At 70.5% G+C, this 56,800-nt stretch carries 51 protein-coding genes and 4 pseudogenes; 25 read left to right on the top strand and 30 right to left on the bottom strand.

What is annotated here, in order from left to right; translation table 11 throughout:
* The first annotated feature begins 48 nt into the window (after window positions 1–48).
* Both N4G66_RS16385 and N4G66_RS16380 read left to right on the top strand, forming a co-directional pair.
* Window positions 49–714 (top strand): hypothetical protein, encoded by a 666-nt coding sequence (locus N4G66_RS16385; protein WP_261704844.1) that lies wholly within the window; start codon window positions 49–51, stop codon window positions 712–714.
* Between the two features lie 304 nt (window positions 715–1,018).
* Complete coding sequence (locus N4G66_RS16380) at window positions 1,019–1,747, top strand: class F sortase (protein WP_261704843.1); 729 nt, start codon at window positions 1,019–1,021, stop codon at window positions 1,745–1,747.
* A 122-nt stretch (window positions 1,748–1,869) separates the two neighbouring features.
* Here the strand turns inward: N4G66_RS16380 and N4G66_RS16375 are convergent.
* Window positions 1,870–2,055, bottom strand: a pseudogene (locus N4G66_RS16375) (winged helix-turn-helix domain-containing protein); the annotation flags it as partial.
* Window positions 2,054–2,455, bottom strand: a pseudogene (locus tag N4G66_RS16370) (amino acid permease); the annotation flags it as partial. The pseudogenes N4G66_RS16370 and N4G66_RS16375, both read right to left, overlap by 2 nt.
* Before the next feature lie 239 nt (window positions 2,456–2,694).
* Between N4G66_RS16370 and N4G66_RS16365 the strand changes: the two are divergent.
* The 6 genes from N4G66_RS16365 to N4G66_RS16340 all read left to right on the top strand — a co-directional run bounded on the left by N4G66_RS16365 (window position 2,695) and on the right by N4G66_RS16340 (window position 11,554).
* Complete coding sequence (locus tag N4G66_RS16365) at window positions 2,695–3,246, top strand: hypothetical protein (RefSeq protein WP_261704842.1); 552 nt, start codon at window positions 2,695–2,697, stop codon at window positions 3,244–3,246.
* A gap of 93 nt (window positions 3,247–3,339) precedes the next feature.
* Window positions 3,340–5,319, top strand: coding sequence for an APC family permease (locus N4G66_RS16360; protein WP_391858828.1), 1,980 nt, complete (start codon window positions 3,340–3,342; stop codon window positions 5,317–5,319).
* A 206-nt stretch (window positions 5,320–5,525) separates the two neighbouring features.
* The gene (locus N4G66_RS16355; protein WP_261704840.1) at window positions 5,526–7,082 is read left to right on the top strand and encodes a Na+/H+ antiporter; all 1,557 of its coding nucleotides are present in this window, start codon (window positions 5,526–5,528) and stop codon (window positions 7,080–7,082) included.
* A gap of 184 nt (window positions 7,083–7,266) precedes the next feature.
* Window positions 7,267–9,225 (top strand): amino acid transporter, encoded by a 1,959-nt coding sequence (locus tag N4G66_RS16350; protein WP_261704839.1) that lies wholly within the window; start codon window positions 7,267–7,269, stop codon window positions 9,223–9,225.
* A 145-nt stretch (window positions 9,226–9,370) separates the two neighbouring features.
* Window positions 9,371–10,093: a response regulator transcription factor gene (locus N4G66_RS16345; RefSeq protein WP_261704838.1), complete on the top strand. Its 723-nt coding sequence runs from the start codon at window positions 9,371–9,373 to the stop codon at window positions 10,091–10,093.
* Window positions 10,094–11,554, top strand: a complete 1,461-nt coding sequence (locus N4G66_RS16340; protein ID WP_261704837.1) for a sensor histidine kinase — start codon at window positions 10,094–10,096, stop codon at window positions 11,552–11,554.
* A 103-nt stretch (window positions 11,555–11,657) separates the two neighbouring features.
* On the opposite strand, the gene N4G66_RS16335 is transcribed toward N4G66_RS16340, so the two are convergent.
* Window positions 11,658–12,374 carry an FMN reductase gene (locus N4G66_RS16335; protein WP_261704836.1) on the bottom strand — a complete coding sequence of 239 codons (717 nt, stop codon included), beginning with the start codon at window positions 12,372–12,374 and terminating at the stop codon, window positions 11,658–11,660.
* Window positions 12,371–13,462, bottom strand: a complete 1,092-nt coding sequence (locus N4G66_RS16330; protein ID WP_261704835.1) for an LLM class flavin-dependent oxidoreductase — start codon at window positions 13,460–13,462, stop codon at window positions 12,371–12,373. The genes N4G66_RS16335 and N4G66_RS16330 overlap by 4 nt, the downstream gene beginning before the upstream one ends.
* Before the next feature lie 103 nt (window positions 13,463–13,565).
* Between N4G66_RS16330 and N4G66_RS16325 the strand changes: the two genes are divergently transcribed.
* Complete coding sequence (locus N4G66_RS16325; protein WP_261704834.1) at window positions 13,566–14,381, top strand: helix-turn-helix domain-containing protein; 816 nt, start codon at window positions 13,566–13,568, stop codon at window positions 14,379–14,381.
* 20 nt (window positions 14,382–14,401) lie between these two features.
* Here the strand turns inward: N4G66_RS16325 and N4G66_RS16320 are convergent, their stop codons facing one another.
* Window positions 14,402–15,148, bottom strand: coding sequence for a DsbA family protein (locus N4G66_RS16320; protein WP_261704833.1), 747 nt, complete (start codon window positions 15,146–15,148; stop codon window positions 14,402–14,404).
* 201 nt (window positions 15,149–15,349) lie between these two features.
* On the opposite strand from N4G66_RS16320, the gene N4G66_RS16315 reads away from it, so the two are divergent.
* Window positions 15,350–16,768, top strand: coding sequence for an MFS transporter (locus N4G66_RS16315; protein WP_261704832.1), 1,419 nt, complete (start codon window positions 15,350–15,352; stop codon window positions 16,766–16,768).
* A gap of 115 nt (window positions 16,769–16,883) precedes the next feature.
* Here N4G66_RS16315 and N4G66_RS16310 read toward each other — a convergent pair whose 3' ends face one another.
* Window positions 16,884–17,774, bottom strand: coding sequence for a zinc-binding dehydrogenase (locus N4G66_RS16310; RefSeq protein WP_261704831.1), 891 nt, complete (start codon window positions 17,772–17,774; stop codon window positions 16,884–16,886).
* A 122-nt stretch (window positions 17,775–17,896) separates the two neighbouring features.
* Between N4G66_RS16310 and N4G66_RS16305 the strand changes: the two genes are divergently transcribed.
* Window positions 17,897–18,310, top strand: a complete 414-nt coding sequence (locus tag N4G66_RS16305; RefSeq protein WP_261704830.1) for a winged helix-turn-helix transcriptional regulator — start codon at window positions 17,897–17,899, stop codon at window positions 18,308–18,310.
* Here N4G66_RS16305 and N4G66_RS16300 read toward each other — a convergent pair.
* Window positions 18,283–18,786 (bottom strand): MarR family winged helix-turn-helix transcriptional regulator, encoded by a 504-nt coding sequence (locus N4G66_RS16300; protein ID WP_261704829.1) that lies wholly within the window; start codon window positions 18,784–18,786, stop codon window positions 18,283–18,285. The two genes, N4G66_RS16305 and N4G66_RS16300, sit on opposite strands and share 28 nt — an antisense overlap.
* Before the next feature lie 63 nt (window positions 18,787–18,849).
* On the opposite strand from N4G66_RS16300, the pseudogene N4G66_RS46220 reads away from it, so the two are divergent.
* The 3 genes and pseudogenes from N4G66_RS46220 to N4G66_RS16290 all read left to right on the top strand — a co-directional run.
* Window positions 18,850–18,933 (top strand): annotated as a pseudogene (locus tag N4G66_RS46220) (YnfA family protein); the annotation flags it as partial.
* Between the two features lie 134 nt (window positions 18,934–19,067).
* Window positions 19,068–19,835, top strand: coding sequence for an SDR family NAD(P)-dependent oxidoreductase (locus N4G66_RS16295; RefSeq protein WP_261704828.1), 768 nt, complete (start codon window positions 19,068–19,070; stop codon window positions 19,833–19,835).
* Window positions 19,835–20,008 carry a hypothetical protein gene (locus tag N4G66_RS16290; protein ID WP_261704827.1) on the top strand — a complete coding sequence of 58 codons (174 nt, stop codon included), beginning with the start codon at window positions 19,835–19,837 and terminating at the stop codon, window positions 20,006–20,008. The genes N4G66_RS16295 and N4G66_RS16290 overlap by 1 nt, the downstream gene beginning before the upstream one ends.
* A gap of 107 nt (window positions 20,009–20,115) precedes the next feature.
* On the opposite strand, the gene N4G66_RS16285 is transcribed toward N4G66_RS16290, so the two are convergent.
* On the bottom strand, window positions 20,116–21,309 hold the full coding sequence (locus N4G66_RS16285; protein ID WP_261704826.1) for an RtcB family protein: 1,194 nt from the start codon (window positions 21,307–21,309) through the stop codon (window positions 20,116–20,118).
* A gap of 201 nt (window positions 21,310–21,510) precedes the next feature.
* On the opposite strand from N4G66_RS16285, the gene N4G66_RS16280 reads away from it, so the two are divergent.
* The 3 genes from N4G66_RS16280 (at window position 21,511) to N4G66_RS16270 (ending at window position 24,948) form a co-directional block, all read left to right on the top strand.
* Window positions 21,511–22,377, top strand: a complete 867-nt coding sequence (locus N4G66_RS16280) for a DUF3558 domain-containing protein (protein ID WP_261704825.1) — start codon at window positions 21,511–21,513, stop codon at window positions 22,375–22,377.
* Between the two features lie 146 nt (window positions 22,378–22,523).
* Window positions 22,524–23,423 (top strand): DUF3558 family protein, encoded by a 900-nt coding sequence (locus tag N4G66_RS16275; protein WP_261704824.1) that lies wholly within the window; start codon window positions 22,524–22,526, stop codon window positions 23,421–23,423.
* A 163-nt stretch (window positions 23,424–23,586) separates the two neighbouring features.
* Window positions 23,587–24,948, top strand: a complete 1,362-nt coding sequence (locus tag N4G66_RS16270) for a DUF2637 domain-containing protein (protein WP_261704823.1) — start codon at window positions 23,587–23,589, stop codon at window positions 24,946–24,948.
* A 109-nt stretch (window positions 24,949–25,057) separates the two neighbouring features.
* Here the strand turns inward: N4G66_RS16270 and lysS are convergent, their stop codons facing one another.
* Complete coding sequence (lysS, locus tag N4G66_RS16265; protein ID WP_261704954.1) at window positions 25,058–26,824, bottom strand: lysine--tRNA ligase; 1,767 nt, start codon at window positions 26,822–26,824, stop codon at window positions 25,058–25,060.
* Between the two features lie 158 nt (window positions 26,825–26,982).
* On the opposite strand from lysS, the gene argS reads away from it, so the two are divergent.
* Together argS and N4G66_RS16255 are read left to right on the top strand one after the other, a co-directional pair.
* Window positions 26,983–28,752: an arginine--tRNA ligase gene (gene argS / locus N4G66_RS16260; RefSeq protein ID WP_261704953.1), complete on the top strand. Its 1,770-nt coding sequence runs from the start codon at window positions 26,983–26,985 to the stop codon at window positions 28,750–28,752.
* A gap of 228 nt (window positions 28,753–28,980) precedes the next feature.
* On the top strand, window positions 28,981–29,859 hold the full coding sequence (locus tag N4G66_RS16255) for a DUF4253 domain-containing protein (RefSeq protein WP_261704822.1): 879 nt from the start codon (window positions 28,981–28,983) through the stop codon (window positions 29,857–29,859).
* A 48-nt stretch (window positions 29,860–29,907) separates the two neighbouring features.
* On the opposite strand, the gene N4G66_RS16250 is transcribed toward N4G66_RS16255, so the two are convergent.
* The 3 genes and pseudogenes from N4G66_RS16250 to N4G66_RS16240 all read right to left on the bottom strand — a co-directional run bounded on the left by N4G66_RS16250 (window position 29,908) and on the right by N4G66_RS16240 (window position 33,017).
* The gene (locus N4G66_RS16250) at window positions 29,908–31,116 is read right to left on the bottom strand and encodes an aminotransferase-like domain-containing protein (RefSeq protein ID WP_261704821.1); all 1,209 of its coding nucleotides are present in this window, start codon (window positions 31,114–31,116) and stop codon (window positions 29,908–29,910) included.
* Window positions 31,117–31,309: 193 nt separating this feature from the next.
* Window positions 31,310–31,519: pseudogene (locus N4G66_RS16245) on the bottom strand (SAM-dependent methyltransferase); the annotation flags it as partial.
* A gap of 73 nt (window positions 31,520–31,592) precedes the next feature.
* On the bottom strand, window positions 31,593–33,017 hold the full coding sequence (locus N4G66_RS16240; RefSeq protein WP_261704820.1) for a helix-turn-helix domain-containing protein: 1,425 nt from the start codon (window positions 33,015–33,017) through the stop codon (window positions 31,593–31,595).
* Window positions 33,018–33,226: 209 nt separating this feature from the next.
* Between N4G66_RS16240 and N4G66_RS16235 the strand changes: the two genes are divergently transcribed.
* Entirely contained in the window at window positions 33,227–33,973 is a 747-nt protein-coding gene (locus tag N4G66_RS16235) for a DUF4232 domain-containing protein (RefSeq protein ID WP_261704819.1), read from the top strand.
* 61 nt (window positions 33,974–34,034) lie between these two features.
* Here the strand turns inward: N4G66_RS16235 and hemB are convergent, their stop codons facing one another.
* From hemB to N4G66_RS16215, 4 genes are all read right to left on the bottom strand, one after another.
* The gene (hemB, locus tag N4G66_RS16230) at window positions 34,035–35,027 is read right to left on the bottom strand and encodes a porphobilinogen synthase (protein WP_261704818.1); all 993 of its coding nucleotides are present in this window, start codon (window positions 35,025–35,027) and stop codon (window positions 34,035–34,037) included.
* Between the two features lie 171 nt (window positions 35,028–35,198).
* Window positions 35,199–35,549 (bottom strand): hypothetical protein, encoded by a 351-nt coding sequence (locus tag N4G66_RS16225; RefSeq protein WP_261704817.1) that lies wholly within the window; start codon window positions 35,547–35,549, stop codon window positions 35,199–35,201.
* A 20-nt stretch (window positions 35,550–35,569) separates the two neighbouring features.
* Window positions 35,570–36,604 (bottom strand): helix-turn-helix domain-containing protein, encoded by a 1,035-nt coding sequence (locus N4G66_RS16220; RefSeq protein ID WP_261704816.1) that lies wholly within the window; start codon window positions 36,602–36,604, stop codon window positions 35,570–35,572.
* A gap of 285 nt (window positions 36,605–36,889) precedes the next feature.
* The gene (locus N4G66_RS16215) at window positions 36,890–37,324 is read right to left on the bottom strand and encodes an ATP-binding protein (RefSeq protein WP_391858827.1); all 435 of its coding nucleotides are present in this window, start codon (window positions 37,322–37,324) and stop codon (window positions 36,890–36,892) included.
* Between the two features lie 150 nt (window positions 37,325–37,474).
* Here N4G66_RS16215 and N4G66_RS16210 point away from each other — a divergent pair, with 150 nt between their 5' ends.
* Both N4G66_RS16210 and N4G66_RS16205 read left to right on the top strand, forming a co-directional pair.
* Complete coding sequence (locus N4G66_RS16210) at window positions 37,475–38,317, top strand: helix-turn-helix domain-containing protein (RefSeq protein WP_261704814.1); 843 nt, start codon at window positions 37,475–37,477, stop codon at window positions 38,315–38,317.
* Window positions 38,314–38,508 carry a DUF397 domain-containing protein gene (locus tag N4G66_RS16205; protein WP_261704813.1) on the top strand — a complete coding sequence of 65 codons (195 nt, stop codon included), beginning with the start codon at window positions 38,314–38,316 and terminating at the stop codon, window positions 38,506–38,508. Before N4G66_RS16210 ends, N4G66_RS16205 begins: the two co-directional genes overlap by 4 nt.
* Before the next feature lie 116 nt (window positions 38,509–38,624).
* Here the strand turns inward: N4G66_RS16205 and N4G66_RS16200 are convergent, their stop codons facing one another.
* The 5 genes from N4G66_RS16200 to N4G66_RS16180 all read right to left on the bottom strand — a co-directional run bounded on the left by N4G66_RS16200 (window position 38,625) and on the right by N4G66_RS16180 (window position 44,393).
* Complete coding sequence (locus N4G66_RS16200; protein ID WP_261704812.1) at window positions 38,625–40,328, bottom strand: bifunctional uroporphyrinogen-III C-methyltransferase/uroporphyrinogen-III synthase; 1,704 nt, start codon at window positions 40,326–40,328, stop codon at window positions 38,625–38,627.
* Window positions 40,325–41,284, bottom strand: a complete 960-nt coding sequence (gene hemC, locus N4G66_RS16195; RefSeq protein ID WP_261704811.1) for a hydroxymethylbilane synthase — start codon at window positions 41,282–41,284, stop codon at window positions 40,325–40,327. Before hemC ends, N4G66_RS16200 begins: the two co-directional genes overlap by 4 nt.
* Window positions 41,281–42,996 (bottom strand): glutamyl-tRNA reductase, encoded by a 1,716-nt coding sequence (locus N4G66_RS16190; protein WP_261704810.1) that lies wholly within the window; start codon window positions 42,994–42,996, stop codon window positions 41,281–41,283. The genes hemC and N4G66_RS16190 overlap by 4 nt, the downstream gene beginning before the upstream one ends.
* On the bottom strand, window positions 42,993–43,751 hold the full coding sequence (locus N4G66_RS16185) for a redox-sensing transcriptional repressor Rex (RefSeq protein ID WP_261704809.1): 759 nt from the start codon (window positions 43,749–43,751) through the stop codon (window positions 42,993–42,995). Before N4G66_RS16185 ends, N4G66_RS16190 begins: the two co-directional genes overlap by 4 nt.
* 342 nt (window positions 43,752–44,093) lie before the next feature.
* Window positions 44,094–44,393 carry a glutaredoxin family protein gene (locus N4G66_RS16180; protein ID WP_261704808.1) on the bottom strand — a complete coding sequence of 100 codons (300 nt, stop codon included), beginning with the start codon at window positions 44,391–44,393 and terminating at the stop codon, window positions 44,094–44,096.
* A gap of 185 nt (window positions 44,394–44,578) precedes the next feature.
* On the opposite strand from N4G66_RS16180, the gene N4G66_RS16175 reads away from it, so the two are divergent.
* The 3 genes from N4G66_RS16175 (at window position 44,579) to N4G66_RS16165 (ending at window position 48,383) form a co-directional block, all read left to right on the top strand.
* The gene (locus N4G66_RS16175; RefSeq protein WP_261704807.1) at window positions 44,579–45,511 is read left to right on the top strand and encodes an HAD family hydrolase; all 933 of its coding nucleotides are present in this window, start codon (window positions 44,579–44,581) and stop codon (window positions 45,509–45,511) included.
* Window positions 45,512–46,132: 621 nt separating this feature from the next.
* Window positions 46,133–46,903: an ECF subfamily RNA polymerase sigma factor, BldN family gene (locus tag N4G66_RS16170; protein WP_037627370.1), complete on the top strand. Its 771-nt coding sequence runs from the start codon at window positions 46,133–46,135 to the stop codon at window positions 46,901–46,903.
* Between the two features lie 253 nt (window positions 46,904–47,156).
* Window positions 47,157–48,383 (top strand): DUF5667 domain-containing protein, encoded by a 1,227-nt coding sequence (locus tag N4G66_RS16165; protein ID WP_261704806.1) that lies wholly within the window; start codon window positions 47,157–47,159, stop codon window positions 48,381–48,383.
* A 103-nt stretch (window positions 48,384–48,486) separates the two neighbouring features.
* Here N4G66_RS16165 and N4G66_RS16160 read toward each other — a convergent pair whose 3' ends face one another.
* From N4G66_RS16160 to N4G66_RS16120, 9 genes are all read right to left on the bottom strand, one after another.
* A complete protein-coding gene (locus N4G66_RS16160) occupies window positions 48,487–49,539 on the bottom strand; it encodes a lysophospholipid acyltransferase family protein (RefSeq protein ID WP_261704805.1) in 1,053 nt (350 codons plus the stop codon).
* Window positions 49,540–49,553: 14 nt separating this feature from the next.
* Window positions 49,554–50,615, bottom strand: a complete 1,062-nt coding sequence (locus N4G66_RS16155; RefSeq protein ID WP_261704804.1) for an NAD-dependent epimerase/dehydratase family protein — start codon at window positions 50,613–50,615, stop codon at window positions 49,554–49,556.
* Between the two features lie 434 nt (window positions 50,616–51,049).
* The gene (locus N4G66_RS16150; RefSeq protein WP_003948845.1) at window positions 51,050–51,148 is read right to left on the bottom strand and encodes a 30S ribosomal protein bS22; all 99 of its coding nucleotides are present in this window, start codon (window positions 51,146–51,148) and stop codon (window positions 51,050–51,052) included.
* A 142-nt stretch (window positions 51,149–51,290) separates the two neighbouring features.
* Window positions 51,291–51,500 carry a helix-turn-helix domain-containing protein gene (locus tag N4G66_RS16145; protein WP_093781815.1) on the bottom strand — a complete coding sequence of 70 codons (210 nt, stop codon included), beginning with the start codon at window positions 51,498–51,500 and terminating at the stop codon, window positions 51,291–51,293.
* Window positions 51,501–51,629: 129 nt separating this feature from the next.
* A complete protein-coding gene (locus N4G66_RS16140; RefSeq protein WP_261704803.1) occupies window positions 51,630–52,445 on the bottom strand; it encodes a phosphatase in 816 nt (271 codons plus the stop codon).
* Between the two features lie 322 nt (window positions 52,446–52,767).
* Entirely contained in the window at window positions 52,768–53,940 is a 1,173-nt protein-coding gene (locus tag N4G66_RS16135) for an acetoin utilization protein AcuC (protein ID WP_261704802.1), read from the bottom strand.
* Window positions 53,891–55,123, bottom strand: coding sequence for an MFS transporter (locus N4G66_RS16130; RefSeq protein WP_261704801.1), 1,233 nt, complete (start codon window positions 55,121–55,123; stop codon window positions 53,891–53,893). Before N4G66_RS16130 ends, N4G66_RS16135 begins: the two co-directional genes overlap by 50 nt.
* A gap of 129 nt (window positions 55,124–55,252) precedes the next feature.
* Complete coding sequence (locus tag N4G66_RS16125; RefSeq protein ID WP_261704800.1) at window positions 55,253–55,996, bottom strand: VC0807 family protein; 744 nt, start codon at window positions 55,994–55,996, stop codon at window positions 55,253–55,255.
* Window positions 55,997–56,130: 134 nt separating this feature from the next.
* Window positions 56,131–56,775, bottom strand: a complete 645-nt coding sequence (locus N4G66_RS16120) for an HAD family hydrolase (protein WP_261704799.1) — start codon at window positions 56,773–56,775, stop codon at window positions 56,131–56,133.
* Window positions 56,776–56,800 lie beyond the last annotated feature (25 nt).

The raw sequence follows: 56,800 nt of genomic DNA, 5'->3' as shown, positions 1-56,800 counted from the left end.
CTGCTGACAAGAGGTCAGCTGCCTGGTTCCGACGGAAGGACTCCGACAATGCGATCTGCCCGCATGCTCCTGGCTGCCGCGACGGCCACCGCCGCTCTCGCGATCGCCGCCCCCGGCGCGTACGCCGTCTCGGCCGGCGACTGGGGCCACGACGACTCCTCCTCCTCTTCTTCCTCCTCCTCTTCCTCCTCCTCCTCCAGCAAGGAGCACCAGGACTCCGGGTACGGCAAGGAGCACGAGGACTCCGGATACGGCAAGGAGCACGAAGACTCCGGATACGGCAAGGAGCACGGCAAGGACAGCGACCACGGCAAGGGCTCCTGGAGCCACGAGAAGCCGGAAGGCGGCGTGCACACAGGCGGCGGTGCGCTGACGTCCGTCAAGACGGACGACTGGTCCAAGGACGACAAGAAGTACGACCCGGAGACCTACAAGGACAAGGGCTCCTCCAGCTCCTCCAGCTCCTCCAGCGGCAGCGGTTCCTGGGACTCCGGGCAGGACAAGGGCTCATGGGACTCGAGCAGCAAGCAGGACAAGGGCTCATGGGACTCGAGCAGCAAGGAGGAGGACAAGCCGCACGGCGGCATGCACACCGGTGGCGGCGGTCTCGCCACGTCGTCGGGCGTCACGGCCGGCGGAATCGGGGTCCTGGGCCTCGCGGCCGCGGGCGTGTACATGCTGCGCCGTAGAAGCGCGCAGGGCGGTGTGGTCTGACCATGCCTGACGACATAGCAATAGCGGTCCGGGCCGCCACCCACTCACCCCCTGGCGGCCCGGCCGGTCTCCCCCTCCCACACCGGCCCGATCTCTCTCCCACCCCGGCCCGCTCTCCCTCTCCCGACCCCCGCTCCAGTCGCCGACCCGCCTCCTGCTGCTCCTGCTCGTCCCGCCTCGGCTTCTCCCGCCGCTTCTGCCGCTTCTGCTGTTTTTGCTGCTGTTACTGCTGTTACTGGTCTTGCTGTTCCCGCTGTTCCCGCTCAGTCCGCTCTGCTGCCCCGACCCGATGAGGTGGTGCCCGATGGCAGCCCGGTTGTCCTCTCCCGCCGAGACCCCGCACCCGTCGCCCGAGCGGAACTTCCGGCGTCGTGTGACGTGGGTCGTGTGGTGCGCCGGTGTCGCGGTCCTGCTGGCCACGAACATGCTTCACCGCAACGACGAACCGTCCGGCCCCTCCCCCACTTCCCGTGCCGCCGCGGCCCCCGCGCCCTCGCACTCGGCCGCGTCCTCCGCCTCGCCCTCGAACTCAACCGCGTCCTCCGCCTCGCCCTCGAACGATCGCCCGGCCGGGAAGCATCTCCCGCGGTCCGAGCCGACCCGTCTGCTCATCCCGAAGATCTCGGTGGACGCGCCCTTCACCGAACTCGCCATCGACGACACGGGCAAACTCCAGCCCCCGCCCGCGGGCGACACGAACCTGGTCGGCTGGTACGCCAAGGGCGTCTCCCCCGGTGAGACGGGTGCGTCGATCATCGCCGGGCACGTCGACACGACGACCTCCGCCGCCGTGTTCGCCGGTCTCGGCGAGCTGAAGAAGGGCGACAAGTTCAGCGTCGAGCGGTCCGACGGCAGGACGGCGTCCTTCGTCGTCGACAGCGCGGAGACCTTCGCGAAGGACGACTTCCCCGACGACCGCGTGTACGCCGACACACCCGACGCCGAGGTCCGCCTCATCACGTGCGCCGGCAACTACGACCGCACCGTCAGGGACTACACCGACAACCTGGTGGTCTTCGCCCACCTCGTCTGACCGGACGGGCGCGGGGCCGCTCACGGGCTCCCGAGGCCGATCCAGAAACGGTCCTCACCCTGCGAACGGCCTTCGGGGACACCGCCGTTGGCCAGGATCACGCGACGGGAGCCCTCGTTGCCTCACGCCTCGAAGCGGTAGCCCATGCCGGGCTCGGTGATCAGATGGCGAGGGTGGGACGGGTCCGCCTCCAGCTTCCGTCTGAGCTGGGCCATGTACACCCGCAGGTAATTGGTCCTGTTGCCGGCCGAGACACCCCACACCTCCTGGAGGAGCCGGCGCTGGGTGATGAGCCGGCCCGGGTTGGACCGGCAGCCCGCCGAAGGAGGTGTTCGCGGAGAGGGCGAGCAGGATCATCGTCGCGAACTGGACGACATGGAAAGCCCAGTTGTGGCCGAGCGAGGCGTCCGCGAACTGGGCGAGGACCGTGACGCCCTCGACCGGCTGGAGGTGGAAGCGCGAGATCGGCACGGACAGGCCGATCAGCATCGCGCCGGGCACCGCGCCGAGGGCGGCTTCGGCGCGCTGGGCCCGCCTCGCCCGCGGGACACGGAAGGACGGCACGGCGTTGGCGAGGGCTTCGACGCCGGTCAGGGCGCTGCACCCGGAGGCGAACGCCTTCAGCAGGAGCAGGGCGCCGACCGTGGTGGCGTTGCCGGCGAGGACGGACGCGTGCCCGTGGGCGGCGGCCGTGCTGACGGGGTGGGACGGGTGCTCCTCGACTCGGGGCGCGGCCCCTGAAGGGGCTCCGGCCAAAGGAGCCGCACACGCGGGGAGGCGGTGTGCGGCTGCGCCCAGGTTGTTCCCGGCCCCGGACCGGCGCGGGCACCCCTTGCGGGATCTTCGCGCCGATCTCCCCGTCCTTGACGCAACGTTGACGCCACGGCTCATCAAAGACCCGTCAAGGCACAGCGCTTCCGGTCCCGCGGTTCACTACCGTCGGACGTATGGAACGCCGCAACGATCCGTGCGCAGCGGCCGAGGTGCCCCCGCCGGCCGAGGAGGTCGCGCACGATCTTCTCTGGGCCCGGGACCTGCGCAGCTGGCTGCGTTGCGCGGGCGCGCTGCTCGCCCTCCTGCTGCTGATCGACGGCGCCGCCGGCACCCTCACCGACCCGCGCGCCCTGCTGTGGTTCACGCTCGCGGCGCTGCTCTTCGTCGTCCTGTGCCCCACCCGGATCGCCGCGGGCGAGGGCTGGCTGACCTCGCGCGGGCCGCTCGGCACCCGGCGGGTACGGACCGACCGCCTGGTGTCCGTGCGCTGCCTGGACGGCGTCGGAGAGCGGCTCGTACTGCGCGACACCTTCGGCGCGCGCCTGGAGATCGACCCGCGTGTCCTGGTCGCCAGCCCGGAGCTGTGGCACCGCCTCGACGAGGACGCCCGGGTCTCCGCGCTGCGCGGCTCCCTCGTGTGCGGGGAGACGGCGCTGCACCGCGTCTCGGAGCGGATCGACCGTGAGACGGCGCTGACGGTGTTCAAGGTGTCGGGGCTGGACTGAGTGTCGGAGCCGCCCGCCTCTCCTCCGCTGGCTTAGCCTCCGCCCGTGCTCAACGTGACGGAGATCCTCAAACGCCTGGTGATCGGCCGGGCGATGCGCAGCGAGGAACTGACCGAGACGCTGCTGCCCAAACGGCTGGCCCTGCCGATCTTCGCCTCCGACCCGCTGTCGTCCGTGGCGTACGCGACGCAGGAGATCCTGCTCGTCCTCACCCTCGGCGGACTGGCGTATCTGCACTTCACGCCGTGGATCGCGGGTGCGGTGGTGGCACTGATGGCAGTCGTGGTGCTGTCGTACCGGCAGGTGGTGCACGCCTATCCGAGCGGCGGCGGCTCCTTCGAGGTGGCGTCGACGAACCTGGGCCCCTCGACCGGTCTCGTCGTCGCCGCCTCCCTCCTGGTCGACTACGTCATGACGGTCGCCGTCTCGGTCGCCTCCGGCGTCGACAACATCATCTCGGCGATCCCCGGGCTCGCCCACGAACGCGTCCTGATGGCGCTCGTCTTCGTAGCCCTCCTCGCGGCCGTCAACCTGCGCGGGGTGCGCGAGTCGGGGCGGGCCTTCGCCGCGCCGACGTACCTGTTCATCGGCGGTGTGCTGGTCATGGTGGTCACCGGCATGATCCGGTACGCCCTCGGGGACGCGCCGGTCGCCGAGAGCGCCGCCTACGGTGTCACGCCGGACCCCGCTGACGCGCACCTGACGGGCCTGGCCCTGGTGATGCTGGTGCTGCGCGCGTTCTCCTCCGGTTGTACGGCGCTGACCGGCGTGGAGGCGATCTCCAACGGCGTCCCGGCGTTCCGCAAGCCCAAGTCGCGCAACGCGGCCACCACGCTGGCGGTGATGGGCAGCCTCGCGATCGTCATGTTCGTCGGCGTCACCACGCTGGCGCTGATCTCGAAAGTGCACATCACCGACGACGCGTGCCGGCTCACCGGGCTGAGCGGCGACTGCGCCTCCTACACACAGCGCACGGTCATCGCACAGGTCGCGGCGGCCGTGTTCGGCGGGGAGCACAGCTTCGGTTTCTACTTCATCCAGGCGGCGACGGCTCTCGTCCTGGTCCTGGCCGCGAACACGGCCTTCAACGGCTTCCCTTCGCTGTCCTCGATCCTCGCCCAACACCGCTATCTGCCACGCCAGTTGCACAACCGGGGCGACCGACTGGCCTTCTCCAACGGCATCCTGGCCCTCGCGATCGTCGCGGGCCTGCTGCTGTGGGGCTACAAGGCCAACGTCACCAGCCTCATCCACCTCTACATCCTCGGCGTGTTCACCGCTTTCACGCTCTCCCAGCTCGGCATGGTGCGGCACTGGAACCGCGAACTGCGCGGCGAGCCCGACACGGCCGTGCGCCGACGCCACCACACAGCACGCATGATCAACGCGGTGGGCGCGGTCGTCACCGGACTCGTCCTCCTCATCGTCCTGACTACCAAGTTCACCCAGGGCGCGTGGCTGGCCGTCCTCGCGGCGGCCGTGCTGTGGGTGACGATGCGCGCGATCAGACGCCACTACGACACGACGGCGGCGGAGCTGGCGGTGACCGACCCCCACGGCGAGCTCGTACCGCCCAGCCGGGTGTTCGCGATCGTGCTCGTGTCCACACTCCACAAGCCGACGCTGCGGGCCCTCGCCTACGCGCACGCCACCCGCCCCGACCGGTTGGAGGCACTGACGGTCTCCGTCGACCCGGACGAGACGACCGAGCTGCGCAGGCGCTGGGAGGAGTACGGCATCGACGTACCGCTGAAGATCGTCGACTCCCCCTACCGCGAGATCACCAAGCCGGTCGTCGGGTACGTCCGCGCGGTGCGCCGCGAGAGCCCGCGCGACATCGTCGCCGTCTTCGTCCCCGAGTACGTCGTCGGCCACTGGTGGGAGAACCTCCTCCACAACCAGTCCGCCCTGTGGCTCAAGAGCCGGCTGCTCTTCACCCCGGGCGTGATGGTGACGAGCGTGCCCTGGCAGCTCAGCTCCTCGGCCCACGCCGACCGGCCGGCGGCCCGGGCAGCGGGGTCCGTCCGCCGGGGGGAGCCACCGCCGGTGCCTCCGCGGCCGCGGAGCCGGTAGCCGCGGGCCCGGTCGAAGGCATAGGCGTCCATCACCCCGGCCGGGACCCACGACAGCGCCCGGACACCGCCGGGACATTGACACTGCCTTGACGGGCCCCGGCCCGATAGGGTGAAAGAGGTGTGCCGGGAAGTCTGGTCGGCGGGGAGCCACACGGGCTCCTCAGGGAACCCCCCGTGGTTTCCCCGAATGACCAGGGGGACGGCATGCGCAGCGTAGGAACAGTCCTGGCTCTGGTCGTACTCGCCACGCTGGTGGCGACGTTCGCCCGCCGGTGGCGCATCCCCGCCCCCTCCCTGCTCGTCGTCGCGGGCCTCGCCGTCGCCCTGCTGCCCGGCACCCCGCAGATCGAGATCAGTCCCGGGATCATCGGACTCGTCGTCCTGCCGCCGCTGCTCTACGCGAGCGCCGAGGACATGCCCTGGCGTGAACTGCGCGCCGTGTGGAAGCCGGTCGGAGTCCTGTCCACAGGGCTGGTACTGGCCTCGGCGGCGGCCGTGGCCTGGGTGGCCTCGCTCGTCACCCCGCTGTCGTGGCCGACGGCCTTCGTGCTGGGCGCGGTCCTCGCCAGCACCGACCCGGTGGCGGTCACCGCGCTGGGCAGACGACTCGCGCTGCCGCCCAGGGTGCAGGTCCTCGTCCAGGCGGAGAGCCTCTTCAACGACGCCACGTCGCTGGTGCTCTTCCGGGTGGCGGTGAGCATCGCGGTGGCGACGGCCGCCGTGGGCTGGAGCGCCGCGGGCGAGGAGTTCCTGCTCCTCGCGGGCGGGGGCACGGTCATCGGCGCGGCTGTCGCCGCCGTCGTCGCGCTGATCCGGCGGCGTACCGAGGACCCCGTCCTGGAGACGGTGATCGCCCTGGTCACCCCGTACGCGGCGTACGTCCTCGCCGAGGGCGCGCACACCTCGGGCGTCACCTCGGTCGTGGTCGCCGGAGTCGTCCTGGGCGGTCGCGGCGACCGCCTCACCGACGCGCGCATCCGCCTCCAGCTGCACGCCGTCTACGGCACGGTGGTGTTCCTCCTGGAGAGCGTCGTCTTCAGCCTCATCGGGCTCGCCCTGCCTGCGCAGGTACGGGCGCTGTCCGACGCCGACCGGGCCTGGCCGCTGTACGCGCTCGCGGTGGCGGGCACCCTCGTGGCCGTACGGCTGCTGTGGCTGGTGCCGCTGACGGCGGTGGTGCAGCGCGAGGGCGGCGTCAGCCGCATGAACTGGCGGGTCCCGGTGGTGCTCACCTGGGCGGGCACCCGGGGTGTGGTCCCGCTGGCGGCGGCCCTGTCGGTGCCGGAGTCGCTCGCCGGACGTCCGCTGATCCTGGTGCTGACCACCTCGGTCGTGGTCGTCACGCTCGTCGTCCAGGGCTTCAGCCTCGCCTCCGTCGTCCGCCGCTCGGGCATCGCCCTGGAACCCGCCCACACGGAACGCGAAGAAGCCTCGGCACGCTGCCGGCTGGCCGGCGCCGGACTCGGCCGGCTGGACGAACTGTCGGAACTGGAGGCCGTGCCCGACGTCGTCCTCGACCGGCTGCGCCGAGGCCTGACAGCCCGTCTCGACGACGCCCGCGACCGCCTCGCCGAACCCACCGACGACAGCACCGGCACCGAGTCCGCCGACGTCGTCTACCGGCAGCTGCGCCGCGACCTGATCGCCGTCGAGAGCGCCGAACTCCAGACCCTGTACGACGAACACCGCATCAGCGACACCACACGCAGGCGGTTGCAGCGGTCCCTGGACCTGGAGGAGGCCAGGCTGGCCGACGCCTGAACCGGAACCCTCGACTCCACCTCTTGGCGCCCCCGTGATGCACGACCAGCCGGTCTTAACGCAAGCTTGACGCCTGGGGCCCCAGGACGCGTGGGCCCAGGGATCACTCTCTGCATACGCTGATGGACGCCGTCTCCTCGATGGCCGGAACCGTTCGAAGAGCCGTACGTCAGGAGAGTCACCGATGGCCAGCACCGAGCCCGCCCCGCCGAGCCGATTGCGGGCGTGGATGCTGGAAGGTCTGTCCGACATGGGCAAGACCAAGGGCCGCCGGCTGCCGGGCCCGGCCGCGCCCGCTCCCGTGCACAAGGGGCAGCGCTGGTGGCGCGTCATGTGCCTGACCGGCGTCGACTACTTCTCCACCCTCGGCTACCAGCCGGGCATCGCCGCCCTCGCGGCCGGACTGCTCTCCCCCGTGGCGACCGTCGTGCTCGTCATCGTCACCCTGGCGGGCGCACTGCCCGTCTACCGCCGCGTCGCGGAGGAGAGCCCGCACGGCGAGGGCTCCATCGCGATGCTGGAACGCCTGCTCTCCTTCTGGAAGGGCAAGCTGTTCGTCCTCACCCTGCTGGGCTTCGCCGCCACCGACTTCCTGATCACCATCACCCTCTCGGCGGCCGACGCCTCCACCCACCTGGTGGAGAACCCCCATCTGAACGACGCGCTGCACGACAAGCAGATGGTGATCACCCTGTTCCTGGTGGCCCTGCTGGGCGCGGTCTTCCTCAAGGGCTTCCTGGAGGCGATCGGCGTCGCGGTGGTGCTGGTGGGCATCTACCTCGCGCTCAACGTAGTGGTCGCCGTCTCGGGACTCTGGGAGGTGATCACCCACGAGCACCTCGTCACGGACTGGACCACCGCGCTGACCGCCGAACACGGGAACGTCTTCGCCATGATCGGGGTGTCCCTGCTGGTCTTCCCGAAACTCGCGCTCGGCCTGTCCGGCTTCGAGACCGGTGTGGCGGTCATGCCGCATGTGGAGGGCGACCCGGGCGACACCGAGGAGAAGCCGGCCGGACGGATCCGCGGCGCGAAGAAGCTGCTGACCACCTCCGCCGTGATCATGAGCGTCTTCCTGATCGTGACCAGCTTCATCACCACCGTGCTGATCCCGGAGAAGGAGTTCGAGCCGGGCGGCCAGGCCAACGGCCGCGCGCTCGCCTATCTGGCGCACGAGTACCTGGGCAACGCCTTCGGCACGGTCTACGACGTCTCCACGATCGCCATCCTGTGGTTCGCCGGTGCCTCCGCCATGGCCGGACTGCTCAACCTCATGCCGCGGTATCTCCCGCGCTACGGCATGGCCCCGCACTGGGCCCGCGCCGTCCGCCCCATGGTGATCGTCTTCACCCTGATCGCGTTCCTGGTCACCTGGATCTTCGACGCCGACGTCGACGCGCAGGGCGGCGCGTACGCGACCGGTGTCCTCGTCCTGATCAGCTCCGCCGCCATCGCCGTCACCATCGCCGCCCGCAAGGCCCGCCAGAAACACTGGACCACCGCCTTCGCCGTCATCTCGGTGGTCTTCCTCTACACGACCGTCGTCAACGTCATCGAACGCCCCGACGGTGTGAAGATCGGCGCCTGCTTCATCGCCGGCATCATCCTCGTCTCCCTGCTCTCCCGGCTCGCCCGCGCCTTCGAGCTGCGGGTGACCGGCATGACCATGGACGACATGGCCGAACGCTTCGTACGGGACATCGCGAGCCGGCGGATCCGGTTCATCGCCAACGAGCCCGACAAACGCGATCTCACCGAGTACCGCGAGAAGATCGAGCAGATCCGCGCCGACCACGATCTCCCGCCCCAGGAGGACTTCGTCTTCCTGGAGGTCACCGTGGGCGACCCCTCGGAGTTCGAGTCGCTCATGAACGTACGCGGCGAAGTGCTGCACGGCCGCTACCGCGTCCTCACCCTGGAGTCCGCCTCCATCCCCAACGCCCTCGCCGCCCTGCTGCTGCACGTCCGCGACACCACGGGCCGCATCCCGCACATCTACTTCGAGTGGACCGAGGGCAACCCCTTCACCAACTTCCTGCGCTTCTTCCTCTTCGGCCAGGGCGAGGTCGCCCCCGTCACCCGGGAAGTCCTGCGCGAGGCGGAGCCCGACCGCGAACGACGACCGCGGGTGCACGTCGGCTGACCCGGGCCCGGCACCGGCCGGTGGAGACCCGGGACCTTTCCGGGCACGTCCGACACACCGGAAGGTGGTGAGAGGCCGGTAAGAAGGCCGGCAGCGGACCCGCTCACCAGGTCGCATGCCGCCACCGGCTTGGCAGACTGGCCGGGTGCCCCAGAACGTACTGCTCGCCGAGGACGACCGCGCCATCCGCCATGCCCTGGAAAGGGCACTGACACTGGAGGGCTACAAGGTGACGGCCGTGGCCGACGGGGTGGAAGCGCTGGCCCAGGCCCACCGCACCCCACCGGACGTCCTCGTCCTCGACGTCATGATGCCCGGCATCGACGGCCTCCAGGTGTGCCGCGTGCTGCGCGCCGAGGGCGACCGCACCCCGATCCTGATGCTCACCGCGCTCGTCGAGACCGCCGACCGCATCGCCGGCCTCGACGCGGGCGCCGACGACTACGTGGTCAAGCCGTTCGACGTCGAGGAGGTCTTCGCCCGGCTGCGCGCCCTGCTGCGCCGCACCGGGAACGGCGCCTTCGACGACGTACCGGCGACCGCGCCCCGGGAACCCCAGACGTCCAGCGCGCAGATCTCCGCGGCCGGGCTGCGCATGGACATCCAGGCGCGCCGGGCCTGGCGCGGGCGGCGCGAACTCGAACTGACCCGGACCGAGTTCGAACTCCTCGAACTGCTCGTCCGCAACGCGGGCATCGTCCTCGACCACTCCACCATCTACGACCGGATCTGGGGCTACGACTTCGGCCCCGGCTCCAAGAACCTCGCCGTGTACGTGGGCTATCTGCGGCGCAAGCTGGACGAGCCGGGCGGACCGGCGCTGATCCACACCGTACGGGGCGTGGGGTACGTCCTGAGGGAGGACTGAGTGCGACGACGGCTGCGGCAGGTGTCCTCTCTCCGGGCCACCTTCACCGTCTCCTTCGCGGCCGTCGCCGCCGCCGTCACGGTCCTGGTCGGGTTCCTGAGCTACGACGCCGCCGCCCGGCTGGTCCGGGTCGACCAGCAGACGGTGTTCGCCGAGGTGGTGCAGGACCTGCGCGACCAGGTACGCGAGCACCCGCTGCACCCGAGCGACTTCGCCTCCTCCGACCCCGACCACGACGGCCCCCTCAACAACATCATCCGGCCCAGCCGCACCGACGTTCAGGTGATCGGCCCCAGGGGCGTGATCGTCGACCACGGCGTTCCGCCGCTGCCCGTGGACAGCCACGACCGTGCCGTCGCCGACGACGGCACGGCGGGCAAGCTGGAGGAGAAGAAGGACGTCGACGTCGTCGGCGACCACTACCGGCTGGCGACCGTCTCGCTCGGCAGCGGACGAGGCGCGGTGCAGGTGGCCCAGCAGTTCAGTGACACGGAGGACCTGCTCCGGCAGCTCCAGCAGCGGACCCTGGTACTCGTCGGGGCCGTCGTGATCGCCGCGGGACTGTTCGGCTGGTGGCTGGCCCGGCGCATCACCCGGCGACTGGTGCGGCTCGCCGGGGCCGCCGAGGACGTGGCGCGCACCGGTCGCCTCGGCATCCAGGTGCCGGTCACCGGGTACGACGAGGTGGCCCGGCTCGGCCGGTCCTTCGACCGGATGCTCGGCCGCCTCGCCCAGTCCGAGGAGGACCAGCGCCGCCTGGTCCAGGACGCGGGACACGAACTCCGTACGCCGCTGACCTCCCTGCGCACGAACATCTCCATGCTCCGCCGGATCGACGAACTGCCGCCCGACGCCCGTGAGGAGATCGTCGCCGACCTGGCCCTGGAGTCCCGGGAACTGACCGACCTGGTCAACGAACTGGTCGCCCTCGCGGCCGGCCAGTCGGACACCGAGCCCGTACGGCGACTCGACCTCGCCGAACTCGCCGAGGACGTCGCGATCGTCGCGCGCCGCCGCACCGGCCGGGACGTCACCGTCCGGACCACCGGCGACACCACGGTCGACGGCCGCCCGACCGCCCTTCAGCGCGCGGTGTCCAACCTCGTGGAGAACGCCACCAAGTTCGACCGGGGCGGAACGGCGCCGATCGAGGTCGTGGTGACGGGCCCCGCCCCGCAGTCCGGCGGCGGGCATTCCGGTGACTCCGGCGTCGCCGCGAGCTCGGGCGGCCATCGCGGGCCGGTCCGCGTCGAGGTGCTCGACCGCGGCCCCGGCATCGGCGACGACGACCTGGTACGCGTCTTCGACCGCTTCTACCGCGCGGCCGACGCCCGCAGCCTCCCCGGCTCGGGCCTCGGCCTTTCGATCGTCCGCGAGGTCTCCACAGCCCACGGAGGCACCCCGTTCGCCTACCCGAGGAAGGGCGGCGGCACGGTGACCGGCTTCACGGTGGAGAGCTAGGCCGCCAGAATCCAGCCCCTCCGGCGTTTGAGGAGCGGGGTCTGGGGCGGAGCCCCAGGTACGGGAAGGGCAGGGGCGGCGGGGCTAAAACCCGCTACGCCCGCTACACCCTCAGCGCCGCCAGCTGCTCCTCGAACGGGACCACGTGGAAACCGTCCGCCCGCCGAGCCACAGGTTGGACGGGAACAGCCGTCTCGGACACGCCCTGAGCAGGGACAGCCGCCTCAGGTGCCGCCTGGGCCGGAGCCGAGGTCGCGGCCGGGGCCTGGGCCGAGGCCGGGAAGTCGGACAGCGAGGGACCGGAGAGGGCGGCCATCAGGGACGCCAACTCCCCCGCCGCCCGCTCGACCCGGTCGGCAAGCCCCTCCGCCCCCCAGTCCTCCGACGCCGCGTACACCCCGGTCGGCACGACCACCGCCCGCAGATACGCGAACAGCGGCCGCAGCGCGTGTTCGAGGACGAGCGAGTGCCGCCCGGTCCCCCCGGTCGCCGCGATCAGCACGGGCTTGCCCGCCAGGGCGTCCTTGTCGAGCACGTCGAAGAAGGACTTGAACAGGCCGCTGTACGACGCGGAGAACACCGGCGTGACGACGATCAGTCCGTCCGCCGAGGTCACGTCGTCGATGGCGGCGGACAGCGCCCGCCCGGGGAAGCCGTTGGTGAAGTTGTGGGCGATCTCGACGGCGAGGTCACGCAGTTCGACGACCCGCAGGTCCACCGTGCCGGGTGCCCGGCCGGCGGTCGCGGCCGCCAGCCGGTCGGCCAGCAGCCGCGTGGACGACGGAACGCTCAGTCCCGCCGAGACGACGACGAGCTTCATACCGCGGTCACCTCTTCCTTGGCGGCGGCCACCCGGGCCGCGTGGGTCGGCGCGTCCGGCACGTCGGCCGGCCGGTTCTTGGCGAACTCCTCGCGCAGCACCGGCACGACCTGCTCGCCGAGGAGGTCGAGCTGCTCCAGGACGGTCTTGAGCGGCAGCCCGGCGTGGTCCATCAGGAACAGCTGGCGCTGGTAGTCACCGGCGTACTCGCGGAACGCCAGCGTCTTCTCGATGACCTGCTGCGGCGAGCCGACGGTCAGCGGTGTCTGCTCGGTGAAGTCCTCCAGCGACGGCCCGTGTCCGTAGACCGGCGCGTTGTCGAAGTACGGCCGGAACTCCCGTACGGCGTCCTGCGAGTTGGGCCGCATGAAGACCTGGCCGCCGAGGCCGACGATCGCCTGCTCGGCCGTGCCGTGCCCGTAGTGCGCGTACCGCTCGCGGTAGAGCTCGACCATCTTCTTGGTGTGGTCGGCGGGCCAGAAGATGTTGTTGTGGAAGAAGCCGTCGCCGTAGTACGCGGCCTGCTCGGCGATCTCCGGCGAGCGGATGGAGCCGTGCCAGACGAACGGCGCGACACCGTCCAGCGGGCGCGGCGTCGCCGTGAAGGACTGGAGCGGCGTACGGAACTTGCCCTCCCAGGTCACCACGTCCTCGCGCCACAGGCGGTGCAGCAGCGCGTAGTTCTCGACGGCGAGGTTGATGCCCTGCCGGATGTCCTGCCCGAACCAGGGATAGACGGGCCCGGTGTTGCCGCGGCCCATCATCAGGTCGACCCGGCCGTCCGCGAGATGCTGGAGCATCGCGAAGTCCTCGGCGATCTTCACCGGGTCGTTGGTGGTGATCAGGGTCGTGGACGTGGACAGGACGAGCTTCTCGGTGCGCGCCGCGATGTAGCCGAGCATGGTGGTCGGGGACGACGGCACGAACGGCGGGTTGTGGTGCTCGCCGGTCGCGAAGACGTCGAGGCCGACCTCCTCGGCCTTCAGCGCGATGGCGACCATGGCCTTGATGCGCTCGTGCTCGCTCGGCTCCCGGCCCGTGGTCGGATCCGGAGTCACATCTCCGACGCTGAAGATCCCGAACTGCATGGTCGCTCACCCTCCATGTTGTTGACTGTTCAACTACACCTTCGAACCACCACCTCGCCCCAGGTATTCCGCGACTGTCAGTGCCCCGTCCTACGATCCCCACATGGCCGCCCCACGCCGCGACACCCGCGGCATCGTCGACGCCGCGGAGCTCTTCACGCGCGTCCGCTTCCGCCGCCACGAGCCCGCCGAACCATTGCGCCCCTACCTGGAGCACTACTGGCTGATCGACTGGGACCTCACCCAGCCGTACGCCTCGCACGTGGTCCCCCACCCGTCGGTCAACATCGTCTTCCAGCGGTACGCGGGACAGGAGCCCTTCGGCGAGGTCGCCGGCGTCGGACTGGACCTGTTCACCCAGAAACTGGAGGGCCGGGGCAGGGTGTGCGGGATCCAGTTCCGCCCCGGCGGCTTCCGCCCCTTCGCGCCGGACCGTCCCCTGTCGTCCCTCACCGGGCAGCGCCTCCGCCTCCCGGAGGTCTTCCCGGACTCCGCGGGCGCCGTCGCGGTCGTCCTCGACCCGGACGACGAGCGGGCCCGGGTGGCCGCCCTGGACGACTTCCTCCTGAGCCTCGACCCGCGACCGGACCCGCAGGCCACCCTCGCGACGGCCCTGGTCGACCTCATCCGCACCGACCGCACGATCCGCCACGTCGGCGAGTTCGCCGAGGCGCGGGGCATGACGGTCCGCGCCCTGCAACGCCTCTTCTCGGCGTACGTCGGAGTCGGCCCGAAGTGGATCATCCTGCGGTACCGCATCCACGAGGCCCTGGAACGCGCCGAGACCTCCGAGCCGGTGAACTGGGCCGCCCTCGCCGCCGACCTCGGCTACGCCGACCAGGCCCACCTGGTCCGGGACTTCACCGCGACGGTCGGAGTCCCGCCGACGGCCTACGCGAGCAGCCACCAGCCTTCCTGACCGCCCCGGACCCCTCCGGGCTACGACGCGGGCTGCGCCGCGGCGGTCAACGCGCCCATCCGGACCACCATCGGCAGCGTGGACGCGTCGAACAACCCGCCCCTCAACCTGTCGTCCAGAAGCCTGCCGTTCACCGCCGCCGAGGGGGTTCCGGGCACCTCGTCCGCCTCGTAGGCCTGCTCCGAGGCGGTCACGAAGTCGCGGTACTTCACGGTCCTGACGGCCGCGTCGAATTCCTTGTCGCGCAGCCCGTCGACCTGGGAGGCCATCCGCAGCAGGAACGCGTCCGTGTAGCCGTCGACGACCTCCTCGGGCTGATGCGCGAAGAGCACGTCGTGGTACTCGACGAACTTGCCGCGCTCCAGGGCTGCGCGCAGCGCGTTGGCCGCACGCTCGGAACCCCTGCCGCCGAGCCGGTCGTCCAGGAACGACGCGAGCGTGTACTCGGTCCGGACCTCGCCGGACAGGGTCATGTCCCGCAGCGCCCCGCCGCCCCCGTCCTCCTCGAAGTCCTCGCACACGGGACAGCGCATGTCCTCGTAGAGATGGACGACGGTGCCCGCGCTCGCCGCACCCACGACGACGGTCGTGCCGTCTTCGGCGAGCCGTTCCGGCAGTTCCTCGGAACTCTTGAAGGACGTGGTGATCACGTCCTCCCGGGCTCCGGAGTCAGCATCCGCCACCCCGCCGCATCCCGCCACCAGCGCACCGGCCAGCACCGTCCCCACCATCAGCGCCGCCGTACGGCGGGTTCCGCCACTCACCATGGATCTCTTCCCTCCCCTGAGCTGGGGAGACCTTACGTGATCGACAGGGAAGCGCCCTCCCGCACCCGGCACCCGGCACCCGGCACCCGGCACCCGGCACCCGGGAGACCCTCGCCCGCGAGGGTGACGTCCACCGTCCGCGTCGCTGCCGGCCGGAAAGTGACTTGACCGCGCCGCACCCCATGCCCGACATTTATCTGCGTGACACAGACACTGCATGACACACATGAACCGTCGCACCCTCCCGCCCGCACCCGCTGGGCGATCCTCGGCGTCGTCCTCGCCGCCGACGTCCTGGACCTCCTCGACGGCACCATCACGAACATCGCCGCCCCGACCATCACCCACGACCTCGGCGGCGGCACCGCCCTCGTCCAGTGGCTCGGCGCGTCCTACGCCCTCGCGCTCGGCGTCCTGCTCGTCCTCGGCGGACGGCTCGGCGACAAGTACGGCCGCCGCCGACTGTTCCTGACCGGCCTCGCCGGCTTCACCGTCGCCTCGGCCGCCTGCGGCCTCGCGCCCACGCCGGGAACCCTCGTCGCCGCCCGCCTCGTCCAGGGCGCCTTCGGCGCGCTCGTCATCCCGCAGGGCTTCGGCATCCTCGGCGCGACCTGGCCCCGGGATCAGATCGGCAAGGCGTACAGCCTGTTCGGACCGGTGATGGGCCTGTCCGCCGTCGGCGGCCCGATCCTCGCCGGACTCCTCATCGACGCCGACCTCGGCGGCCTCGGCTGGCGCCCGATGTTCCTCATCAACCTCGCCCTCGGCGGCGCCGCGCTCCTCGCCGCCGCCCGGCTGCTCCCCCGTGACACCGGCGACCGGACGACCACCGTCGACATCGCCGGTTCCGCCCTCCTCGGCGCCACCATGCTCGCCCTGCTCACCGGCCTCATCGAGGGATCGGCCCACGGCTGGAGCGCGCTCCCCGTCCTCCTCCTGCTCGCCGGCCTCGCGCTCTTCGCGGCGTTCTGCCACCGCCAGCGCACCGCACCCGACCCTTTGATCCGGCCCTCCCTCCTGCACAACCGCGGCTTCACCTCCGGGCTGATCATCGGCATCGTCTTCTTCGCCGCGGTCGCCGGCCTCCTCTACGTCGTCTCCCTCTTCCTCCAGCAGGGCCTCGGCCGCTCCCCCGCGGCTGCCGCGCTCGCCCTGATGCCCCTGTCGGCGGGCATCGTCATCGCCTCGATCGCCTGCTACCGCCTGATCGCCCGCCTGGGCCGCCGCCTCGTCCTCATCGGCTTCCTCGTCACGCTCGCCGGAACGGCCCATCTCCTCACCCTGGTCGCCGTCCTGGGCACGGACACCGGAAGCTGGGCCCTGGTCCCCCCGCTGCTCGTCATCGGCCTCGGCATGGGCGCCTGCTTCGGCTCGCTCTACGACGTCACCATCGGCGACATCGCGCCCTCGGAGGCCGGCAGCGCGGGCGGCTCACTCGGCGCGGTCCAGCAGCTCGCCAACGCGATCGGGGCCGCCGCCGTCACCACCGTCTACTTCCACACCGGCGGCGGAGAGACCCACGCCACCACCGTGAGCCTCGCCGTCGTGGCCGCCATCACCCTCCTGTGCTGCCCCCTCGTACTCCTGCTGCCGCTCAAGGCACCGGAAGGGCACCACTAGGACACTGGGGCCACTGGGGCCACTGGGGCCACTGGCACTGTTGGGGCCACCGGCACTGTTGGGGCCACTGAATTGCCGGGGCCACCGGGACCACGTCACCGGGTCGCTCGGACCGCTAGGGAACGAGCACCAGCCGGCCCCGCAGCCCGCCCTGCGCAAGCCGCGCGTGCGCCTTGACGGCCTCGTCGAGCGCGTACGTCTCGGCGACCCGGGTCGTCAGCACGCCCGCGTCGACGAGCGCCACCAGCTCCGCGAGCCGCGCCCCGTCGGCGGCCACCTCCACGGCACCGGTCCGCACCCCGCGCACGGACGCCGGCTGGGCTCCCGGGATGACCCCCATGAAGGCGCCCCCGTCCCGCACCCACTCCAGCGCGTCCGCGCCGAGGACCGCCGCGTCCAGCACCGCGTCCACGCTCCCCGGAGCCACCCCGTCCGACACGAACCGGTCCGCGCCCAGGGACCGTACGAGCTCCTCGTCGCCCTCCCGGGCCAGCGCGGTCACGCTCACCCCGAGCCGGGCGGCGAGCTGCACGGCGTACCCGCCGACCGCCCCCGCGGCCCCCGTGACCAGCAGACTCCGCCCCGGCTCCAGGCCCAGCCCGTCCAGGGCCTGGGCGGCTGCCAGGGCGTTCAGCGGCAGACTCGCCGCATGCACCGCGTCGACCGAGCGGGGCGCCGCGGCCACCGCGTCGGCATCGACCACCACATGATCGGCGTGCGTACCGAGAGACTTGACCGGCCCGTACGCCAGCGCCACCACCTCGTCGCCCGCACTCCACCCGGAAGCGGACCCGGCCGCGTCCACGACCCCGGCGACATCCCACCCGAGCCCCAGCCGCTTCCCCTCACCCCCGAAGACACCCGCACGCACCCCGGCGTCCACGGGATTGACCCCCGCCGCCGCCACCTTGATCCGCACCTGCCGGGCCCCCGGCTCCGGCACGGCGACCTCGACGATCTCGACGGCTTCCGGACCGCCGAACGACGTCACAACCGCTGCACGCATCCCAGCTCACCCCATCAGTAGGTCGTTCACGGGTCTCTTTCCCGCTGCAACAACCCTAGGAAGAGTTACTATCCATTGGTAAGTAGGCACCTGAAGGTGCGTACGTCACCCGGAGGTGCGTCATGGCGACCACGACGGCGGCCGAGCGGCGCCAGCAGGCCCGTGTCGAGTACGACGCGTTCCTCAAGAGCTGCCCCACCAACCAGCTCCTGGACCGCATCAGCGACAAATGGGTCAGCCTGATCGTGAGCGCGCTCGCCGACGCCGACGGGCCGATGCGCTACAGCGGCCTCGGCCGCAGGATCGCCGGGGTCAGCCCCAAGATGCTGACGCAGACCCTGCGTTCACTGGAGCGCGACGGCATCGTCTCCCGCACGGTCACTCCGTCCGTGCCGGTCCGCGTCGACTACGAACTCACGCCGCTGGGCGCGAACCTGAGCTGCCTGCTCACCGCCGTCAAGGACTGGGCGGAGCACCACATCGAGGAGGTCGTCGAAGCCCGCGAACGCTACGACGCCTCGTCCGAGGCCTCCTGAAGGTCCCCGGACCGCAGCCGCGCGACCTGCTCGGCACTGAAGTCGACCGTGCGCCGCATGTGCCCGATGATCAGCGCGACCTCGGCGTCGTCGAGCCCGTCGAACAGGGCGTACCAACCGCCGCCCAGCCGCTCCCACATACGCCCGAACTCGGCGATCTTCTCCGGCACGGTCGCCACCAGCACCCGCCGCCGGTCGACCACATCGCGCTCCCGCACGACATAGCCCGCCTTCTCCAGCCGGTCCACCAGCCGCGTGGCCGACCCGGTCGTCAGCCCCGTCATCTCGGCGATCCGCCCGGTGGTCACCGGCCCCGCCTCCAGGCTGAGCAGATTCACACACTGCACATCCGTCGGATGCAGCCCGACATGATCGGCGAGGGCCTGGTTGAACAGCGCGTACGAGGCCATGTACCGCCGCGACACGACCGCCAGCTCCCCCAGCAGCCGCTCCCGCGCTTCCCCAGCCGTGGCCATACGGCCCCCTTCCACCAGCCCAGCCAAATCGTACGCCGCACCGCCCCCGCCCCTGGAAACCACGGCTACCGTCCCGACCGCCGGGACATCACCGGCGCCCTGATCCGCCTGGCCGGAGCAGCCGTGATCATGTACGCCCCCCGAGGCGGCAGCCGACCCACCACCGGAGGCCCTGCCACCTCCCCGTCACCGCCCGCCGTCCCGGCCGCCCGGTCCACCTATCCTTGCCGAAGACATCGCAGACACCCCGGACACCCCAGGCACCGCCAAGGAGCAGCCGTATGACCCCCGCCGCCGCGTCCCGTATCGCCGTCATCACCGGTGCAAGCAGCGGAATCGGCGCCGCGACGGCCCGGCAGCTCGCGGCCGAGGGCTACCGCGTCGTCCTCACCGCCCGCCGCAAGGACCGCATCGAGGCGCTGGCGGAGGAGATCTCCGCGGCGGGCGGCCAGGCGACCGCGTACGCCCTGGACGTCACCGACCGCACCGCGGTCGACGAGTTCGCGACGGCGTTCAAGACCATCGGCGTGCTGGTCAACAACGCGGGCGGCGCACTCGGCGCCGACCCGATCGCGACCGCCGACCCGGCCCAGTGGCGCCAGATGTACGAGACGAACGTCATCGGCACCCTGAACGTCACCCAGGCCCTCCTCCCGGCGCTGACGGCCGGCGGCGACGGCACCATCGTCGTCCTCTCCTCCACGGCAGGCCACGGCACCTACGAGGGCGGCGGCGGCTACGTGGCCGCCAAGCACGCCGAGCACGTCCTCGCGGAGACGCTGCGCCTGGAGATCGTCGGCACGCCGGTCCGGGTCATCGAGGTCGCCCCGGGCATGGTCAAGACGGACGAGTTCGCCCTGACCCGCTTCGGCGGCGACGCCGAGAAGGCCGCCAAGGTCTACGCGGGCGTCGCCCAGCCCCTGACCGCCGACGACGTCGCCGAGACCATCACCTGGGCCGTCACCCGCCCCAGCCACGTGAACATCGACCTCCTCGTCGTCCGCCCCCGCGCCCAGGCGTCGAACACGAAGGTCCACAGGGAGCTGTGATGCCCTATCCGGTGTCACCTCCGGAGCAGCCGACACCCCCGGACGGCGAACAGGCCCGCCTCGCCCTGGAGAAGAAGCGCGAACGCTACGTCTGGTACTACCTCGCGTACTTCCTCTTCGGCATCCACATCGTGGCCTTCGTCATGATCTACGCAGTCCTGCACGCGAAGTGACCGCTCAGGGCGGCGGGCGGTTTCGGGACCGCTCGTGAGCACCCGTGCGAAAGGGTCCGAGCCGTCAACGACTCGGACCCTTCAGGCAGTTCAGCCCCTTGCGCGCATCAGCCCTTCACACAGACGACCTGCTTCAGCTTCGCCACGACCTCCACGAGGTCGCGCTGCTGCTCGATGACCTGCTCGATCGGCTTGTAGGCGCCCGGGATCTCGTCCACTACGCCGGAGTCCTTGCGGCACTCCACGCCCTGCGTCTGGTCCTCCAGGTCCTTCGTCGAGAAGCGTCGCTTCGCCGCGTTGCGGCTCATGCGCCGACCCGCGCCGTGCGAGGCCGAGTTGAAGGACTTCTCGTTGCCGAGGCCCTTCACGATGTACGACCCCGTCCCCATCGAGCCCGGAATGATGCCGAACTCTCCGGACCGCGCGCTGATGGCCCCCTTGCGCGTGACGAGCAGGTCCATGCCGTCGTAGCGCTCGATGTTGACGTAGTTGTGGTGGCAGCTGACCTCCGGCTCGAAGGTCGGCTTCGCCTTCTTGAACTCCTTGCGGACTACATCCTTCAGCAGCGCCATCATGAGCGTGCGGTTGTGCTTCGCGTACTCCTGGGCCCAGAACAGGTCGTTGCGGTACGCCGCCATCTGGGGTGTGTCCGCGACGAAGACGGCGAGGTCACGGTCGACCAGGCCCTGGTTGTGCGGGAGTTTCTGGGCGACACCGATGTGGTGCTCGGCCAGCTCCTTGCCGATGTTCCGCGACCCGGAGTGCAGCATCAGCCAGATGGAACCGGACGTATCCGTGCAAACCTCAACAAAGTGGTTGCCCCCGCCTAGCGTTCCCATCTGCTTGACGGCTCGGTCCTGACGAAACTTGACCGCCTCGGCCACCCCGTCGAACCGCCCCCAGAAGTCGTCCCACCCCGCCGTAGCCAGACCGTGGAAGCCGTCCGGGGTGACCGGGGAGTCATGCATCCCGCGCCCCACCGGAATCGCCTCCTCGATCTTCGAGCGGAGCCGCGAGAGGTCGCCCGGCAGGTCGTTGGCGGTGAGCGAGGTGCGGACCGCGGACATTCCGCAGCCGATGTCGACACCCACCGCCGCCGGGCACACCGCGTCCCGCATCGCGATGACGGAGCCGACCGTCGCGCCCTTGCCGTAGTGAACGTCCGGCATGACGGCGAGCCCCTTGATCCAGGGCAGCGTCGCCACGTTCTGGAGCTGGCGGAGTGCGACGTCCTCGACCGAGGCCGGGTCGGCCCACATGCGGATGGGAACCTTCGCCCCCGGTACCTCTACGTACGACATATCGTCCTCGATCCCCAGAAAAACAACAGAAGTCTTAAATCGCAAAACCGGCGCCTAGGTCGACGTATGGGACAACGGACCGGCGTCCACGGCTGTGCGTGCGATACACATTGTCTCCAGGGGTCGCCCCCGTGCGGCAACCCAATAACCACAGGACACCCGGGCCGAAGCGCCGTCGGGACCGTCGAGAGGAGCCTGACCGTGCAGCGGAAGGCGTACGTATCTGGCGCCGCCGTGCTCCTCGCGGCATTGCTGGCGGGCTGCTCGGGCGGTTCGGGCGTGGGGAGTTCGGCTCCGGACTCCAAGGGCGGCGACACCGGCACGACGGCCCCGGTCGCCCAGCCGGGCAAGTACCGCACCCTCCCGGAGGCGTGCGGCGCGGCCGATCACGACACGCTCGACACACTGCTGCCCGGTATCCAGCAGATCGCCGACGAGACGCAGCAGGAGAAGGAGTACGAGGGCGACGCCACACTCACGTACGACACGGACCGGCGTGACGGCTGCAACTGGAAGGTGGAGTCCGCCTCCGGCACCGATCACCTCTTCGTCGACTTCGAGCGTGTGGTCTCGTACGACAACGCGGTGAGCGACGACAGCAAGGCCGAGGAGCTCTACGCCGTCAAGCAGACGGCGGCCGACCTTCCGGAGCCGGCCGCGTCCACGTCCGCGTCCGCCCCCGCTTCCGGCAGCGCCAGTCCGAGTCCCAGCGGCAGCGCCGCCACCCCCGCCGACGGCAACACCGGTGCCGTCGGCGACGACGGCGACGCCTCCGGCGCCCCTTCCGCCCCCTCGGCCTCCGCCTCCGCCTCGCAGGCTCCGGCCGATCTCCAGCCTCGCGTCCTCGACGATCTCGGCGACGAGGCATTCATCGACGACAAGCTGAGCACCGGCCCGTCGACGGCTCAGCAGCGCACGGTGACTGTGGTGTTCCGCACGTCGAACGTGATCGTGACGATCGAATACGCCGAGCAGCCGACGGCTTCCGCGAACACCCCGGACAGCGAGGAAATGCAGGACAGGGCGCGGAAACTGGCCCGGGAGCTGTCCGGCAAGCTCAACGGCTAGCGGCTCCTCGGCACCTGGGGCACCCCGGCGCAAATCCCCCGAAGGGGAACCGCCCAGGTGCCCCACCGCGTACCGTGACCCCTCGGACCCGACCGGCCGCACCCCCCATGTGCGGCCGTACCACGAGCGCCACGAGTGAAGGAACCATGCACCGACCAGTACAGCGAGTAGGCCGAGCACCGCGACTCACCCGCATCCTTGTCAGCGCAGCCGCCGTCCCGGTGATGCTCGTCGCCGCGGGCTGTTCCTCGGACTCCGGCTCCGGTGGCGACGCGCAGAAGAGCGCGAGCGCGGCCCCGGGAGCGACGGTGTCCGAGAGCGCCTCGACCCCCGCCGTAAAGCCCGCCGCGTACGCGACGCTTCCCAAGCCGTGCTCGGTACTGCCGAAGAAGACACTGGGCGAACTGGTCCCGAAGGGCTCCAAGGCGGGCAAGTCGGGCGAGTCGGACGACCTGGCCCAGCGCGGCAACTGCAATTGGAGCAGCCTCGACAACAACGGGGTGAAGGGCTCTCAGTTCCGCTGGCTGAACGTGGCGCTGCTCCGTTTCGATTCGGACGCGCGCGGCGCGGGCGACGAGCAGGCGCACGCGTACTTCCAGAAGCAGGTCTTGGGCGCGCAGTCGGTTGCGGGCGCGCTGGACAGCAGGTCGGCGCCGGTCGCCGGGACGGGCGACGAGGCGACGGCCGTGCGGTACGGGCTGAAGAAGAAGGAAGGCTCCTTCAAGCAGCAGACGATCGTGGCGCGTGTGGAGAACGTGGTCGTCACGGTCGACTACAACGGTGCCGGCCTCGCGGGTGAGAAGACCCCGGACGCGGCCGGCCTGCTGAAGGCCGCCGAGAAGGCCACCAAGGAGGCGGTGGCCGCGGTGGCCGCCGCGAACGAGGACGGCGGCGCGGCGAGCACCGCCTCACCGGCCCCCGCCTCCTCGTCGAAGGCGCCGTCGGCCTCGCCGTCCAGGAGCGCCGCCAAGGACTCGTCCAAGACCGCCGGCGGGACCGGCTCCGCGAGCGCTTCGCCGTCGAAGTCGGCGGCAAAGAGGAACTGACCCGGTTACGACCGGTTCCGGAGCTCAACTCACGGCTCCGGCAGGACAGTCAAGGGGGTCCGGTTCCCTCGGGGACCGGGCTCCGCCCATACCGCGCATCCGTATGCCACACACATGTGCCACTCTGTTGCGCGCAACAACACGCAAGGGGAGGGGAGTACAGGTGGCCGCGCCCATACAGCTGACACGGATGCACAAAATTCTCATCGGCGTGGTCGTCGCCGGTGCGCTCGTCATCGCCGGGATCGGCTTCGCCGGTTCGTACGCGGCGGTCCGAGAGCTGGCGATCAAGAAGGGCTTCGGGAACTTCTCGTACGTCTTCCCGATCGGCATCGACGCGGGTATCTGCGTCCTGCTCGCTCTGGACCTGCTGCTGACCTGGATCCGCATCCCGTTCCCCCTGCTGCGCCAGACCGCATGGGTGCTGACGGTGGCGACGATCGCGTTCAACGGCGCGGCGGCCTGGCCGGACCCGCTGGGTGTCGGCATGCACGCCGTCATCCCGGTCCTGTTCGTGGTCTCGGTCGAGGCGGCCCGGCACGCGACCGGCCGAATAGCCGACATCACCGCCGACAAGCACATGGAGGGCGTCCGCCTCACCCGCTGGCTGCTCTCCCCGGTCCCCACGTTCCTGCTGTGGCGCCGGATGAAGCTGTGGGAACTGCGCTCCTACGAGCAGGTCATCAAACTGGAGCAGGAACGTCTCGTCTACCAGGCCCGCCTGAACTCCCGCTTCGGCCGCGCCTGGCGCCGCAAGGCCCCCGTGGAGTCCCTGATGCCGCTGCGCCTGGCGCGCTACGGCATCCCCCTGTCGGAGACGGCCCCGGCAGGTCTGGCGGCCGCGGGCATCGAGCCCGCGCTGCTGCCGCCGGCGCCCGCGCCCGTGCAGGCGTCCGTCCCGGTCGCCGCCGACCCGGGGCCCGAGCATCGGGAGCTGGAGTCGAACGGGGGCGACGGACGGCAGCAGCCGCCCGGGTACGGTCAGCAGGGCGGCCAGTACCAGGGGCAGTACGAGGACCGGCGTCAGGGCCAGTACCAGGGTCAGGGCCAGGCGGAGGAGCCGGTCAGGAGCCCGTGGTTCGCCGCCCCCGATCCCCAGGAGATCCCGTACGACGGCGGTTACGACCCGTCGTTCGCGCAGGAGGAGCAGTACCAGCAGTGGTACGCCGAGCAGGAGTCGCAGGCGTACGAGCCCGGCCCGGAGGAGACCGGCACTTTCCCTATCCCGGCGGGACCCGGCCGCACGCGCCAGCTGGGTGAGGGCGGCGGCCCGGAGCAGCTGCCCATCCCGTCCCCGCGCGAGGAGCAGTCTCCGCTGGCCGACGAGAAGTCCCGCGAGGAGAGCTTCTACCAGGTGTTCCGCCAGTCGATAATGCCTGGTCAGGGTCTGCCGACGAAGGGTGAGTTCGGCGGCAACGTCGAAGCCACCTACGGCGTGACGCTCACGGACAGCGAGCTGCGGCGCTACATGAACCGCTTCCAGAACCGTTTCAACGCGGAGCTGGAGGAGAACCACATCGCGTAGGCACGTCGGCGCGTGAGCGCCCGGGCGTGTGAGGTCGTGAGGCTGTACGAGGAAGGGCGCCCGGTGATCACCGGGCGCCCTTCCTCGTACTCCGTACAACCGTGTGCGGTTACGCGCTGAGCAGCTTGCGCACCCGGTCCTGCCCGACGGCGAGCAGCAGGGTGGGCAGGCGCGGCCCGGTGTCGCGGCCGACGAGCAGGTGGTAGAGCCGGGCGAAGAAGGTGCGCTGGGCGACCTTGATCTCGGCGGGGAGTTCCTTCGCGGTGGCGTCGGCGGGGAAGCCCGCCTGGACCTTGGGAACGCCGTAGACGAGGTGGGTGAGGCCGTCCAGGGACCAGTTCCGCTCCAGTCCGTCGAGGAGCAGGCGCAGCGACTCGCGGCCCTGGTCGTCGAGGGACTTCAGGAGCTCGACGTCGGGCTCGTCGCGCACGACGGTGCGCTCCTCGGCGGGGACCTGGGTGTTGATCCAGGTCTCGGCCTTGTCGAGGCGGGGGCGGACCTCGTCCAGGGACGCGAGCGGGTTCTCGGGGTCGAGCTCGCTCAGGATGCGCAGGGTCTGGTCCTCGGCGCCGGCGGTGATGTCGGCGACGGAGGCGAGGGTGCGGTACGCCATCGGGCGGGGGGTCCTGGGCAGGTCCCCGGCGGCGGTGCCGACGGCGCGGGTGTACGCGGCGGCGTCGGCCGGGAGGACCGATCCGTCGGCGACCTTGCCGGCGAGCTTGTCCCACTCGTCGTAGAGCCGCTGGATCTCCTGGTCGAAGGCGATCTTGAAGGACTGGTTGGGGCGGCGGCGGGCGTACAGCCAGCGCAGCAGCTGCGGTTCCATGATCTGGAGCGCGTCGGCCGCGGTGGGGACCCCGCCCTTGCTGCTGGACATCTTGGCCATGCCGGAGATGCCGACGAAGGCGTACATCGGTCCGATGGGCTGCTTGCCGCCGAAGAGCCCGACGATCTGCCCGCCGACCTGGAAGGAGGATCCCGGGGAGGAGTGGTCGACGCCGCTCGGCTCGAAGACGACGCCTTCGTAGGCCCAGCGCATGGGCCAGTCGACCTTCCAGACCAGCTTGCCGCGGTTGAACTCGCTGAGCAGGACGGTCTCGGCGAAGCCGCAGGCGGAGCAGGTGTACGACAGCTCCGTCGTGGTGTCGTCGTAGGCCGTGACGGTGGTCAGGTCCTTCTCGCACTGCCCGCAGTAGGGCTTGTACGGGTAGTACCCGGAGGTGGAGCTGCCGTCGTCCTCGGCTGCGGCGCCCGATCCCTCGGCGGCTTCGAGTTCGGCCTCGTCGACCGGCTTCTGGCCCTGCTGCTTCTTGGCGGGGGCCTTCTTGGTCCGGTACTGGTCGAGGATCGCGTCGATGTCGCCGCGGTGCTTCATCGCGAACAGGATCTGCTCGCGGTAGGTGCCCGCGGTGTACTGCTCGGTCTGGCTGATCCCGTCGTACTCGACGCCGAGCTCGGCCAGCGCCGCGGTCATGGCGGCCTTGAAGTGCTCGGCCCAGTTCGGGTACGCCGAGCCCTTGGGGGCCGGCACGGAGGTCAGCGGCTTGCCGATGTGCTCGGCCCAGGAGTCGTCGACGCCCGGGATGCCGAGGGGGACCTTGCGGTAGCGGTCGTAGTCGTCCCAGGAGATCAGGTGGCGCACGGTGTGCCCGCGGCGGCGGATCTCGTCGGCGACGAGGTGCGGGGTCATGACCTCGCGGAGGTTGCCGAGGTGGATCGGGCCGGACGGGGAGAGCCCGGACGCGACGACAACAACCGGTGCGTCAGCGCCAGAGTCTTTCGCGCCCGGGGCCCGACGCTCCGACTCCTCGATGACCTCGTCCGCGAAACGGGAGACCCAGTCGGTGGTCTCGGTGCTCTGAGCCACGATGCGCACGTCCTTCTTTCTCAATACGCCAGTACAGCTGACGCGGCCATTCTCCCAGCTCGGGCCTCAACCGCGAAAACGGCTTTTCACCGCGTGGGATACTGGCTTTCCCTGTACTCACCTTGTACTCGGAAAACCCGGAACCCGAGCAGAACGGCAGCCACTCCATGGCCTCGGTCACGTCCCTCACCGCTTCCGTCCATCAGCGCCTCGCGGACGCCCTCTCGGCAGCTCTGCCGGAGGCCGGTTCCGCGGACCCGCTGCTGCGCCGAAGCGACCGGGCCGACTTCCAGGCCAACGGGATCCTGGCCCTCGCCAAGAAGGCGAAGGCGAACCCGCGCGAGCTGGCGACGCAGGTCGTGGCCCGGGTCGAGTCGGGTGACGTGATCAAGGACATCGAGGTCTCCGGGCCCGGTTTCCTGAACATCACGATCACCGACCGGGCGATCGTGGCGAACCTGGCGGAGCGGTACGCGGACGGCGCGCGCGTCGGTGTGCCCCTCGCGGAGCACCCGGGCACGACGGTGATCGACTACGCGCAGCCGAACGTGGCGAAGGAGATGCACGTCGGGCATCTGCGGTCCGCGGTCATCGGTGACGCGGTCGTGCGGATCCTGGAGTTCACCGGCGAGTCCGTCGTGCGCCGGCACCACATCGGCGACTGGGGCACCCAGTTCGGCATGCTCATCCAGTACCTGATCGAGCACCCGCACGAGCTGGACCACAAGGGCGGCGAGGTCTCCGGCGAGGAGGCCATGTCGAACCTGAACCGGCTCTACAAGGCGGCGCGGACCGTCTTCGACTCCGACGAGGAGTTCAAGACGCGGGCGCGGCGCCGGGTGGTGGACCTCCAGGCGGGTGAACCCGAGACGCTGGCCATGTGGCAGAGGTTCGTGGACGAGTCGAAGATCTACTTCTACTCGGTCTTCGACAAGCTGGACATGGAGATCCACGACGCCGACGTGGTGGGCGAGTCGGGCTACAACGACATGCTGGACGAGACCTGCCGGCTCCTGGAGGAGTCGGGCGTGGCGGTCCGCTCGGACGGCGCGCTCTGCGTGTTCTTCGACGACGTGAAGGGCCCGGACGGCAACCCGGTGCCGCTGATCGTGAAGAAGTCGGACGGCGGCTACGGCTACGCGGCCACCGACCTGTCCGCGATCCGTGACCGGGTCGTCAACCTGAAGGCCGACAGCCTGATCTACGTGGTGGACGCCCGGCAGTCCCTGCACTTCAAGATGGTCTTCGAGACCGCGCGCAGGGCCGGCTGGCTGAACGACGACGTCAAGGCCCACCAGCTCGCCTTCGGCACGGTGCTGGGCAAGGACGGCAAGCCGTTCAAGACGCGTGAGGGCGAGACGGTCCGGCTGGTCGACCTCCTCGACGAGGCGATCGACCGGGCGACGGCCGTCGTGCGGGAGAAGGCCGAGAAGGTGGGCCTGAGCGAGCCGGAGATCGAGGAGAACGGCCGGTACGTCGGCATCGGCGCCGTGAAGTACGCGGACCTCTCCACCTCCGCCGTCCGGGACTACAAGTTCGACCTGGACCAGATGGTGTCGCTGAACGGTGACACGTCCGTGTACCTCCAGTACGCGTACGCCCGTATCCGGTCGATCTTCGGCAAGGCCGGCGAGCGTACGCCGGTGGCCCACCCGGAGCTCGAACTGGCCCCGGCGGAGCGGGCACTCGGTCTGCACCTGGACCGGTTCGGCGAGACGCTGGAGGAGGTCGCCGCCGAGTACGCCCCGCACAAGCTGGCGGCGTACCTGTACCAACTGGCCTCGATCCTCACGACGTTCTACGACCAGTGCCCGGTCATCAAGCCGGCCCCGGCGCAGGAGGTCGCGGAGAACCGCCTGTTCCTCTGCGACCTGACGGCCCGCACGCTCCACCAGGGCATGACCCTGCTGGGCATCAGGACGCCCGAGCGGCTCTGATCACGGCTCCGCGAAGAGCCCCGCACCCTGGTGACCGGGGTGCGGGGCTCTTCCCCGTCCAAGTCCAAGTTCGTGGTTCGGCAAGGTGGCCGCGGTCCACCTCCGCGACTCCAAGAACCCCGAAGACGGCCCCGTCCTGCGGGTCGCCCCGGGGCCTGGGCCGCGTTCACCGCGGCCCAGTAGGAAGCGGGCCGCCCGTTGTCAGTGGTGGCCCCTACAGTCACCGGCATGGCGACTCTTCCCAATCCGCTGCCGCGGCTGGCGGCAGACCCGAGTGGGCGCACGCTCGGGCTTCAGCTCCCCGCCGGGAGACTCATCGACACGACCCACGACGGGACGTGGCACGAGCCGCTGCTGTGGCATGCCGGGGAGCGGCCCGCCCCGGGGGACCGGACCGCGTTGAGCCCCGCACGGGCGTCGGGCCTGCTGCCCGTACTGCTGGACGTCGGTGGCGCGCAGAAGGGTCCCGAGGAATGGGAGTTGATGCCCGACGAGATGTCGTACCCCGGGGATCACGACGCCGACGAGGTGCTGGCCGACTTCTGGGAGCAGTACGCGGCGGACGAACTCGACGGCGACAAGGAGTACGCGAGCAGGGAGGTCGTGGAGAGCCTCTTCGGCAAGCCGGACCCCTATGACGCGACCGTCGCGCCGTACGGCCCCACATGGCCGGGGCTCGCCGACGCCACGCCGCTGGAGGCCGATCCGGACGCCCGCGCCGCGGAGATCTCCGACGCCCTCGCGGACAGCGGCTCGTGGCTGAAGGAGCCGCGCCTCGCGCTCGTTCCGGCGCGCCGCAGCGCCGACATCCCGGCGGCGCTCGGCTGGGCGGGCCCGCTGAACTACGAGAACGACGTGGCGCGCCTGTGCGCCGTCCTCCGTTCCTGGGAGGACCGTTTCGGGATACGGGTGGTGGCCCTGACCTTCGATCAGTTGGTGCTGTCCGTCGCGGCGCCTCCGACGACCATGACGGAGGCCGAGGCGGTCGCCGCCGAGCACTTCGCCTTCTGCCCGGACAACATCACCCAGGGCCACCACACGACCCTGCGCGAGTACGCCGAGCAGGAGGTGCTGAACGAACGGGTGTGGTCCTTCTGGTGGGACTGATCCCTTCCCCCGTCCGGACGAGCCGCTCCCCCGTCGGGACGGGACTGCCTAGCCCCGCAACCCCGCCCCCAGCCGGCGCAGCCCCTCCGCGATCTCGGCCGGGGTCTGGGTGACGAAGCACAGGCGCAGGGTCGATGTCTCCGGCGGGCCCGCGTAGAAGGGCGCGCCGGGTACGTACGCCACACCCTGCTCCACCACTCGGCGGAGCAGGGCCGTGGTGTCGTACGGCTCGGGAAGGCGTGCCCAGAGGAACATGCCGCCTTCCGGGCGGGTCCAGGTCGACCCGGCCGGGAGGGCGGCGCCGATTCCGGCGAGCATGGCGTCGCGCCGTTCGCGGTAGACGGACGCGACCCGCGCCACATGGGCGTCCAGGTCGCGGTCGGCCAGATAACGGGCGGCGGCGAGCTGGTTGACGGTCGGGGTGTGCAGGTCGGCGGCCTGCTTGGCGACGGTGCACGCGCGCCGCAGTGCCGCGGGCGCACGCAGCCAGCCCAGGCGCATGCCGGGTGCCATCACCTTGGAGAAGGACCCGAGGAGCACGGTCCGGTCCCCGGCGCCCTCGTGGGAGGCGATCCACGGAACCCGCTCGCCTTCGAAGCGCAGCTCTCCGTACGGGTCGTCCTCGACGATCCACAGACCGCGCGCGGCGGCGACGCGGGCGATGGCGGCCCGCCGCTCGCCCGGCAGGGTGCGCCCGGTCGGGTTCTGGAAGGTGGGCACGGTGTAGAGCAGCTTCGGGCGCTCCCGGGTCACCAGTTCGTCGAGGGCTTCGGGGTCGATGCCGTCCTCGTCGCCCGGCACGGCCAGCACCCGCGCCCCCGCGAAGGCGAACGCCTGAAGTGCCGCGAGATAGCAGGGGCTTTCGACGAGGACGGTGTCGCCGGGTTCCAGCAGGGCGGTGGCGAGCAGGGACAGCGCCTGCTGCGAGCCGGTGGTGACGAGGATGTCGTCGGGTCCGGTCGGCAGTCCGCGTGCGCTCGTGCGGTCGGCGAGGGCCGTCCGCAGCGACGGTTCGCCCTCGGTCGTCGAGTACTGAAGAGCCCGTTCGGGTTCCTCGGCGAGGACGTCCCGGAACGCGGCCGCGATGCCGTCCGCGTCGAACAGTTCCGGGGCCGGCAGCCCGCCCGCGAAGTTGATCACCTCGGGGCGGGCCGTGACCGCGAGGATGTCCCGTACCGGCGAACCGCCGATCGCGGTGGCTCTCGCGGCGAGCGGGGGCACGGGTGCGGTCGTGGCGGCGGGTTCGGTGACGGTCACGGTGACGGCTCCTTGTCCTTGCGGGCGGCCCGTCGCGGTTCTCACCGGCTGCCCTCGGGGTCCTTGCGGGCGGCCCGTCGCGCCGGGGTCCGCTCGTGCCCGCACCCTAGGCCGGTGCGTGTCGCCCGCACCCGTCGATTCCGGGATACGGACATGGGGACGGACAGCAACTCGCCGACGGCATACAGGGTTTGACGCCCGTCGCCACGTACACGCGGTTGTGCCGGACGTCGAGGTAACCCCGGGGACCGGCGGCGAGCGCGGCGGCGGCCGCGTTCCGGTCGACCGGGTGGTTGTCCTTGCCGCCGAGGAAGACGTCGTAGACCCGGGCGGGGTGCGCCTTGATGGTGTCGATCCTCCTTCTCAGCTCCGCGGGGTCCTGGCCGAGGACGTCACCGGACATGGGGCACCTCCCTGGGGGCGCGTCATTCAACGGCCAACAACCCAACCTCTGAAGGGACTTGCTCGTGCTCCGATCACTCGGTGGGAGCCGGTACCCACTCGCTGCCGCCCAGCGGATGGTTGTACACGGGCCGGCCCGTGTTCCCGCTCGTCCGGAACGGCTTCCCGTGGTCGTCGACGCGCACCGTGCCACTCTTGGTCCCGCTGGACCAGTCGAGTTCCAGGTACCAACTGACGTCGTGCGCCCGTGCGTCCGCGACCACGTAGAAGACCTCGGGATCGGACTCGCTGACCTTGTACGGGAAGTCCCGCTGCCCGCCCTTGAGCGCGGTCACGGGCTGCCCCACGTCGAGGTCCACGGTGAACGACTTCGTCTCGACACCTCCGCCACAGCCCACGCCCATCGCGTAGTCGTTCCAAGCGAGCGGAACGTCCTTCCGCACCACCCGCACGTGCAGTGCTTCCACGACGACGGTCGCCCTGCCCGTGCCCTGCACCGTCAGGGCGAGCATCTGCTCCCCGCTCGCGACCCCGCCGAGCGCGGTGACCCAGCCGCGTGCGTCCGACTCGTTCGGCGGCGGCGGCGGCACCTGCGGGGCGTCCCGGTTCACCAGGTAGTGCTGACTGCACGGGTCGTCCCACTTGTACGCGTCGGCGACGACGGCCGGTGCGCCGGCGCCGTCCCCGGCCGCGCCGTCCCCGGCCGCGCTGTCCTGCGGGACGGGTCCGCCGATCGACGAGACGGACGCCTTGGGACTGCCGCCGTGCGAGGCGGACGCCGAGGCCGATCCCCGGTGGGCCTCGGGCGTCGAACGGCCACCCTGCGCGCTCCGGGTCCCCGCAGTCCGCGGCACGCCGAGGGCGACGGCCTCTCCCTTGGAGTCGTCGCCACCGCCGTCCGACCCGAAGTGAACGGCCAGTGTGGTGGACACGATCGCGGCCAGCGCGGCGGCGACGGCACCGGCGAGCAGCAGAGACCGCCGGCTCCGTTTCGCCGGTTCCTGCGCCGGCACAGGCACCGGCACTCGCACCGGCTCCGACCCGGGCACCGAAGCCGGATCCGGGGCCGGGGCCACGGTCTCCCGCCTCACCCGTGACACCGAATCCGTCGGGCTCCCGGCCGCCGCCCCGTCACCCGGGGCAGAGCCGGCCCCCTTGTCCGTGGTCGCCTCGGCGCCGTCCCCATCGCCTCCCGGGACCGCGACCGACGCCGACGCCGACGCCGCTGCCGGCGGGGTCCCCGCACCCGGGGCCTTCTGCCTCCGCAGCGCGTGCGCGAGGGCCCAGCTCCGGTGCAGCTCGATCAGCTCCTCCGGAGTCGCCCGGCACAGACGCGCGAGGCGCTCTACAGGCGCGTAATCCGTCGGTACGGCATCCCCGTTGACGTACCGGTGCAACGTGGACGTACTCACGTGCAGCCGTTTGGCGAGCACCCCGTAACTGAGCCCGGACCGGGCCTTCAGCTCCCGCAGCAGTCCCGTGAAATCGTCCCCCGCCACCGTTCCTCCATCCCCCGCGTCCCGGACCGTGTTCCAGGACAACACCGTTTTCCCAGCTCAGACCCTGTGCGAGCGTTCCAGCGTCCCGAATACCCCGGCGATGGTGGCAGCCGGGACGGAATACCGCACAAGCTTCGTTCATCCAAGCACGCCGCTCCCGCCGACCGGTCGAGCGGCCGACCCACCAGCGACACCCCAGGGGGATCACCATGTCCGCACGCACCACCCGGACCGCACGCACCGCCCGCACCCGCTTCCTCGCCGCCACGGCGGTCGCACTCGCCGCGCTCACTCTCACGGCGTGCAACGACGGCAACGGCGTACGCGGCGAGGGCCCGTCCGACACGTCCGCTTCCTCGGCGCAGCCGAGCGGCCCGGCAACCGACGCGGGTACGACGGCGAAGCCCGCGGGCAGCGGCACCGCGAGCTCCACGGGCGGCTCGAAGAGCACGTCCACGGCTGCCGGCTCCGCACAGAGCTCCGGCAAGAAGACCGGCACCGGCTCCAAGACCGGCTCCACCGGGCAGACCGGCTCCAAGACCGGCACCAGGAACGTCGCCTGCGACGGCTCCACGACGAAGACCACCGCGACCGCGGTGTCCCGTCCGCTCAACCACCTGCTGCTCACCGTCACCAACACCGGCACGAAGAACTGCGACCTGACGGGCTATCCGATCGCCCGGTTCGCCGAGGCCCAGTCCGTCCCGCCGGTCGCGGAGGAGACGCACCCGCAGGCGGTCGTGACCCTCGCCCCCGGCGAGTCGGGCTACGCCGGTGTACTGCTGTCGGCAGCCGACGGCAGCGGGGCCAACGGCTACACCGCCAAGACTCTGGAGATCGGCTTCGACAAGGGCCGCGGCGCGACTCCGGCCCTCCCCGCGAAGGGCGTCTACGTGGACGACAAGCTCACGGTGACGTACTGGCAGCAGACCCTGGACGCGGCGCTCGCGTACTGAGCGGGTCGGGGCCCCTATCGAGGTCGCCGGAACCGCCCGGACCGCCCCGACCGCCGGTCGGTCAGCGCAGCTTCAGCGCGGCCTCGGTCGCCCAGTACGTGAGGATGTTCTGGGCGCCGGCCCGCTTGATGCCGGTCAGGGTCTCCATGATCGCCTTGTCCCGGTCGATCCAGCCCTTCTCGGCGGCGGCCTCGATCATCGAGTACTCGCCGGAGATCTGGTAGGCGGCGACCGGCACGTCCACCGCGTCGGCGACGCGGGCGAGGATGTCGAGGTAGGGACCGGCGGGCTTCACCATCACCATGTCGGCGCCCTCCTCCAGGTCCAGCGCCAACTCCCGCAGGGACTCCCGCGCGTTGGCCGGGTCCTGCTGGTACGTCTTGCGGTCGCCCTTGAGCGAGGAGCCGACGGCCTCCCGGAAGGGACCGAAGAAGGCGGAGGAGTACTTCACGGTGTAGGCGAGGATGGCCACGTCCTCGCGGCCGATCTGGTCGAGGGCGTCACGGATGACGCCGATCTGCCCGTCCATCATCCCGCTGGGGCCCACGACATGGGCGCCCGCGTCGGCCTGCACCTGGGCCATCTCGGCGTACCGCTCCAGGGTCGCGTCGTTGTCGACCCGGCCCTGGTCGTCGAGCACACCGCAGTGCCCGTGGTCGGTGGTCTCGTCGAGGCACAGGTCGGACATGACGAGCAGTTCGTCGCCGACCTCGGCGCGGACATCACGCAGGGCGACCTGCAGAATCCCGTCGGGGTCGGTGCCGGGCGTCCCCACGGCGTCCTTCTTCGCCTCCTCGGGAACCCCGAACAGCATGATCCCGGAGACCCCGGCCTCCAGCGCCTCCACGGCCGCCTTCTTCAGGCTGTCCCGCGTGTGCTGCACGACCCCGGGCATCGAGCTGATCGGCACCGGCTCGCTCACACCCTCGCGGACGAACGCGGGGAGGATGAAGTCGGCCGGGTGCAGCCGGGTCTCGGCGACCATCCGACGCATGGCAGGAGTGGTACGCAGCCGCCGGGGACGCGTACCGGGAAAGGATCCGTACTTCGTCATGCGCTCTACGCTACGCCCGCCACGGGGGCCCCTTTACCGACTCGGCGTCGGAGCCCGCCGGGCCCCTGGGCGGAGTCCGTCAGTCGTGGCTCCAGGGACGCAGCAGGCAGACATCCCAGGCGAATCACCGAAGTCTCGCCTGCTCGATATGCCCCGTCCCTCCTACGCCTCCTACGCCTCCTGCGTGGAAGCGGCCTCCGCTCCCGTCTCTCCGGTGACGAGCCGCAGGACGGGCTCCGGGGCGAACTCTCCGATCTCCAGGGCGGCGTCGCGCCAGTCGGCGCAGAGAGACAGAAGCTTCTCGGTGGTCCGGTCGCCGTGGGGCGGGGGAGGCTGGCAGGGCAGGTCGCGGTGGAGCATGGCCAGGGCGAACCGGACTCCCCACATGGCAGCCCCCGCGTACGGCTCGACGCCTGGGTCGTCACCGGTACCGGCATTTCGCAGGGCGTCGAGGGTGCTGGAGACCCGGAGCAGGTCGTGGTAGACGCCCGCGTAGGCGGAGTGGGCCGCGTGTACGTGCAAGGTCGTTCCTCTCGGGAGACTCAGACGAAGGCCGGTACGTCCGCCGGAGCCACGGGAGCTTCGCCGGGGCGGGCGGCACGGCAGTCACGGCACCACGCTCCCCGGAACGGCGCTCTGAAGCCCCTGTCGCAGCCGCCTTCGCAGGTCGCCATGGCGGGTGGAGGGGGCAGGGGCCGACTCGGGAGCGGCTCGGCCTCGCCTGTCCCCGGAAGGGATGACAGTGCCGGTGGAAGCAGGTCCAGCAGGCGGTTGCGGAGGAAGCCGGCCGGGTGTCGGACATGGAGGGGAAGGCCGTCGGTCAGGGCATGGATCACCGACGCTCTGCCGAGACCGTTCTCGAACCAGGCGACGACCAGGGGAGCCAGGCGTCGCACCTCCCGCCCGGACAGCGTCAACCGGATGTCGGTCCGGCGCAGCCCGGCGAGCAGTGCCTCCGCCTTGTCGTGGTGCTCGTCGCGGGACGGCTTCGGGGGCTCGGCGGTCTCGGCCTCGGTGGCCGATGTGCTGACGTGTACGGCGTCGGGTGCCGTGACCGGCTCGGGCACGGCGTCGCAGGGCAAGCCGCCGGAGGCGGGGAAGTCCGGAGCCGTGAGGTACGAGGCCGCCCGGTTCGGGGGCGGGGCAGCCGTCATCGGCGGGGCTGCCGGGGCGGCGGCCGTTTCCGGCTCTCCCTCCCGCCGGGCCCGGGTGAGCGCGGGGGCGTGGTACGCGTACGTACGGGTGATCATCTGCCCGGACGGGAGCCGCTCCCGGACCCGCTCGACGTAGCCGCGCGCCTCCAACTCCCGCAGCGCGCAGGCGATCCGGGCCCGCCCCTCGGGGAACCACTCGGCGAGGCTGCGGATGTCGACCCGCGCGCCCTCGGGCAGCGACAGGATGTGCACGGCGATCCCGACCGCGGTCGCGGAGAGCCCCCGGTGCTGGGCGAGGTGGTTCCCGACGATCGTGTACCGGTCGGGCTGGTACTCACGTACGTGCGTGACACCGGAGTGGGTGTCGTTGCGCCGTACTCCCTGACTCGGACGCAGGGCATCGATAAGCTTGGTGACAGCCATGGGGAAGGCCGACTTCCTCGTTGGTCAGGCCCTCGCACTGGGATTGCCGTCCCGGCGGGGGCCGAAGCATGTGTGGGGATGTTGAGTTGTGGGTGTTGCCTGCGGCGAGCGTGCAGGTCCGGACCGCCCGCGCGCCACCCGTACAGGCCTCTTTCACCCGCTCGTGTGACATGAGCCTGGTTTGGTTGGTTGGTCGGTTTTCCCCCAGGTTCTTTGGTCTTTTACCGCCCGCCGCCCCGAAGCTCCCGCCACCGAAGTACTCCTCACCGGGCTCCGGTTCGCGCGTCACCGGCGAGGCCCGAGATCGAGTTCCGCCCACACCGTCTTGCACGGCACCGGCCCCGACCGAACGCCCCAGCGGTCCGCGAACTCCGCCACGATCAGCAGCCCGTAGCCGGACTCGGCTTGCCCTCCGGCGCCGTCCCGCATCCGGGTGGGCCACCGTTCGCCCCGGGCGTCGGCGACCTCCACGCGCAGTGTCCGGGGAGCGAGGACGGACAGGGTGAGACGGAAACTCCGGCCGGGGACGCGGCCGTGCAGGACGGCGTTCGAGGCGAGTTCGGCGACGACGAGCCGGGCCGGGTCCAAGGGCAGTCCCCAGTCGTGCAGTTGCTCGGCGGCGAGCAGCCGGGCGAGGCGGGCGCCGCGCCGGGTGGCGGAGAGCGGCACCGAGAAATGGTGGAGCGGAGAGTGCACAGTTCGCTGATTCACGTGACTCAGCGTGTTCTCGCGTACGTAATCTGTGAAGGACGGCAGCCCGTGCGGACGGTGTCTGTCCGGGTGGCGTCCGGTTCTGTCCGGGCTGTACGGGGTGACCGGGGAGCCGGTGTCGGGTTGGGCAGGGAAGCGCGTGGCGGGAGGGCGGCGGGCGTGAGCGATGGGGACGCGGGGCTGGAGGACGACGAAGAGGCCGGGGCCGTGATGAGGACCGTCCAGCGTCAGCTGAAGCTGTGGCGGGAGTCGGCCGGGCTCACCCAGGCCGAGTTCGGGGCGGCCATCGGGTACGGGGAGGCGCAGGTCTCCTCCGTGGAACGGGGCCGACGCATCCCCCGGCCCGAGTACCTGGACCGCGCGGACGAGATCCTGTCGGCGGGCGGCAGACTCGCGGCACTGAAGGAGGACTTGGCCGAGGTCCGGTACCCGAAGAAGGTGCGGGACCTGAGGAGGCTGGAGGCCGACGCCATCGAACTCGGCGCCTACAACAACTCGGTGATTCATGGCTTGTTGCAGACCGAACAGTACGCACGGGCGATCTTCGACGCGCGCCGGCCACCGTTCAGTGAGGACGAGGTGGAACAACAGGTCGCGGCACGTTGCGCACGTCAGAACATCCTCGATCCCTCTGCGGGACCGCGCGTCTTCAGCTTCGTTCAGTGCGAGTCGACTCTGCGCAGGCCCATCGGGGGCAAGATGGTCATGCGACAGCAGCTCGAACGGCTGTTGGAGGTGAGCCAGTGGCGCAACGTGGACCTGCAAGTCCTGCCCCTCGACTGCGAGGAGAACGCGGGTACCGACGGTTCGTTCAGGCTCCTCAAGCTCAGAGACGGGGGCACCGTCGCGTTCAGTGAGGCGCCTCTCAGCAGCCGGGTGATGACCGACCCCAAGGAAACGACGGTCCTCGACATCCGCTACGGAGTCCTTCGCGCGCAGGCTCTCAGCCCCCAGGAGTCGTTGGCCTTCATCGAGAAAGCACTGGGAGACACGAAGACATGACGCTCAAGGCTTCCGCGGCCGACGCCAGGCCGGAGTGGATAAAGAGCAGCTACAGCACAGCTGACGGTCCCGACTGCGTAGAGGTGGCCGCCGTCCCGGCCCGCATCCTCGTCCGTGACTCCAAGAACCCCGACGGCCCCCGCCTCAGCCTCGCCCCGACCAGCTGGGCGGCCTTCCTGCCGTCCGCCTGACCGGCCGCACAACGAAGCACGCCCCGCCGTCTCCGTAAGAGACGGCGGGGCGTGTGCGCTTCAAGGACGCGGGGCGTGTGCCGGGTCGTGGACCGCGTCACGCGCCCCCACCGGCGTCAGGTGGTCCGACGCCTCCGCGAGCCGGGACGGCGCTCGCTCGGCCGGGTGACCGGGTCACCGGCGTCCAGCGCGGCGGCACGGCGGCGCAGGCCGAAGTCCGCCAGCGCCTCCGCCAGCTTGTGCACGGAGGGCTCCGGAGCCATCACGTCGACCCGCAGCCCGTGCTCCTCGGCCGTCTTGGCCGTCGCGGGACCGATACAGGCGATCACCGTCACGTTGTGCGGCTTGCCGGCGATGCCCACCAGGTTCCGCACGGTCGACGACGAGGTGAAGAGCACCGCGTCGAAGCCGCCGCCCTTGATCGCCTCGCGGGTGTCCGCCGGCGGCGGCGACGCGCGCACGGTGCGGTACGCCGTGACGTCGTCGACCTCCCAGCCCAGCTCGATGAGCCCGGCGACGAGGGTCTCCGTGGCGATGTCGGCCCGGGGCAGGAAGACACGGTCGATCGGGTCGAAGACCGGGTCGTAGGGCGGCCAGTCCTCCAGCAGGCCCGCGGCCGACTGCTCGCCGCTCGGCACCAGGTCCGGCTTCACGCCGAAGGCGATGAGCGCCTTCGCGGTCGACTCGCCGACCGCCGCGACCTTGATGCCCGCGAAGGCACGGGCGTCGAGCCCGTACTCCTCGAACTTCTCCCGCACGGCCTTGACCGCGTTCACCGAGGTGAAGGCGATCCACTCGTAGCGGCCCGTCACCAGGCCCTTGACCGCGCGCTCCATCTGCTGGGGCGTGCGCGGAGGTTCGACGGCGATCGTCGGCACCTCGTACGGCACGGCCCCGTACGACCGAAGCTGGTCGGAGAGCGACGCCGCCTGCTCCTTCGTGCGCGGCACGAGCACCTTCCAGCCGAACAGCGGCTTGGACTCGAACCACGACAACTGGTCGCGCTGGGCAGCGGAGGAACGCTCACCGACCACGGCTATCACCGGGCGGCCACCGTCCGGGGACGGCAGCACCTTCGCCTGCTTCAGCGTCTGGGCGATCGTGCCGAGGGTGGCCGACCAGGTGCGCTGACGAGTCGTCGTACCGGCGATCGTCACGGACATCGGGGTGTCGGGCTTGCGGCCGGAGGCCACCAGTTCACCCGCGGCCGCGGCCACCGAGTCGAGCGTCGCCGACACCACGACGGTGCCGTCGGAGGCGCCGACCTCGGTCCAGCAGCGGTTCGAGGCGGTCCGCGCGTCGACGAACCGTACGTCCGCGCCCTGCGCGTCCCGCAGCGGCACACCCGCGTAGGCGGGCACACCGACGGCGGCCGCGATGCCGGGCACGACCTCGAACGGAACGCCCGCGCGGGCGCAGGCCAGCATCTCCTCGGCGGCGTAGGTGTCGAGCCCGGGGTCACCGGACACCGCACGTACGACCCGCTTGCCGCCCCGCGCGGCCGTCATGACAAGATTGGCAGCGTCCCTCGACGCGGGGTCACCAACGGTCGTTGACGCGCTGTCAACAACCGTCAGCTGAGGCGTGCCTGTGCCCTGGTACGGAACCGGCGAAGTGTCCGGATCCGTGTTCAGAACGGCGACGCCTTGTCTGGCGTGAACGCGCACCACGTCGAGCACCTCGTGCTCGGCGACGAGGACGTCCGCGTTCGCCAGCGCCTCTACGGCGCGCAGTGTCAGCAGCCCTGGATCTCCGGGTCCGGCACCCAGGAAGGTGACGTGCCCGTGGACCGGACCGGTGGGAAATTTGGTGGGGCTCACAGTGCTCGCTCCCCCATCAGACCGGCCGCGCCCTTGGCAAGCATCTCGGCAGCGAGTTCACGGCCGAGCGACATCGCTTGGTCATGTGTCTCGGGCACGGGACCGGTGGTGGACAGCTGCACCAGCGTCGAGCCGTCGGTCATGCCGACGACGCCGCGCAGGCGCATCTCCTTGACAATCTGCCCATCGTCCAGCAGGTCGGCGAACGCACCCACAGGTGCGCTGCAGCCGGCCTCCAGGGCGGCAAGCAGGGATCGCTCGGCGGTCACGGCGGCCCGGGTGAACGGGTCGTCGAGCTCTCCGAGCGCGGCGACGAGGTCCGCGTTGTCCGCGGCACACTCGATCGCCAGTGCCCCCTGGCCGGGGGCGGGCAAAACGGTGTCGACCGACAGGAAGTCGGTGACCTCGTCGATACGGCCGATCCGGTTGAGTCCGGCGGCGGCGAGCACGACGGCGTCGAGCTCCCCGGCGTGGACGTACCCGATGCGGGTGTCGATGTTCCCTCGGATGGCGACCGTCTCGATCGTCATGCCGTGGTTGCGCGCGTACGCGTTCAACTGGGCCATACGGCGCGGCGAGCCGGTACCGACGCGGGCGCCGTCCGGCAGCTCCTCGAAGGTCAGCCCGTCGCGGGCGACGAGAACGTCGCGCGCATCCTCGCGCACCGGCACGGCGGCCAGCGCGAGGTTCTCGGGCTGCGCGGTCGGCAGATCCTTGAGGGAGTGCACGGCGAAGTCGACCTCCCCGCGCACCAGTGCCTCCCGCAGCGCGGTCACGAAGACGCCCGTGCCGCCGATCTGCGCGAGGTTCTCGCGGGAAACGTCGCCGTACGTCGTGATCTCAACGAGCTCGACGGGCCGTCCGGTCACCTTGCTCACGGCATCCGCCACCTGCCCGGACTGGGCCATGGCGAGTTTGCTGCGCCTGGTCCCGAGCCTCAAAGCCTGCTCACTCATGCTCGCCCTCGGTTCTTGGCGTTCTCGGTGTTGTTCTCGGCCCGCGAGACGGCGGCGACCGTCTCCGGGTCCAGGTCGAACAGGGTCCGCAGCGCGTCCGCGTACCCGGCACCGCCGGGCTCGGCGGCGAGTTGCTTGACCCGTACGGTCGGCGCGTGCAGCAGCTTGTCGACGACGCGCCGCACGGTCTGGGTGATCTCGCCGCGCTGCTTGTCGTCGAGGTCCGGCAGCCGTCCGTCCAGCCGGGCGATCTCGTTCGCGACGACGTCGGCGGCCATGGCGCGCAGCGCCACGACGGTGGGGGTGATGTGCGCGGCCCGCTGGGCGGCGCCGAACGCGGCCACCTCGTCGGAGACGATCCGGCGGACCTGGTCCACGTCGGCGGCCATCGGCGCGTCCGCGGAGGCCTCGGCCAGCGACTCCAGGTCGACGAACCGTACACCGAGCAGCCGGTGCACGGCCGCGTCGATGTCACGGGGCATCGCGAGGTCGAGCAGCGCGAGCACCGGCGCGGGGCGGGGGGCCTCCACGACGGGTTCGGGCCTGCGGCGCTCGGGAATGCGGCCGACCGTGGCGACGGTGGCGGCCAGCGCGGTGATGAGGTCGGCGTCGGCGTCGGCCTCCTGGTCGGGCGTACGACGGCTGTCGCGGCGCTCGACGGTTCCGGTGCCCTTGTCCACCCAGGCCGCATGCTGCTCCAGGGTGGCGGCGTTCATGCCGGCGACGGCCGCCTCACCCATGACGGAGAAGCCGGTGGCGCCCTGCACGGCGGACAGGTCCAGCGGGCAGGCGTCCTCGGTGCCGGCACCGGCGGACGCGAGGTGACCGGCCGGGCCGGCCGACGTCTCACGCAGGGCCGCGGGTGTTCCCGTACGGCCTTCGACGGCGGCCGCGACGGTCTCGGCCGTCAGGACGATTCCGGTCGCTCCGGTGCAGGAGACGGCGATGTCGGCACGTGTCAGTTCGACCGGTACCGAGCCCATCGGTACCGCGCGGGCCAGCACGTCCGTGTCGTCGCCGCCGTTGAGGATCTCGGCGAGGCGTTCGGCGCGGTCGGGGGTGCGGTTGGCGATCACGATCTCGCCGACGCCGACACGCGCGAGCGTCGCGGCGGCCAGCGAGGACATCGAGCCCGCGCCGATGACGAGGGCCTTCTTGCCCTTGGCCCAGGCCTCGACGGGCCGCCCGGCGGACAGCTGCTCCAGGCCGAAGGTGACCAGGGACTGTCCGGCGCGGTCGATGCCGGTCTCGGAGTGGGCGCGCTTGCCGACCCGCAGCGCCTGCTGGAACAGGTCGTTGATGAGGCGGCCGGCGGTGTGCAGTTCCTGCGCGGTGGCGAGCGCGTCCTTGATCTGGCCGAGGATCTGGCCCTCGCCGACGACCATCGAGTCCAGGCCGCAGGCCACCGAGAAGAGGTGGTGGACGGCCCGGTCCTCGTAGTGCACGTACAGATGGGGAGTGAGCTCCTCCAGCCCGACGCCACTGTGCTGGGCGAGGAGCGTGGACAGCTCGGCGACGCCCGCGTGGAACTTGTCCACGTCGGCGTACAGCTCGATGCGGTTGCAGGTGGCGAGCACCGCACCCTCGGCGGCCGGCTCGGCGGCGAGGGTGTCCTGGAGCAGTTTGGCCTGCGCGTCCGGGGACAGCGCGGCCCGCTCGAGGACGCTGACCGGGGCGCTGCGGTGGCTCAGCCCGACGACGAGGAGACTCATGCCGGCATCACGGCGGGAACATCCCCGTCGGGCCCTTTGCCGTTGTTCTCCTGCGCGGCCGAGGCGGCGGCACCGGCCTGTGCCTCGGCCTCCTCGCCGGCCTTGCGCTGCTCGTGGAAGGCGAGGATCTGCAGCTCGATGGAGAGGTCGACCTTGCGCACGTCGACACCGTCCGGGACGGTCAGGACGGTCGGCGCGAAGTTCAGGATGGAGGTGACTCCGGCGGCCACCAGGCGGTCGCAGACCTGCTGGGCGGCTCCGGCCGGGGTGGCGATGACACCGATCGAGACACCGTTCTCGTCGATGATCTTTTCCAGCTCGTCCGTGTGCTGGACCGGGATCCCGGCGACGGGCTTCCCGGCCATCGCGGGATCGGCGTCGATGAGCGCCGCCACGCGGAATCCGCGGGAGGCGAACCCTCCGTAATTGGCCAGTGCCGCACCGAGGTTGCCGATACCGACGATCACTACCGGCCAGTCCTGGGTGAGCCCCAGTTCGCGGGAGATCTGGTACACGAGATACTCGACGTCGTACCCGACACCACGCGTCCCGTAGGAGCCGAGGTAGGAGAAGTCCTTGCGCAGCTTCGCGGAATTGACCCCCGCCGCGGCCGCGAGTTCCTCGGATGAGACCGTGGGTACCGAGCGCTCCGACAGTGCGGTGAGTGCTCGGAGGTACAGCGGAAGCCGGGCGACGGTGGCCTCGGGAATCCCTCGGCTGCGGGTCGCCGGTCGGTGAGTTCGGCCAGTTGCCACGGTGCTCCTGCGGGTAGAGCGGGGCTTTAGGCGGTCACACGTACCTAGACCGCCCCGTCGAATGCAGGCTATGTCTTTGTGAACGCGTGCACAAAGACGGTGTCCGATTTGCCCGGCCAACGTGACCGGGGTCACGCATGCCCGGCGCGCTCGTATGGAACCGGCGCGCGGGCGGCTTCTTTCCGCACTTGAAGGGGGCAAAACCGCACACTCTCCTCAACGAATCCCGCCCCCGAGACCAATCGCCGTCGATCCTAGGCGACTTTCCCGGCTGATTGGACTGCCCGGACAGGTCACAAGTCGGGACACATCACGGGCGCGACGGGCGTCCCCGCACGCGACTCACCGCGCGAGGGCTTTGCGAAGGCGTTCCTCGTTCACGCGCCAGAAGGTGTGCTGGGCGCCGTCCACCAGTACGACCGGGATCTGCTCCCAGTACCGGCGGTGCAGTTCCTCGTCCTCGGTGATGTCCTTCCCCTCCCAGGGGACCCCGAGATCGGCACACACCTTCTCGATCACCTCCTGTGCGTCATCACACAGATGACACCCGGGCTTCCTGATCAACGTGACCAGGCGCTCCTCGGGCGCCTTCCTCTCCGTACGGCGGTCGCTGCGCCGGAACATGGGGCTCATACGCGCCATTCTCCCGCCCCGGACCCGCCGGTGGGCGCGCTCCGCGCTTTACGCGGCAACAGGCCCTCGCGCGGGGCCGACGCGCCGTGGCGGCAGCGAATCGGACGGTCCTTTAACGGGACGGTCGCGGAGAGTTCACAGCGCCGAATCCTCTCGACTCCGGAAGCACCGAACAGACTGGCTATGCTCACGACATGGCCGCTCTCGGATGGCTCACTCCCCGTAGGCGCTCCGCCACCGCGCGGAGCGTGTTGGCAGGCGAGGCCTCGGCAGAGGCAGCGCGCAAGTCCTCGCAGGAACTGGAAGAACTGGCGCCTCCGGACGCCGCGGAGGAACCCGACTTCCCGGTGCTCGGCGACGACAAGGCCGCCGCCTTCTTCGATCTCGACAACACCGTGATGCAAGGTGCTGCCCTCTTCCACTTCGGACGGGGGCTGTACAAGCGGAAGTTCTTCGAAACCCGCGACCTCGCACGGTTCGCCTGGCAGCAGGCGTGGTTCAGGCTGGCCGGCGTCGAGGACCCGGAGCACATGCAGGAAGCGCGTGACTCCGCGCTGTCGATCGTGAAGGGTCACCGGGTCTCCGAGCTGATGTCGATCGGCGAGGAGATCTACGACGAGTACATGGCCGAGCGGATCTGGCCCGGGACCCGGGCGCTCGCCCAGGCGCACCTGGACGCCGGCCAGAAGGTGTGGCTCGTCACGGCGGCGCCGGTGGAGATCGCCACGGTGATCGCACGGCGGCTCGGCCTCACGGGCGCCCTGGGCACGGTCGCGGAATCGGTGGACGGGATCTACACCGGCAAGCTGGTCGGCGAACCCCTGCACGGTCCGGCGAAGGCGGAGGCCGTACGGGCGCTGGCGTCCGCGGAGGACCTGGACCTGTCCCGCTGCGCGGCGTACAGCGACTCGCACAACGACATCCCGATGCTCTCGCTGGTCGGGCACCCGTACGCGATCAACCCGGACTCGAAACTGCGCAGGCACGCGCGGGACTTCGACTGGCGACTGCGGGACTACCGCACGGCGCGCAAGGCCGCGAAGGTCGGGATTCCCGCCGCGGCCGGGGTGGGTGCGGTGGCCGGCGGCACGGCCGCGGCGATCGCGCTCCACCGTCGCCGTCGGTAGCTCGCCGCTGCCTCTGCCTCTGGCGTTCGCGGTTCCGGCCGGTGGGTGGGTCGGGGCCGTGCCGGTGCATCAGCCCGTCGCCGTTGGACGGAGATGTGACCGTCGGTGGCGACGGGCATCGATGTACCGGCACGGCCCCGACGGCGCGTTCCCGGCTGCGGGTACGTCCATCCAGAACGATCCAGCCCCGGCCGCGGAAGGTTTCAGCCCCTCCGGCGTTTGAGGAGCGGGGTCTGGGGCGGAGCCCCAGGTACGGGACGGGTAGGGGCGGAGGGGGCGAAAACCTGTCCGGACCTGGGGCGGGAGCGCTGCTCCGCGAGGCAATCACATTGTCCTACCCACGCCGTGGGCGACTCAGTCGCCCCCTCCGCAGGCGGGCACAACACGCTCTGCACTCAGACGGAACCTGAACCGATCCGATCAACAAGCGGTCACCGTGCGGCACTTGAACAGGCACCAATTCGCCCCAGAGGCGACGTAATCGATGATTTTAGCAACTGGGTGTAGCGCTGCCTGTACGAAGCGTTATTCTCCTCAAACGCAAACCGGTACCCCTCCGTCGCCACGACGGGTGAAAGGTCCCGCACTGCACGTGATGGAAGCTCTGCCTCTGGGAGTCCCGTGTACTCACACGTCGGGGTTGACGCCTCGGGCCTGGCTACGCTGCGCGCAACGGTCCTGGACCGTCTGCGCGGCTTCGTCCCCACCGCGTACGCCGTCCCCGCCTTCGCCCTCCCCGCGCCCGTCGGACCTTGCTACGCCCTGGCCGACGGCAACGCGGCGGTCGGCAGGCGGGGCCGCTCAGGCTCGGCCACCACCGCACGCCGTCCGGCCGCGGACAGTGACAGCGCCCGGATGATGGATCTCGTGGAGCGCGCCCAGGCCGGCGAGGCCGACGCCTTCGGACGGCTCTACGACCAGTACAGCGACACCGTGTACCGCTACATCTACTACCGGGTTGGAGGTAAGGCGACCGCCGAGGACCTCACCAGTGAGACCTTTCTGCGGGCGCTGCGACGGATCGGCACCTTCACCTGGCAGGGGCGCGACTTCGGCGCCTGGCTCGTGACCATCGCCCGGAACCTGGTGGCCGACCATTTCAAGTCCAGCCGCTTCCGGCTGGAAGTGACCACCGGCGAGATGCTCGACGCCAACGAGGTCGAGCGCTCCCCCGAGGACTCCGTGCTGGAGTCGCTTTCCAACGCCGCGCTCCTTGACGCCGTGCGACGGCTCAATCCTCAGCAGCAGGAGTGTGTGACGCTCCGCTTCCTCCAGGGGCTCTCGGTCGCCGAGACCGCCCGGGTGATGGGCAAGAACGAGGGCGCCATCAAGACCCTCCAGTACCGGGCCGTCCGCACCCTGGCCCGGCTCCTGCCCGACGACGTCCGCTGAACGCGCATCCGACCGCAGTGGTCCGCACGCTCAGCGACGCCCAACTCGCCTTCTGTAAAAGTCTGTTGACTTCGCGGTCCGATCATCCGTCGTCCGTAACCCAAGTGCCGTGACGCTCGTTGTGCGGGATACAGGCTCCCTGTGGTCACGCCTTGGCCATCACCGATCACCCGATCGTGTGGATACGGCCAGGGGGTGCAACCCTCAGGACCCCCTGGGGAGTCGACCGTCATGACGAGAGGAGGTGCCGCCAGTGATCGCGAACGTATCGGCACACCGGCGGGCGGACGCCTTCGCCCAGGCCCTGGAGGAGTTCGACCAGGGCACGGCGGCCGAGCAGCCCGATGGGTCGGCACCGTCCCGGGCTGCTGCGGAACAGACCGGACAAGGGCTGCTGTTGGCCCTCGCCACCGGTCTCGGCGAGCTGCCCAAACCGGAGCTGGACCCCGAGGTCAAGATCGTGCAGCGAGCCCAGCTCGTCGCCGCGATGGAGGCCATGCTGCTGGAAGGCACCGCCGCCGGAGGCGAGGGTTTGGACCGTGCTCTGCCAGAACAGCGGTCCCGGTCCAAGGGCACGCACCGGGCGACCGGACTGGGGAAGCTGCGGCCCCGGTCCCGGCTGTCCAAGGGTCTCGCCGCGGGCGGACTCACCATCGGTGTGGCCGCCGGCGCCTTCGGCGGTGTGGCCGCCGCGAGTTCCGACGCCCTGCCCGGCGACTCGCTCTACGGGCTCAAGCGCGGCATGGAGGACATCAAGCTCGATCTCGCCCACGGCGACAGCGACCGGGGCGAGCTCTACCTCGACCAGGCCTCGACCAGGCTGAGCGAGGCCCGCCGGCTGATGGAGCGGGGCCGCTCGGGACACCTCGACCACGAGTCCCTGGGCGAGGTCCGCCGCGCCCTTTCCGGCATGCAGCACGACGCCTCCGAGGGCCACCGGCTGCTGCACGAGGCGTACGAACGGGACGGCTCACTGGGCCCCATCCAGGCCCTGTCCGCCTTCTCCCGGTCGCACCGCGAGGCCTGGGGCGCACTGCGGGACCAGCTGCCCGTGCAGCTCGGCGACGTCAGTGACCAGGTCTCGTCGGTCTTCGAGGCCATAGACGAAGAGGTCGACCCGCTGCGCTCGCTGCTGCCCACGACGCCCGCCCCCGAGGGCACCGGCCGTCACCGTGGCAGGAGCGAGGAGTCCACCGGCTCGCCCGGTACGGACACTCCGTCGCCCAGCGCCACCAGTGGCTCCGCGAGCGGAAGCCACAGCAGCGGCAAGCCCAAGCCGTCCAGCTCGGGCAGCAGCGGCGAGGGCCTCCTCGGCGGCAACACCGGCGGCCTGCTCGACCCGCCGCTGGACGACACCAGCTCCTCCCCGTCGTCCGGCAGCAGCAAGGGCAGTGCGACGAGCGAACCCGACGTCACGCTGCCGCCCCTGCTGCCGGGCCTCCTGCCGGGCCTCGGCATCGACACGCAGGACAGCAACTAACAGGCCACCGCGGTACGTCGATGGGGGCGCCCTCCTCGGGAAGGGCGCCCCCATCGACGTACAGGCATATCAGGACATGATCAACAGAATCGTAACTGCATGATCAGAAAAACACGGACCTGCGCTGCACCAGCAGCTTGTACAGGGTGTGCTGGATCTGCTCCCTGACCTGGTCGGTCAGGTTGAACATCAGCATCGGGTCCTCGGCCGCCTCCGGCGGATAGCCGTCCGTGCGGATCGGCTCGCCGAACTGGATCGTCCACTTGGTGGGCAGCGGGATCGCACCGAGCGGGCCCAGCCAGGGGAAGGTCGGGGTGATCGGGAAGTACGGGAATCCGAGCAGCCGCGCGAGGGTCTTCGCGTTGCCGATCATCGGGTAGATCTCCTCCGCGCCGACGATCGAGCACGGAATGATCGGAGTGCCCGCGCGCAGCGCCGTCGAGACGAAGCCGCCCCGGCCGAACCGCTGGAGCTTGTAGCGCTCGCTGAACGGCTTGCCGATGCCCTTGAAGCCCTCCGGCATCACGCCGACCAGTTCGCCGCGCTCCAGCAGCCGTTCGGCGTCCTCGGCACAGGCCAGGGTGTGACCGGCCTTGCGGGCCAGCTCGTTGACGACCGGCAGCATGAAGACCAGGTCGGCGGCGAGGAGCCGCAGGTGACGGTTCTCGGGGTGGTTGTCGTGGACGGCGACCTGCATCATCAGGCCGTCCAGCGGAAGCGTGCCCGAGTGGTTGGCGACGATCAGGGCGCCACCCTCCGACGGGATGTTCTCGATGCCCTTCACCTCGACGCGGAAGTACTTCTCGTACATCGGCCGGATCAGCGACATCAGGACCTGGTCGGTCAGCTCCTGGTCGTACCCGAACTCGTCGATCTCGTAGTCGCCCGTGAGCCTGCGGCGCAGGAAGGCCAGGCCTCCCGCGATGCGCTGCTCCAGGCTCGCACCGCCCTGCTGGGGCTGTCGGGGCGGCTGTTCCTCATGTGTCACGGGAACATCATCCTGCGGGAGGATCCGTCCGGGCATGGGCTGCACCTCGCGTACCACCACGGGCTCACCCTTGCGCCGGCTCCCCCCGGCCCGGCGCCGCGGCGGGCGCTGCGCAGCAGCCCCGCGCGAGCGGTCGTCGTCGAACGGAATGACCTTGGCGTCCGCCATCGTTGATGCGCTCCTCAGTTGGCGCTCTGCGTCGGGGGGTGGCCGCCGCCCGGGAGAGACAGTGCGGCGATCCGGTCCACGACCCCCGCAACGGCCTCCGGGGGCAGAAGTCCGGGCCCCCTGCTGTGGGCGAAGTCCGCGAAGGTCTCCGCCGTCGTGTACTTCGGCTGGTAACCCAGGGTTTCGCGCATCTGGACCGTCGCGACCACCCTGCCGTGCGTGAGCAGCCGCAGCTGCTCCGGCGAGAAGTCCGTCACACCCAGGGTACGCACGGCCGTACCGGCCCAGCTGAGGGCCGGCAGCAGCAGCGGGACCGTGGGCCGCCCCAGCCGGCGCGCGCACTGGGAGAGCAGCAGGACGCCGTCCCCGGCGATGTTGAACGTGCCGCTGTTGAGCGTGCCCCGCTGCGGCTCGTGCGAGGCGAGCCGCAGCACCTCGATGACGTCGCCCTCGTGGACGAACTGGAGCCGGGGGTCGTAACCGAACACCGTGGGCAGCACCGGCAGCGAGAAGTACGAGGCGAGCGGCGAGTCCGCGCTCGGGCCGAGGATGTTGGCGAACCGCAGCACGCACACGGCGACATCGGGCCTGCGGCGCGCGAAGCCGCGCACGTAGCCCTCGACCTCCACCGTGTCCTTCGCGAAGCCGCCGCTGGGCAGCGACTTGGGCGAGGTGGTCTCGGTGAAGACGGCGGGGTCGCGCGGCGCCGAGCCGTAGACATTCGTACTGGACTTCACGACGAGCCGCTTGACCGTCGGGGACTTCTGGCAGGCACCGAGCAGCTGCATCGTGCCGATGACGTTGGTCTCCTTGACCGTGGTCCGGCTGCCGGAGCCCAGCGCCGTGCCCGTCACGTCCATGTGCACGACCGTGTCGACGGAGTACTCGGCGAGCACCCGCGCGATGGTGGGCTGCCGGATGTCGGCCTGCACGAAGTCGGCGCCGCCGATGTGATGCTCGGGCGGCACCGCGTCCACGGCGATCACCCGGTCCACTTGCGGGTCACGCTGGATCCGTCGTACGAACCGGCCCCCCAGCTGCCGGGCCACCCCGGTCACGAGCACGACCTTCCCCAAGATCAGCGCCTTCCTTCCAGAACTGGACGTAGCTCCGCTCGTACCTGCCGCGTTCCCCGTGTGCGGCCAACTTAGCGGGTCGATGTTGCGCTGTGATGACCGCCCGATGCACGAAGTGACGACAGCCGTGGACGTACGACCAGACCCAGCCATTCGGCCCACAGGCGTATGCGGCGCAGATGGCCGAACACGTTCGACATTCGAGCGGTTTTTCGGGGTACTGCTTCTCGGGTGCCGCCGCGGCCGAGTCCTTCTCGCCACCGCGGTGCCCTCGGCCGAGGCGTTCGTGACGGCCCCGGCAGACCCTCGGCCGGCTCCTCGGCTTCCCGAGCCGGCTCCTCGGCCGACCCTTCGAGTGGCCTTTTCGCGGCCGGATATGCCTGTGGCCTCCCACCTGCTGGTGAGAGGCCACAGTACGCGTTTCGCGGCGTCGCTTACTTCTTGTTGCGACGCTGAACGCGAGTGCGCTTGAGCAGCTTGCGGTGCTTCTTCTTCGCCATCCGCTTGCGCCGCTTCTTGATAACAGAGCCCACGACTACCCTCGCTCACTTCTCTTTACTCGGTGCTGGGCTGCATGGGCCCATACGACCTATGAGGGGCCAGCCTACCCGTCCGAGAGCCGAGGTCGTAATCGAGGTGTTTCCGGGAGATCGCGAACGGCCTCCCGGAACGCCGTCAGGCGGTCTCCACCCCCACATAGCTCTCACGGAGGTACTCGTGAACCGCTTGCTCCGGCACCCGGAAGGACCTCCCCACCCGGATCGCCGGCAGATGACCGCTGTGCACCAAGCGGTACACGGTCATCTTCGACACTCGCATCACCGAGGCGACTTCCGCCACGGTAAGGAACTGAACCTCGTTCAGAGGCCTCTCGCCTGCAGCCATGACACACCTGAACCTTCCGCACTCGACGGTCACCGGCTTCCCCTTCCGGTGACTCTTCGTCGTTGCGTGCTCACTCCCCAATGTAGGGGCGGGTGATGCGAGTGGGGAAGAGGGGATGCCATCGGCCGCCTACTGTGACAGACACGCTCGATTGAGTACATAGCGAGTAAGCGGTCGGTAGTAATCAGACCGCACAGCGTCATCAAGCGGAACGACGACGGACACCCGTCCCTCTGCCTCCCCGACGAACAGCGCGGGATCGTCCGTATCGGCGAGACCGATGGCCTCGAACCCCAGCTGACCTGCTCCGCAGACCCATCCGTGGTCTCCGATGACCAGCTCCGGGAGGGGCCCTCCGGACTCTGCGGCGGCCGCCAGAACGGTCCGAACCGGGAGTGGCGAATGGGTGTGTGCGCCGGTCGCACGACCGGCGGCTCCCGCCTCGGGTTCGCGCACCAGCGCGACACCTTGTACGTAGTCGAGGTTGTACGTGCGTAGACCGAACCGGGTCGTTATGTCGATAGAGCTACCCTGCGCGGGGGTGAGAACGGTACATCCAGCCGCCGACAGGGCGTCCGCGAGTGCGGCGTAGAAGGTGATCAGCCGGTGCGGATGACCCGTGCCGAGAAGCACAGGGTGACGATGACGAGCGGCTTCGCCGAGCCGTTCCGCGAAGGCGTCGAGAGCCGCCAGGGTCAGCTCCGGGTCGATCACATCATGCCCCGAAGTGTGCGAAGGGTCGGCCGAAACTCCGCATTTGTCGGCCATCAGCTCGATCAGATCCCGCTGGCACCATGTCCATTCGGGATCGAGTCCGAGCAGCAGCCGGGGGTCGCGGGCGGCGAAGAGCCGATAGCTGCGCAGGCTCTCCTCGCGCGAGGTGGCCACGGGCCCGGCCAGCCGGGCGGCCAGCAGATGTGCACGCAAAGCTCCGGTGCTCAACACGTCAGCGATGCTGACGCATCCGGCGGTACCGTATACGCAAAATGGGCAATATGCCCCACAGTTGGCCTAATGCTGGCCTAATGCTCCACTGTGACACCGGTGGCAGGACGACAACTGAGAGGCCCACCGGCATCGTCGGGAGCCATGGCAGCCCCGCAACGTGCGGGAGCCGAACGCCGGTCGGCCCGGCGCCGGTCATCGCCCGGTCCTTCGCCCAGGGGGACACGACCGAGACGCCGGGCGGGTGGTCCACTTCCGCCCCGGGGTCCAGGGCAGCAGTTCCTGCCGTGGGGTCTACGGCAGCAGTTCCCTCCACGGGGGTCTACGGCAGGAGCCCCCGCAGCGGGAACACGGCCCGGCGGGTCGCCAGGATCGCCTGGTCGAGGCGGTCCGCCGGGTCGTATCCCGACTCCCAGTCCTTCCAGGACACCGGCCACCGCCCGTCCGTCATCCGCCTCGGCGCAGACTGCCGTGTACGGGCGAAAGCCTCCTGCCGCCAGCTCTCCGGGATCATCGTCTCGGGCTCGATGGGACGACCCGCCGCCACCGCCACGAGATGCGTCCACGAACGCGGTACGACCTCCACCACCGCGTACCCGCCACCCCCCAGCGCGACCCAGCGCCCGTCGGCGTACGTGTGCGCCAGGTCGTGACAGGCGACCTGCACGGCCCGCTGCGCGTCGAGCGAGACGGCGAGGTGGGCGAGCGGATCCTCGAAGTGGGTGTCCGCGCCGTGCTGGGTGACCAGCACCTGCGGCCGGAAGTCGGCGATCAGCTCGGGCACCACGGAGTGGAAGGCCCGCAGCCAGCCCGCGTCCCCGGTGCCCGCCGGCAGCGCGACATTGACGGCCGTGCCCTCCGCGCTGCCCGCCCCGGTCTCCTCGGGCCACCCCGTCTGCGGGAACAGCGTCCGCGGATGCTCGTGCAGCGAGATCGTCAGGACCCGCGGGTCCTCCCAGAAGGCCGCCTGGACGCCGTCACCGTGGTGCACGTCGACATCGACGTACGCGACCCGCTCGGCGCCCAGCTCCAGCAGGCGGGCGATGGCCAGCGCGGCGTCGTTGTAGATGCAGAACCCGGAGGCACCGCCGGGCATCGCGTGGTGCAGCCCGCCCGCGAAGTTCACCGCGTGCAGCGCCTCCCCGCGCCAGACCGCCTCCGCGGCCCCCACGGACTGCCCGGCGATCAGCGCGGACACCTCGTGCATCCCGGCGAACGCGGGATCGTCCATGGTTCCGAGGCCGTACGACGGGTCCGCCGACTCCGGATCGGCGGACGCGGCCCTGACCGCGTCCACATAGTCCTCGCGGTGCACCAGCCGCAGCGTCGACGCCCCGGCGGGCTTCGCCGAGACGACGTCGACGTCCCGGTCGAGCCCGAAGGCGTCGACGAGCCCCCGGGTCAGGGCGAGCCGGACCGGATCCATCGGATGGTCCGGACCGAAGTCATACCCCGTTACTGCCTCGTCCCACATCAGCTGTGCGCGGCCGCTCATGCACGTCACCGTATCGGTCCGGTTCGGGAGCGAACGAGCGGGCGTACCCGAGGGTCGCCAGAACCAGCACCATCGGCACGAGCATCGCTCCGCGGTAGTTCCAGGCGTCACCCAGCGCGCCCACCAGCGGGGACCCGATCAGGAACCCGACGTAGTTGAAGATGTTCAGCCGCGCGATCGCCGTGTCCGACGCCCCCGGGAACAGCCGCCCGGCGGCCGCGAAGGTCTGCGGCACGATCACACACAGCCCGAGCCCCAGCAGCGTGAAGCCCAGCATGCCCACCCCGGCACCCGGCGCGAGAGCCACCACCCCGAAGCCGAGCGCGGCGACCACGGCACCCAGCCGCACCACCGCGACGGCCCCGAACCGCCGCACCCCGAAGTCCCCGACAGCCCGTCCCACCAGCGTCATCACCATGTAGACGTTGTACGGAACGGTCGCCGTCTGCTCCGAACTGCCCAGCACGTCCTTCAGATACTTCGCGCTCCAGTTGGAGACCGTCGAGTCCCCGATGTAGGCGAACGTCATCACCAGGCACAGCGGCAGCAGCAGCTTGAAGACGAGCGGACCGGCACCGGCACCGGCCGCCGCGTCCTCCTTGCCGTCCGTACCGTCCAGGGCCGCGCCGCCGTCGACGTACCACCGGCTGCCCAGCAGAGCGAGCGGAAGCAGCATCAGCACGACCGGCAGATACGACACGAAGAGCGACATGTGCCAGTGCGCCCCGGCCCACGCGAGCGAGGCGCCCACGATCCCGCCCAGGCTGTACGTGGCATGGAAACCGAGCATGATGCTGCGGCCGTACGACCGCTGGAGACTCACCCCGAGCATGTTCATCGAGGCGTCGAGACCGCCGACCGCCAGGCCGAAGGCGGCGAGGGCGACCGCCACCTCGACGAGCTGGTCACCGGCGCCGACACCGAGCAGGGCCAGCAGCACGACCGGCTGCGACCACCGCAGGATGCGACTGGGGCGTATCCGCTTGACCAGGTGCTCGGTGGTGACGCTGCCCAGCCCGGCGAGGACCGGGACGGCCGCCAGGAACGCCGGCAGCAGCGCGTCGGAGATCCCGTAGCGGTCCTGGATGGCCGGGATACGCGTCACGAGCAGCGCGAAGGCGGCACCCTGAGCGAAAAAGCTGAACGCCAAAGAGGCCCTACCGCGCCGCAGCACATCTGTCATGGCGGCGAGCGTAGGGCCCCGGCTTACCGGTGGGTAGATCAAGCCGAAGGTGAATTTTGCTCAGCTCTTAGGGGAGGGACTGTCGAGGCCTTCGCGGCGGGCCCGTCCGGGCCCTCGGCGCGGGGCTGTTCAGCTGTCCGTCCGGGCCCCGGCGGCGAGCTCCCGCTCCAGCATCTTCTCCATCGGGACGACGGCGAAGCGTCCGCTGAGCAGGAAGGCGAGGACCATCGAGGCGATCATGACGACCGTGCCGAGCCAGACCATGGTGTCGATCGGCAGCGTGTAGGCGCCGACGACCCGCGCGACGCACTCGCCGAGCAGGACCGTGCCCCACACGAGCGAGAACGTCCGCTCGGCCTTCCGGAACGGCTCGGAGCCGGCCGCCAGCCGGTCCCAGGCCGCGGCCCGCGCCGCGTCACCCTTCACGAGGAACGGCTTCATCCCCTGCGTCATCATCGGCCGCCCGAGCCTCACGGACACCAGGACACCGATGCCGATCGCGCTGCTGACCCCGCTGTCCTTCGCCAGCATCAGCCGCGGGTCACCGGCGACCAGACTGAGGGCGAGCCCGACCACGTTGACGAACAGGATCAGCCCGGCCAGGGCGTTGACCCTGCGCTCCTTCAGCACGCTCCACACGGTCCGCACGGCCGGTACGACACTGCTCCAGCCGAGCGCCGCCATGGTGCTCATCCCGAACCCGTTCTTGAGCAGGTAGTACGACCCGACGGGCACCGCCACGTCCACGATCAGCGGCAGGAAGCTCGGCCGGGGGCCGGCGGTCTCCGCCGGTGCGGCCGGGGCCGTCGTGGTGACCGCCTCGGCAGCGGTGGCGGTCCGTGCGGTGCTGATCTCGGTGGCGGTGATGCTCATGATCGGGTCCCTCCGTCGTCACTGTGTACGTCCCGTTTCGATGTACTCAGCTTCGCGGTCGGACCCCACCCGCCGACAGAAACGATCGTCCGGAGCTCGGCATGACAAATGTCAGCGTCCGCCGATGGGTGCCGTCATACCAGCAGGTCAGCCAACTGCCCCATGTCGGAGAAGAGTTGGGTGGCGTCGGCCAGCCTGTCGGCCGGTGTCATGGCCGTGAACCCGTACACGTCCATCCCTGCCGCGTTGGCCGCCCGCACGCCCAGCGGACTGTCCTCGACGACGGCACACTTCTCCGGTCGTACGCCCATGCGCTCGGCGGCGTGGAGAAAGAGATCGGGTGCCGGCTTGCCCCGCCCGACGTCCTGCGAGCTGAAGACGCGCCCGTCGTCGAACCACCGGTCGAGCCCCGTCGTTCGATGTCCGACCCGGATCCGCTCATGGCTCCCGGAGGAGGCCACACAGTAGGGCACGCCGTCCGCGGCCAGCTTCTCCAGTACCTGAGCGGCACCAGGAACGGGCTTCAGTTCCCGCTCGAAGGCGGCGAAGACCCGCGCGTGGAACACGTCGTCGAAGTCGTCCGGCAGCCGCTGACCGGTGCGTTCCAGAACCAGGTCGTGGATGCGGTGCATGGCGGAGCCCATGTAGTCACGCAAGGAGTCCTCGTACGAGGTGGGATGACCCAACTCGGTGAGATATGCGGCCAGAAGAGTGTTGGAGATCGGCTCGCTGTCCACGAGGACGCCGTCGTTGTCGAAAATGATCAGGTCATAGCGCATGACAAAGACCCTAAACGCAGAAAAC

The organism is Streptomyces rhizosphaerihabitans, from assembly GCF_025399795.1.
In the GTDB taxonomy this organism is placed as follows: domain Bacteria; phylum Actinomycetota; class Actinomycetes; order Streptomycetales; family Streptomycetaceae; genus Streptomyces; species Streptomyces rhizosphaerihabitans.
Note: the sequence above shows the minus strand (reverse complement) of the source record. Positions and strands in the feature narration are given on the sequence as shown.

Coding starts and splice junctions, on each gene's coding strand:
- N4G66_RS16385 (WP_261704844.1), top strand. CDS start 49: ATGCGATCTGCCCGCATGCTCCTGGCTGCCGCGACGGCCACCGCCGCT.
- N4G66_RS16380 (WP_261704843.1), top strand. CDS start 1,019: ATGGCAGCCCGGTTGTCCTCTCCCGCCGAGACCCCGCACCCGTCGCCC.
- N4G66_RS16365 (WP_261704842.1), top strand. CDS start 2,695: ATGGAACGCCGCAACGATCCGTGCGCAGCGGCCGAGGTGCCCCCGCCG.
- N4G66_RS16360 (WP_391858828.1), top strand. CDS start 3,340: ATGCGCAGCGAGGAACTGACCGAGACGCTGCTGCCCAAACGGCTGGCC.
- N4G66_RS16355 (WP_261704840.1), top strand. CDS start 5,526: ATGCGCAGCGTAGGAACAGTCCTGGCTCTGGTCGTACTCGCCACGCTG.
- N4G66_RS16350 (WP_261704839.1), top strand. CDS start 7,267: ATGGCCAGCACCGAGCCCGCCCCGCCGAGCCGATTGCGGGCGTGGATG.
- N4G66_RS16335 (WP_261704836.1), bottom strand. CDS start 12,374: ATGAAGCTCGTCGTCGTCTCGGCGGGACTGAGCGTTCCGTCGTCCACG.
- N4G66_RS16330 (WP_261704835.1), bottom strand. CDS start 13,462: ATGCAGTTCGGGATCTTCAGCGTCGGAGATGTGACTCCGGATCCGACC.
- N4G66_RS16325 (WP_261704834.1), top strand. CDS start 13,566: ATGGCCGCCCCACGCCGCGACACCCGCGGCATCGTCGACGCCGCGGAG.
- N4G66_RS16320 (WP_261704833.1), bottom strand. CDS start 15,148: ATGGTGAGTGGCGGAACCCGCCGTACGGCGGCGCTGATGGTGGGGACG.
- N4G66_RS16310 (WP_261704831.1), bottom strand. CDS start 17,774: ATGCGTGCAGCGGTTGTGACGTCGTTCGGCGGTCCGGAAGCCGTCGAG.
- N4G66_RS16305 (WP_261704830.1), top strand. CDS start 17,897: ATGGCGACCACGACGGCGGCCGAGCGGCGCCAGCAGGCCCGTGTCGAG.
- N4G66_RS16300 (WP_261704829.1), bottom strand. CDS start 18,786: ATGGCCACGGCTGGGGAAGCGCGGGAGCGGCTGCTGGGGGAGCTGGCG.
- N4G66_RS16295 (WP_261704828.1), top strand. CDS start 19,068: ATGACCCCCGCCGCCGCGTCCCGTATCGCCGTCATCACCGGTGCAAGC.
- N4G66_RS16290 (WP_261704827.1), top strand. CDS start 19,835: ATGCCCTATCCGGTGTCACCTCCGGAGCAGCCGACACCCCCGGACGGC.
- N4G66_RS16285 (WP_261704826.1), bottom strand. CDS start 21,309: ATGTCGTACGTAGAGGTACCGGGGGCGAAGGTTCCCATCCGCATGTGG.
- N4G66_RS16275 (WP_261704824.1), top strand. CDS start 22,524: ATGCACCGACCAGTACAGCGAGTAGGCCGAGCACCGCGACTCACCCGC.
- argS (WP_261704953.1), top strand. CDS start 26,983: ATGGCCTCGGTCACGTCCCTCACCGCTTCCGTCCATCAGCGCCTCGCG.
- N4G66_RS16255 (WP_261704822.1), top strand. CDS start 28,981: ATGGCGACTCTTCCCAATCCGCTGCCGCGGCTGGCGGCAGACCCGAGT.
- N4G66_RS16235 (WP_261704819.1), top strand. CDS start 33,227: ATGTCCGCACGCACCACCCGGACCGCACGCACCGCCCGCACCCGCTTC.
- hemB (WP_261704818.1), bottom strand. CDS start 35,027: ATGACGAAGTACGGATCCTTTCCCGGTACGCGTCCCCGGCGGCTGCGT.
- N4G66_RS16220 (WP_261704816.1), bottom strand. CDS start 36,604: ATGGCTGTCACCAAGCTTATCGATGCCCTGCGTCCGAGTCAGGGAGTA.
- N4G66_RS16205 (WP_261704813.1), top strand. CDS start 38,314: ATGACGCTCAAGGCTTCCGCGGCCGACGCCAGGCCGGAGTGGATAAAG.
- hemC (WP_261704811.1), bottom strand. CDS start 41,284: ATGAGTGAGCAGGCTTTGAGGCTCGGGACCAGGCGCAGCAAACTCGCC.
- N4G66_RS16190 (WP_261704810.1), bottom strand. CDS start 42,996: ATGAGTCTCCTCGTCGTCGGGCTGAGCCACCGCAGCGCCCCGGTCAGC.
- N4G66_RS16180 (WP_261704808.1), bottom strand. CDS start 44,393: ATGGCGCGTATGAGCCCCATGTTCCGGCGCAGCGACCGCCGTACGGAG.
- N4G66_RS16175 (WP_261704807.1), top strand. CDS start 44,579: ATGGCCGCTCTCGGATGGCTCACTCCCCGTAGGCGCTCCGCCACCGCG.
- N4G66_RS16160 (WP_261704805.1), bottom strand. CDS start 49,539: ATGGCGGACGCCAAGGTCATTCCGTTCGACGACGACCGCTCGCGCGGG.
- N4G66_RS16145 (WP_093781815.1), bottom strand. CDS start 51,500: ATGGCTGCAGGCGAGAGGCCTCTGAACGAGGTTCAGTTCCTTACCGTG.
- N4G66_RS16135 (WP_261704802.1), bottom strand. CDS start 53,940: ATGAGCGGCCGCGCACAGCTGATGTGGGACGAGGCAGTAACGGGGTAT.
- N4G66_RS16130 (WP_261704801.1), bottom strand. CDS start 55,123: ATGACAGATGTGCTGCGGCGCGGTAGGGCCTCTTTGGCGTTCAGCTTT.
- N4G66_RS16125 (WP_261704800.1), bottom strand. CDS start 55,996: ATGAGCATCACCGCCACCGAGATCAGCACCGCACGGACCGCCACCGCT.
- N4G66_RS16120 (WP_261704799.1), bottom strand. CDS start 56,775: ATGCGCTATGACCTGATCATTTTCGACAACGACGGCGTCCTCGTGGAC.